The organism is Rhodoferax sp. RT4P68 (assembly GCF_056521305.1).
Window position 1 is genome coordinate 1 of the sequence record NZ_JBWMBB010000003.1, and the last position, 56,887, is coordinate 56,887.

Below are 56,887 nucleotides of genomic sequence, written 5' to 3' on the forward strand. Positions count from 1 at the left end.
AGGACAGTGAAACGCCTCCGCGCCGATGATAGTGCGGGTTCCCGTGTGAAAGTAGGTCATCGTCAGGCTCCTACAGCCAAAAACGCCCAGTCGAAAGATTGGGCGTTTTTATTTGGGCGACGCTTTTCACGTTTTGTTAGTGGCTGGCGTGAGTACGAGTTCAAGTAGCATCGCGGCTACCAACGTTCGTTACTGACGCCCGTAAGTCGTTGCGCTATATCGCGTCGGCCTTTCGGCTGTCACTACAACAGGCTTGTTTGGACGTGTGCGAACCCTTGTTGATTCAGTCCGTCGGTACGGTTTGGCGAGGGTGGAGACGCCCCGAATGGGGCGGCATTGTTGGTGGTTATCCTGTGGCGCTGGACGCACCGGAAGCCGTCCAATGCGGATTCAGGCGACGGATCGTTGCGGTAGGGCGCAGCCGCTAGCGCATTTCGCGGTACAGGATCAGTGCTAGGAAGCGGAGGCTCACGTCTGCTTTGGTGTACCTGGGTAGACAGTGGACCACAGGCGTGATCTCGATCTCGTACTTGAGCAGCCGGAACCCGCGCTTGGTCGATGTGATGGGTTGTCATGGTCCAATTTCTATGGACACCTCGATTGGGACTTTTCCCAAACGAGAGCGAAACAAGCATGACAGTCAAGAGAACACGACGAGCATTCGATGCCGACTTCAAACTGCAAGTGGTGATCATGATCCGCGACCAGGGGTGCAGCGTTGGCCACCCGAGTTCGACACTTCCCAGCCGTTTTCCGGGCCGACCTCTAATTCTGACAACGACTTAGCCGCAATGCGGCCAGTGTGTCGGCCTGTTCGGTGTGGATGTGAAGATCAAGAAACCCGCGCTCCACGCTCAGCTGCCCCTCCTGTAGTGGCGCGTTTTGAACGCGGCCTATACAGATCAAGGACTTAGCGGGGTTGGTGTCGAACTCGGGAGCCAGGCGCTCAAAGCCCGGGATCTGCCGATCGGACGCCACTGGGCACGCACGCTGATGCGCATCAACGGCTGCGCCCGCAGTGGAAGCGCAAGTTCGTGCACACCACGGACGGCCGCGACGGCCTGCCCGTTGCGGCCAACGTGCTTGATCGCAAGTTCCGGCCCGCAGCGCCGGACCAGGCGTGGGTGAGCGACATCACGTACATCTGCTGGGACAACGCCGTGATGGAGCGGTTCTTTCTGAACCTAAAGATGGAACGCATCTGGCAGCGCGACTATGCCAATCACGAGGAAGCCAAAGCCGACATCGCTGACTACATCGTCGGCTTGTACAACCCCGTCAGGCTGCATACGACGCGGGGCTACCGGTCACCGATTGACCATGAGCGGTGCCACATAGCGGAACGCGCTGCCTGACATTCCAACCTATCGGCGTGTCCGAAATTGCTTGACCACGACACAGTAGGCCGGTGCGTTTGCTGACGAAAAACTTTCACGTCGGCGAAGTATGACCGGCCACTGGATGAAGGCCAGGTCACTCTCGCGGTACTGCGCGACACCTTCCGCGCACCAAAAGGCCACCTTCCCCAAAAGCGAATGGATCTTTGCGTCACCGGCGCTCAAGCTCAGGCCCAGGTTTTTTTCCCGGCCCGTGCATGGACTACCTGCGTGATTGGATGGGGCGCGTCGAGACGCGTAGTGACGACGTGACGGCAGCACCCTTGGCCGGCTTGCATGCGGTGCTGGACCACACCGATGCGCTGCCAGTGCCCGGCTCCGACCTGCCGGCACTGGCGCACTGGTTGTACTTCGCGCCGTTGGTGGCTCAGCGCCGCGTTGGCCCCGACGGTTTGGCGCCGCCCGGCGACTTCCTGCCGCCGGTGCCGCTGCCGCGCCGCCTGTGGGCCGGCACCCGTCTGCAGTTCGCGCACCCGCTGCGCATCGGCGACGAGATGCTGCGCAGCTCCTGCCTCACCGATGTGCGTACGCGGCAGGGCCGCACCGGTGCGCTGGTGTTCGTGACGGTGCGCCACGAGATTCGCAACGCCCTGGGTTTGGCGCTGACCGAGACGAACGATGTCGTGTACCGCGATGCGCCGCTGGCCACCGTGCCAAGGTCGGCCTCCACACAGGCGCCCAACGGCGAGGCGTTTTCGCGGAGGGTCATGCCCGACCCGGTGCTGCTCTTCCGCTTCGCCGGGCTGACCGGCGACAGCCACCGTATTCACTACGACCGCACGTACGCCACCCAGGTCGAGGGCTATCCGGGCTTGGTCGTGCAAGGCCAGCTGGTGGCACTGCTACTGCTGCGCATGCTGCGCGAGGAGCGCCCCGGTGTGCAACTGGCCCGCTTCGACGTGCGTGCCTGCGGCCCGCTGTTCGACTTGCACGCCTTCACGCTGTGCGGCCGCGTGGAGCCGGCCGCGGGCGCGCACGGCGGCTACGCGCGGCTGTGGGTGCGCGACCATGCCGGCCGGTTGGCGTTGCAGGCGCGCGCCGACTTTGTGTGAGGTGATGCGCCAGGCGCTTGGCGCCAAGAGCCAGAAGGCAGAAGGCAGAAGCCAGAAGCCAGAAGCCAGAAGCCAGAAGCCAGAAGGCAGGAGGCAGGAGGCAGGAGGCAGGAACCAAGGGCTTGGAGCTTGGAGTTTGGGGCGTGGGGCGTGGGGCACGCGACGCGACGTGACGTGACGTGACGTGGCATGACGCGACGTGACGCCCGCGCCACACCGCGCCACACCGCACCGCGCCACGCCACGCCCGCGCCGCTCACTACACGCGGGCAGCGACGGCCTTGTTGCCCGCCGCGAGCGCCAGTTCCCGGTCCTGCACCAGCAGGTCCACCAGATCCCGCGCAAAGCCGGGCAGCGCGGCCAGGCTGCGTACGCAGATCAGTTGGGCGCGCACAGCCCATGGGTCCAGCAGCGGTACCAGCGTGATCTGCATGGTCTGCGCATGCCGCCGCGCGGCGGAACGCGGCACGATGCCCACGCCCACCCCGGCCTCGATCATGCGGCATCCGGTCTCGAAGCTGCCCACCTGAATGCGGATCTGCATGCGCCGGTGTTGCTGGTCGCATTCCTGCCGCAAGAAACTCTGAATTGCGCTGGTCTCGCCCAGGCACACGTGGTCGTAGTCCAGCGACTGCGCGAACGCCACGGGCGCGCCCGTGTCCAGCTTGTGACCGTGCGGCAGCACCAGCACCAGGTGATCCTCACGGTAGGGCATGACCTCCAGGTTCTCGGTGCGCACCGACCCGGCGACGATGCCGATGTCGGTCTTGCCCTCGGATACCGCGCGCACCGTGTCCACGCTCAGCCGCTCGTGCAGGTCGATGTTCACATCGCGGTGCGTCAGCAGGTAGGTCTTGAGCACCGGCGGCAGGAACTCGCCCAGCGCCGTGGTGTTGGCGAAGACGCGCAGGTGGCCCTTGATGCCCTGGGCGTACTGCTGCAGGTCGCCGCGCAGGTTCTCGATCTGGCCCAGCACCAGGCGCGCATGCTGCACCAGCGCCTGACCGGGTGGCGTCAGCGTTACGCCGTGGCTGGTGCGGTAGAGCAGCTTGGCGCCGATGCTGTCTTCCAGGTTGCGGATGCGCGTGCTGGCGGCCGGCAGCGAGATATGCGAGGCCTCGGCGCCGCGTGTCAGGCTGTTGGCCTCGGCCACGCGCACCATCAGGCGCAGGTCGATCAGGTCGAAATGCATGGTGCGGGCCTTCCCATGTGGCGTGGCCGGGTGGGGTCCGCTGTGGGCGGCGGCGGCCACCCCCAGCGCGTTCAAGCGGTCAGAGTCGGGCGCCCACCTTCGCGGCAGCGGCCTCGATCTCGGCCCAGGTCTGGTCGTCCACCTCGATGCCGTTGGCGCGTCGCGCTGCGCGGTAGGCCCGCTCGGGCTCGCCTGCGATGCGCACGGCTTCGAAGCCCTCGCCTGCCGGCCCGGCGCGCAACCAGTCGACGAAGGCTAGCGCTTCCTGCTCGAACGTGGCCTGCGTGCCCAGCTTGGCCGGGTCGATCAAGACCGTCAGCATGCCGTTCAGCACCGTGCGCGCCTGGTCGGCCGGGCGGTGCCAGGTGCCGCCACCGCTCAGCGCGCCGCCCAGCAGCTCGCAGGCGACCGCCATGCCGTAGCCCTTGTGCTCGCCAAAGGTCATCAAGGCGCCGAACAGACCATTGCTCTGCGGCACCACGACCACACCGGGGTCGGTGGTGGGGCGGCCGTGCTCGTCGATCAAGGTGCCCTCGGGCACGCGCTGGCCCTTGTTGTGGGCGACGCGCATCTTGCCCTGCGCTTGCCGGCTGGTCGCGAAGTCGAGGATGAAGGGCGGCTGCCCCTTCAGCGGCACGCCGATGCAGCAGGGGTTGGTGCCGAAGCGCCCGTCGCCACCGCCGAAGGGCGCGACAACGGGCCGCGACAGCACGTTGACGAAATGCAGCGCCACCAGGCCGGCCTCGACCGCCATCTCCGCAAAGTGCCCGATGCGGCCCAGGTGGTGGCTGTTGCCCACGGTCATGATGCAGCTGCCGTGCTTCTGGGCGCGCGCGATGCCCATCTGCATCGCCTGCTCGCCGACGATCTGGCCGTAGCCGCGCTGGCCATCCAGCGCCAGCATGGTGCCGATGTCCAGCGTCGTCCGCGCACCGGTGTTGGGCTTGAGGCCGCCCTCCAGCACCGCGTCCACATAGCGCGGCACCATGCCTACGCCATGCGAGTCGTGCCCGCTGAGGTTGGCCAGCACCAGGTTGGCCGCCACCTTGTGCGCCTCGGCCGGCGCGCTGCCGGCGGCCGAGATGACGTTGACCACCAGGCCGGTCAATTCGTCAGGGGAAATGGTCTTGCTCATGCTGTGTTCCTCACATCACCGCGCCGACTTGCCACGGCACAAACTCACTCTGGCCGTAGCCATGTTGTTCGCTCTTGCTCTGCTGCCCCGACGCCGTCGCCAGCACCAATTCGAAGATGCGCTGGCCCATCTCCTGGATGCTGGCCTTCCCGTCCACGATCTCGCCGCAGTTGATGTCCATGTCTTCCTCCTGGCGTTGCCACAGCACGGTGTTGGTCGCCAGCTTCAGCGAAGGCGAGGGCGCGCAGCCATAGGCCGAGCCGCGGCCGGTGGTGAAGCAGATCATGTTGGCGCCGCCGGCCACCTGGCCCGTCGCGCTGACGGGGTCGTAGCCGGGAGTGTCCATGTAGACGAAGCCGTGCGCTGTCACCGGTTCGGCGTATTCATAGACCGCCTCCAGGTTGCTGGTGCCGCCCTTGGCCACCGCGCCGAGCGACTTCTCCAGAATCGTGGTCAGCCCCCCGGCCTTGTTGCCGGGCGAGGGGTTGTTGTTCATCTCGCCTTCGTTGATGGCGGTGTAGCGCTCCCACCAGTGGATGCGCTCGACGAGCTTTTCGCCGACCTCGCGGCGCACGGCGCGGCGCGTGAGCAAATGCTCGGCGCCATAGACCTCGGGTGTCTCGGAGAGGATCGCGGTGCCGCCGTGCGCGACCAGGATGTCCACCGCCGCGCCCAGCGCCGGGTTGGCGCTGATGCCCGAGTACCCGTCCGACCCACCGCACTGCAGCCCGATGGTGATGTGCGCCGCGCTGCAGGGCTCGCGTGTCGCGGCGTTGGCGCGCGGCAGCATGTCATTGACCAGCGCGATGCCCTTCTCCACCGTCTTGCGCGTGCCGCCTGTGTCCTGGATGTTGAAGGTGCGAAAGTTCTCGCCCTCGGCCAGATGGCCAGTCGCCAGCCAGGCATTGATCTGGTTGGCCTCGCAGCCCAGGCCCACCACCAGCACACCGGCGAAGTTGGGGTGCGTGGCGTAGCCCGTCAGCGTGCGTTCCAAAATCTGCATGCCCATGCCCTGCGTGTCCATGCCGCAGCCGGTGCCGTGCGTGAGCGCGACCACGCCATCGACATTGGGGAAGGCAGCCAGGGCCTGCGGATTCGTCTGGCGCGAGAAGTGGTCGGCAATCGCACGCGCGGCCGTGGCCGAGCAGTTCACGCTGGTCAGCACGCCGATGTAGTTGCGCGTGGCCACCCGGCCGTCGGCACGCTTGATGCCCATGAAGGTGGCCTCGCGTTTGGCGGGTGCGGGCTTCACATCGGCGCCATACGCGTAGTCGCGCTCGAAGTCACCTTTGTCAGGCCCCATGTCCAGATTCTGCGTGTGCACGTGCTCGCCCTGGGCGATGGGCCGGCTTGCGAAGCCGATGATCTGGTTGTAGCGCCGCACCGGCGCGCCTTGGGCGATGGCATGCGCAGCAACCTTATGGCCGGCGGGGATCAGCCCGCGCACGGTGAAGTCTTCGACCGTGGCGCCGCCCACCAGTTGGCTGCGGGCGATCACAACGTCGTCGGCCGGGTGCAGGCGAATGAAGGGGGTCATCGTAGGGGCCTTCTTTTATCTGTGAAAGGTTAGAAGAACATTCTGGGGAGCCAGAGAACGAGCTGCGGCACGTAGGTGATGATCGCCAGACTCAGCAACAGGGGCACCAGCCAGGGCAGGATGGCCATGGTCGTGCGCTCGAAGCTGAGGCCCGCCACGCGCGCCAGCACGAACAGCACCAGTCCCATGGGCGGGTGCAGCAGGCCGATCATCAAATTGAGCACCATCACCAGGCCGAAGTGCACCGGGTCCACACCCAGTTGCAGCGCGATGGGCAGCAGGATGGGCACGAGGATGGTGATGGCGGCTGTCGGCTCCAGGAAGCAGCCCACGAACAGCATCAACAGGTTGGCCAGCAGCAGGAAGACCCAGGCCTCCTTGGTGAAGCCCAGCACCCAACTGGCGATGTCGGTGGTGACACCGGTGGCCGTCAGCATCCAGCCGAAGATCGAAGCGGCGGCCACGATGAACAGCACCGTCGAGGTGGTCTCGATGGTGTCCAGGCAGACCTTGACGAACATCTTCCACTTGAGCGTGCGATACCAGGCAAAGCCCAGGATCATCGCCCACAGGCAGGCCGCGATGGCGCCTTCGGTGGGCGTGAACAGGCCGGTGCTCATGCCACCAATCAGCAGCACCGGCGTCATGATGGGCAGCAGCGCCTCGAAGTTGAAGAGCTTGTCCAGCACGAACAGCAAGGCCAGCGCGCCAAACACCGTAGGCTGCGCCGGCATGTCGAACTTGGCGACGACCAGCCACACCAGCATCGGCCAGCCGATGACCACCGCCAGTTCCGCCAGCGCCTTGAACAGCCGCGGCGCGCTGAACTTCATGTCGCGCCCCCAGCCGTTCTTGTGCGCGTAGTAGGTCACCGTCAGCATCATCAGCAAGGTCATCATCAGGCCAGGCAGCAGGCCCGCCAGGAACAGCGCGCCGATGGAGACGTTGCCCATCATCCCGTAGATCACGAACGGCAGGCTGGGTGGAATGATGGGCCCCAGCGTGGCCGATGCCGCCGTCACGCCAACAGCGAACTCGGTGCTGTAGCCATGCTCTTTCATGGCCTTGATCTCGATGGTGCCCAGGCCCGCCGCGTCGGCAATCGCCGTGCCGCTCATGCCGGCGAACACCACCGAGCCGACGATGTTCACGTGGCCCAGCCCGCCCTTCAACCAGCCCACGAGCGACAGCGCGAAGTTGTAGATGCGCGTGGTGATGCCGGCGTTGTTCATCAGATTGCCGGCCAGGATGAAGAAGGGCACGGCCAGCAGCGGAAAGCTGTCGATGCCGCTGACCATGCGGTGCACGACGACGAAGGGCGGCAGGTCGCCCGAGATCAGGATGTAGACCAGCGAGGCGCCGGCCATGGCGATGGCCACGGGGATGCCGCCGGCCATGAAGAACAGGAACAGGATCTTGAGCATGGGAGGTGGGTTCTCAGCTTCTCAACGTTCGGCCATGGTGGATTCGGGGCGCTCCAGCACGCTGTAGCCGCGAGACCAATGTGTGCGTGCAACCTGCAGCGAGCGCCAGGCCATGGCGATGAAGCCGATGAGGCACACGCCATAGACGATGTTCATCGGCGCGTCGACCACCGTCATGCGCGTGTTGCCGCCGATCTTCAGCATCATCTGCACCGTCATGACGGCAGCGGCGATGAAGAAGGCGATGCGCAGCACGTCCATCAGGCGCGACAGCCAGCGGCCCACGGCGGCCGGCATGTGGCGGTAGAAGAAATCCACCTGGATGTGGTTGTTCTTGTGCACGCCGATGGCCGCGCCGATGAATACCACGCCGATCAGCATGTAGCGCGCGACCTCTTCCGTCCAGGCGGCGGAATCGTTCATCACATAGCGTGTGATGAACTGGTAGAGCACGGTTGCGCCCAGCAGCCAGAAGATGGCCAGCGCGGCCCAGGCCTCAAGGATGGTGTCGGACAGGTCGATGACTTCTTCCGGCGCGTGGAAGTGGCCTTCGTCGTCGATGATTTTTTGCTCGGACATATGTTCTCCAGAGTGCCGCAGATTGAGCCCGCTGCGCAGCCAAGCCCGTTCCAGGGCACCCGCCGGACTGGCTCTGCCAGGCCGCTGGGTGCGCCCCTTGAGGGGGATGGGCCGGCCCCACGCGGTGAGCCGGCCAATCGGGAAGAGCCCTACTTGATCGCGATGATCTTGTCGTAGTCCGCCTGGCGGTAGCCGTGGTCCGTCGGCTTGGTGGCCTTCAGCACTGCTTCGCGGAACGCGGCCTTGTCCACCGTGATCACGTTGTTGCCCTTCTTCTTGAACTCATCGACCAGCCGTGTTTCAGAGGCGATGATTTCGCGGCCGGTCTTGTCGGCGGCCTCCATCATCACGTCGCCGAAGATCTTCTTCTCTTCGGCGCTGAGCTTGGCCCAGGTGCTGCCCGAGACCACCGTCAGCAGCGAATCGATGATGTGGCCGGTCAGCGAAATGTTCTTCTGCACCTCGTAGAACTTCTTGGCCTCGATGGTGGGCAGCGGGTTCTCCTGCGCGTCCACGGTGTTGTTCTGCAGCGCCAGGTAGACCTCGGCAAACGCGATCGGTGTGGCGTTGGCGCCCAGCGCTTTCGGGAAGGCCATGTAGGCCGGCGCATCGGGCACGCGGATCTTCAGGCCCTTCATGTCCTCGGGCTTGCTGACGGGCTTGGCCGCACTGCTGGTCACATGGCGCGCGCCGTAGTAGTTCAACGCGGTGATGTGGTTGCCGGTCTTGTCGTCATAGCCCTTGGCGAGTTCCTTGAACACGTCGCTCTTGGCGTAGGACAGCTGGTGCTCGGCGTCGCGGAAGATGAACGGGAAGTAGGTGATGGCCAGCGGCGGGTAGCTGCGGCCGGCAAAGCTGGCACCGGTGAGGATGATGTCCACGGTGCCCAGCGTCAGGCCCTGGTTGATGTCGGACTCCTTGCCCAACGTGGAGGCCGGGAACACGGTGATCTCAAACTTGCCGTTGGTGCGCTTCTTGATCTCTTCGCCCGCCCACACCGAGTATTTGTGAAAGGGCTCGGAGGTCTCGTAGACGTGGGCCCATTTGAGCTTGGTCTGGGCCTGGGCCAGGCCGCCGGCGGCAAGAAGGGCCACGGCGAACGAGCAGGCCGCCAGGGTGTGCAGGGTGAGTCGCTTGGGTTGGTGCATGGCGTTGTCTCCGTTGGGGGTCAGGGTGGGAAAAGTCGAACGAGTGAATGCGGCTCAGGCCGCCTTGGATGCGCGCCGCCAACTGGCGGAAAAGCGCTGGTGCGATTTGTCCATGTGCGTGTGCATGGCGTGGCGTGCGGCCTCGGCATCGCGCGCGGCGATGGCATCGCGAATGGCCTCGTGCTCGGCGATCGCCATGCGCCACGCGGGCACGGTCTCGAAGTAGCCGCCCAGCCGCGTGAAGATGGGGCCGCGGCGCGAATCCCAGAAGCTCTGCACGGTCTCGGCCAGCACGGCGTTTCCGCAGGCCTCGACGATGGCCAGGTGGAACGCGCGGTCGCCCTCCAGCGGCATGACCTTGCGTGCGGCGGTGTCGCGCATGTCGGCGATGGCCTGCTCCATGGCCTGCAGGTGCGGGCGCTTGCGCTGGCGCGCCGCGATGGCGGCGGTCTCGCCCTCGACCACGCGACGCGCGCGGATCAGCTCCAGCGGGCCCCATTCGCTCTCGGCGCTGGCCGGCACTGGTGCGGCGGCGCGGCGATCGCGCTCCAGCACGTAGACGCCCGAGCCGGTGCGCACCTCGACCCATCCTTCCACCTCCAGCGCGATCAGTGCCTCACGCACCGAAGGGCGGCTCACGCCCAGCTGTTGGGCCAGATCACGCTCGGCCGGCAGGCGCGCGCCCACGGCAAATTCGCCCTGAGCGATGAGGGCGCGCAGCTGTTCCGCGATCTGGCGGTACAGCCGTTGCGGAGCGATGGAATGCAGGGGCATGCGGGCAGGGTGGTGTGTCTAGGGTTGTCCTGGATTGGCCAAGTGGTCAGACCAATTGATACTCCCACACCTTCCCAGGCCGACCCATCCGGCGAAACCCTCAAACAAGGACGAGTGATGCAACTGCAAGGACGACTACAAGGCAAGCGCGTGCTGGTGACAGCCGCTGGCCAGGGCATCGGGCGAGCTGCCGTTGAGGCGATGGCGCGCGAGGGTGCCGAGGTCTGGGCGACCGACGTGAACGCGGACCTGCTGTCCAGTGCCTACGCCGGCCAGAGCGGCGTGCACACGCAGCGGCTGGACGTGCTGGACAAGGCCGCCATCGGCGCCATGGTGGCGGGCATGCCGGGTATCGACGTGCTGTTCAACTGCGCCGGTGTGGTGCACAACGGCAGCATCCTGGAGGCGAGCGACGACGACCTGGACTTCGCGTTGAACCTGAACCTGCGCGCGCAGTTCTGGGCCATCCAGGCGGCGCTGCCGCGCATGCTGGCCAATGCCAACGGGCAGGGCGCCGGCACCATCATCAACATGGCCAGCGTCTGCAGCAGCCTGAAGGGCCTGCCCAACCGCTGCGTCTACGGTGCCAGCAAGGCGGCCGTGATCGGCCTGACCAAGAGCGTTGCGGCCGACTACGTAGCCAAGGGGATTCGCTGCAATGCGATCGCCCCCGGCACCGTGGACACGCCTTCGCTGGGCGAGCGCATCAACTCCTACGCCGACCCGGCCGAGGCGCGCAAGGCCTTCGTCGCACGCCAGCCGATGGGGCGGCTGGCGCAGGCGGCCGAGATCGTGCCCATCGTGGTGTATCTCGCAAGCGATGAATCGGTCTTCGCCACCGGCCAGGTCTTCTCGGTCGATGGCGGCATGACCATATGAGGGCTCCCCTCGTTTCTTGCTCAATTCGTGTAGCCGAATCCTCCCCCAGGGGAGCAACACCAGCGGCCCGGCAAAGCCGGCTCCGTGGTGTTCCCCGAATGGACATCGCCGCGCGTTGCGACGGTGCGCGTGCAGCGGCATCAGGAGATCGGGCATGAATGCACTGGATTTGAAGGGGCGCCACGCCGTCATCACCGGCGGCGCCGTGGGCCTGGGCTTCGGCATCGCGCAGCGCATGTTGGACTCGGGCGCCAGCGTGACGCTGTGGGACCAGAACGCCGACGCGTTGGCCAAGGCGCAGGTCGCGTTGGGCGCCGGCGTGGACACGGTCCAGGTCGACGTCGCCGTGCACGCCAGCGTCGTCGAGGCCGCGCGCCAGACCGCCGCGGCGCATCCCGCCGTCGACATCCTGGTCAACAGCGCCGGCATCACCGGCCCCAACGTCAAGCTGTGGGACTACCCACCCGACGAATGGGCTCAGGTGCAGCAGGTCAACCTGAATGGCCTGTTCCACTGCTGCCGCGAGATCGTGCCGCTGATGCGCGCGAAGAACTACGGCCGCATCGTCAACATCGCTTCCGTCGCCGGCAAGGACGGCAACCCCAACGCCAGCGCCTACAGCGCCAGCAAGGCTGCCGTGATCGGCCTGACCAAGTCGCTGGGCAAGGAGCTGGCCGACACCGGCATCCGCGTCAACTGCATCACACCAGCGGCCGTGAAGACGCCGATCTTCGACCAGATGACGCCCGAGCACATCGCCTTCATGCTGTCCAAGATCCCCATGGCGCGCTTCGGTACAGTCGCCGAGGTCGCGGCCATGGTCAGCTGGCTGTGCACGGAGGATTGCTCCTTCACCACCGGCGCGGTGTTCGACCTGTCGGGCGGCCGTTCCACTTACTGACTCCCCGAGTCCACTTCAGAAGGAAAAAGAAACCATGAAACTTGTCCGCTACGGCAACCCTGGCAAAGAGAAGCCAGGTCTCGTCGATGACAACGGCCAACTGCGTGATCTGTCCGCAGTGGTGCCCGACATCGGCGGCGCCCAGCTGTCCGATGCAGCGCTTGCCAAGATCGCCAAGATCAAGACCGACAAGTTGCCCCTGGTGCGCGGCAAGCCGCGTTACGGCTGCCCGGTGGCCAGCGTCGGCAAGTTCATCGCCATCGGCCTGAACTATGCGGACCACGCAGCCGAGTCAAACATGCCGATCCCGGCCGAGCCCGTGGTGTTCACCAAGGCCAACAGCTGCATCCAGGGCCCGAACGATCCTGTGATGCTGCCCAAGAACTCGGTCAAGAGCGACTGGGAAGTGGAACTCGGCATCGTCATCGGCACGCGCGCACGCTGCGTCTCGCAGAAGGACGCGCTGAACTACGTGGCCGGCTACGTCGTCATCAACGATGTGAGCGAACGCGCCTGGCAGCTGGAGCACGGCCTGACCTGGGACAAGGGCAAGGGCTTCGACACCTTCGGCCCCATCGGCCCCTGGCTGGTGACGCGCGACGAAGTGCCCAACGTGCAAAAGCTCGGCATGTGGCTGGATGTGAATGGCGAACGCATGCAAACCGGCAACACCAAGACCATGATCTTCGGCGTGGCCAAGCTGGTCGCTTACGTGAGCCAGCTCAACACGCTGATGCCCGGCGACATCATCACCACCGGCACGCCGCCCGGGGTTGGCATGGGCAAGAAGCCCAACGCCATCTTCCTGAAGAAGGGCGACGTGATGACGCTGGGCATCGATGGCCTGGGCGAGCAGCGCCAGGAAGTCGTGCCGTTCAAGCTCTAAGCAGCGGCCTGGGCCTCAACGGCCCAGGCGGTAGGGCTCCTCGAAATCGAGGAAGTTTTTTTCCGCCAGCGCCCCGTCGATCCACCGCGCAACCCCTGGCAGCGCGCGCACACGGTCGACGTAGGCCGCAATGCCGGCCGGCACAGGCAGCGCATAGGTGGCCAGCCGCATGCAGACCGGCGCGTAGTACGCGTCGGCAATGCTGAACGCGCCGAACAGCATCGGCCCGCCGTGCGCGGCCAGCAGCTCCTCCCACATCGCCACCAGGCGCGCCACATCGGCACGCACGGCGGGCTTGTCGCGCCAGATCAGTTGGCCAGTCTCGGGCAAGCTGGCCTCGATGTTCATGGGGCAGTTCGAACGCAGCGGGACGAAGCCTGCGTGCAGCTCGGCGCAGATGCTGCGGGCGCGCGCGCGGGCTTGTCGGTCCGACGGCCACAGCTGCTTGTCGGGAAAAACCTCCGCCAGGTACTCGGCGATCGCCAGTGTGTCCCACACGGCCAGGTCGCCATCGACCAGCACCGGGACTTTGCCCACGGGCGTCACGGCCTGCACAGCCGTCTTGAACTGCGAGCCCGCATCGAACGAGTCGAAGCCCACCATGACCTCCTGGAAGTCGATGCCAGCCTGTGCCATCAATACCCAGGGCCGCATGGACCAGGACGAGTAATTCTTGTTGCCGATGTAGAGCTTGAGCATGCCGGGCCGCCTGTGAACTTGGAGGCCGTGATGCTAGCGCGGTGCGGCTGCGCCTTTGATGCTGAAATCAAGGGCGATTGATGCGCGCTGGTCCCAGGTGCGGGGGGCCGGCGCAAGGTCATCCCCGGGCGGTTAGAGTCAGGCTCGCTTCGCTTTTGCCTTCCCCTTCATGAAACCACCCGCCAGACTGCAAACACTTATCGACGAGGGTTTGATCGACACCGTGGTGCGCCAGCTCATGAGTGGCAAGGAGGCTATGGTGTACGTGGTGCGCTGTGGTGAGGACACGCGCTGTGCCAAGGTCTACAAGGAGGCCACGCAGCGCAGCTTTCGCCAGGCCGTGGACTACACCGAGAACCGCAAGGTGAAGAACTCGCGCCAGGCCCGGGCCATGGCCAAGGGCACCAAGTTCGGCCGTCAGGCGCAAGAGGCCGCCTGGCAGAGCGCCGAGGTCGATGCGCTGTACCGCCTGGCCGATGCCGGCGTGCGCGTGCCCAAGCCCTACAACTTCTTCGAAGGCGTGCTGCTGATGGAGCTGGTCACGGACGCAGCCGGCGACGCGGCGCCGCGCCTGAACGACGTGGCTTTCACGCCGGACGAGGCGCGCCGCCACCACGCCACGCTCTTGACCGAGGTGGTGCGCATGCTGTGCGCGGGCGTCGTGCACGGCGACCTGTCCGAGTTCAACATCCTGCTGGCGGCGGACGGCCCCGTGATCATTGACCTGCCACAGGCCGTGGATGCGGCCGGCAACAACCATGCCCAACGCATGCTGCTGCGCGACGTCGGCAACCTGGCTGACTTCTTTGGCCAGTTCGCGCCGGAGTTGCGCGCAACGGCCTACGGGCCGGAAATCTGGGGCCTCTACCAGGCCGGCTTGCTGCAGTTGGACAGCCCGTTGTCAGGCCGGTTCGAACGGGCTGCCGGTGCGATCGACATGGGCGGTGTGCTGCGCGAGATCGATGCTGCGCGCGACGATGAAGCCGCGCGACAGCTGCGCATGGGCCAACGGGCCTAGGTGCCCTGGCCGGATTCAGTATTTGTCGGGCACGTACATTTCTTGTGGCACCGGGTTGCGCGTGTATTCCGGGTTGCGCGCGCGCGCTGGCAAAACGATGGCGGCGTGCTCGACCTCTTGGTAGGGCAGCTGCGTCAACAAGTGGCTGATGCAGTTCAGCCGCGCCTTCTTCTTGTCCACGGCTTGCACCAGCCACCAGGGAGCCTCGGGGATGTGGGTGCGCTCCAGCATGATTTCCTTGGCCTTGGTGTAGGCCTCCCAGCGGCGGCGGCTCTCGAAGTCCATGGGGCTCAACTTCCACTGCTTCAGCGGATCGTGGATGCGGCCCAGAAAGCGCACGTGCTGCTCTTCGTCGGTGATGGAGAACCAGTACTTGACCAGCGTGATGCCCGAGCGGATCAGCATCTTCTCGAACTCCGGCACCGAGCGGAAGAACTCTTCGTACTGCGTGTCGTCGCAAAAGCCCATCACGCGCTCGACACCGGCGCGGTTGTACCAGCTGCGGTCGAACAGCACGATCTCGCCGGCCGCCGGCAGATGCGACACATAGCGCTGGAAGTACCACTGCGTGCGCTCGCGGTCGTTGGGCGCGGGCAGCGCAGCCACGCGGCACACACGCGGGTTCAGGCGCTGCGTGATGCGCTTGATCACGCCGCCCTTGCCGGCCGCGTCCCGCCCTTCGAACAGCACCACCACCTTCTGCCCCGTGCTTTGCACCCAGTCCTGCAGCTTGACCAGCTCGCCCTGCAGTCGCAGCAGCTCGCGAAAATAGGTCTGGCGGGCCAGCTGGCCTTCGGCTGAGTTGTCTTCTTCCAGGCCACCTTCGATGCGGCGGTCGTCGATCTCCATCTCCAGCTCTTCGTCGTAGCTGTCGATCAGGTCGCGTTCGATACGCTGCATGGTCTCCTGGTGGCTCTGGGACAAGTTGTCGTTCACGGCGGTTTCCTTTGCGGATTCGGGAGGCTACGGCGAGCCGGTGCCCGCGCAGCGTAGGACGATCGCGTGACAGTCATGTGTCAAAAAGCTGTCACGCGAGCGCCACGCAGGCGGCCGACAGTCCCCAATTTTCAGGGAGCGCCGCGGTCTTGATCAACTGCGCCGTTGACGAAGGCGGCGCCAAGCTGGCCGACATTGCCGCGGCCTAGATCAATGAACTTGGAGCACAGGCCCGAGCTGAAATGGCGTTGGGCCTGGCCCGACGCGTGGGGGTTGACCGCAGAGTCGCGTGGGTTGTTGTACTGGCGTTTTCGGCGCGCGGGGTGGGTGTAAGGCTGCGTACAACCGTTCATGACTTGACACGTCACCGACATGTGACGCGCCTAGTCTCGACCGGCAAGGCCCTGCATTGTGTGCGGCCATTTCGACCCACCAACACCCCGAAACCTCGTATGCAAGTCGATATCTTCAGAGAGATCCTCGTGCCCGTCCTTGGCGGGCTCGGCATCTTCATGCTCGGCCTTGAGTTCATGTCCGACGGCATCCACAACCTGGCCGTCAACAAGATGCGCGCGCTGCTCGGCAAGATCGCCGGCACACCCGTCAAGGGCCTGCTGGCCGGCACGCTGATCACCGGCGTGCTGCAGTCCAGCACGGCGATGACCGTGATGGTCGTGGGCCTGGTCAACGCCGGGGTGGTGGGCCTGCGCCCGGCCATCAGCGTGATCATGGGGGCCAACATCGGCACCACGCTGGGCAATGGGCTGATCGCACTGCCGCTGGGGCCGCTGGGCCTCATCAGCGCCGGCATCTTCGGCCTGGTCTACGTCTTCTCCAAGAGCCAGAAGACGACCAATATCGCGCTGGCCATCGTCGGCTTCTCGCTGATCTTCTACGGCCTGAACCTGCTGACCGGTGGCCTGAAGCCGCTGCGCAACATGCCCGAGGTCATGAGCGTGATCTCCAGCCTGAAGGCCGACAGCTACACCGGCCTGGCGATCTGCGTGCTGACGGCCGCAGGCATCACCGCGATGATCCACTCGTCCTCGGCCACCATCGGCATCGTCATGGGCCTGGGCGCCGCCGGCATCCTGGATTGGCAGACGGCAGTCGCCTTCTCGCTGGGCGCCGACCTGGGCACGACGGTCACCTCGTGGATGGCCTCGCTGAACCTGACCAAGAACGCCAAGCGCGCTGCGTATGCCCACATCGCCTTCAACTTCCTCGGCGTGGCGTTCATGTTCCCGCTGTTCTTCCTGTCGATGGACATCCTGCAGTGGGGCATGGGCCTGTTCGGCATGAACCCCGGCCAGTCGGTGACCGAAAGCGGCAAGGAGGTCTTCCCGCTCGTGCCGGTGGCGGTGGGCATCTACTCGATCGGTTTCAACATCTTCAACACCGTGCTGATGTTCCCGTTCATCGGCGTGTTCGAGAAGGTGCTTTCGCGCATCGGCCTGGAGAAGGCCGACGGGCTGGAGGACTACTCCGTGCCGCGCCACCTGGACCGCGACGCTGCGGGCAACTTCAGCACCGGCGTGAGTGCCGTGCAGAACGAGCTGGGCCGCTACGTGCAGGGTGCCGGCCTGCTGATGGCCGCCTCGCGCGGCGACGACGCGGCGCCTGAGGACATCGAGGCCCACTACAAGCAGCTCGATGCGCTGAACCGCGAGATCCGCAGCTACACGGCCTCGATGCTGACGCCTGACCTGCCAGCGGCCAAGGCCGACTTGCTGGCCAGCCTGATCGAGGAAGAAGACTTCAGCGCCGCGCTGGGCGAATCGCTCTACCAGATCAGCCGTCGCGTCGAGCGCCAGATCTTCTCGCCGCATGGCAAGGGCATCGTGGCCGATCTGCTGGGCATGGTGGACGAGGCCATCGCCCGCCGCGTGCACAACGTTGGCGCGCAGTCCGGCAACCTGGTCGAAGACAACGCCGACATGCTGGTGGCGCTGCGTGCGCGCAGCCTGGAACAGGGCCAGCCACTGTCCTGGGACGAGCGTGGCGCCCTGCTGGCCCTGCTGGGCAGCGCCGAGCGGGCGTTCTTCCTGATCGAGCGCATCCAGAGCGAGCGCCAGTCGGTGTCGCGCGACCTGGCCCGCTTCGAAGATAAAGCCGTGCACACCGGCCTGCGGGTGCAGAGCGTTCCGGCAGCGGGGTGAAGCTCATGGACGACACACGCAAGCTGCCGCGCCGCACGCTGCTGGCCAGCCTGCTGGGCGCGGGCGCCGGCCTGCTGCTGCCAGCGGCAGCCCAGGCGCAGGCGGCCGACGAGTTCGGCCGTGCCGGGTTGAAGGGCGCCGGCTCGACCTTTGTCTACCCGCTGGCCGCGCGCTGGGTGCAGGAATACCGCCACCACCTGGCCGGCGGCATCCGCCACGCCGCGCCGAACACGGGTCTGGACGACGACATGAACGGCGTGGCGCTGGACTACGAGCCGGTCGGCTCGCTGGCCGGCATCCAGCGCCTGCGGGCCGGCGCGGTGGACTTCGCGCTCAGCGAGATGCCGCTGAGTTCGGCCGAGCTGCGGCGCTACCAGTTGCTGCAGTTCCCCATCGTGCTGGGCAGCATCGCCATGGTCGCCAACCTGCCCGGCGTGGCGCCGGGTGCGCTGCGGTTGACCGGCCCCCTCATCGCCGACATCTACCTGGGCAAGATCCGCCGCTGGTCAGACCCGGCGATCCGCGCGTTGAACCCACAGCTGACCCTGCCCGAGGCCGACATCCAGACCGTGCACCGCAGCGACGGATCGGGCACCACGTTCACGCTCACGCGCTACCTGGCCGGCCAGAGCGACGAGTGGAAGCGCCGTGTGGGCGCAGACGCCGTCGTCAAATGGCCGCAGGGCAAGGGGGCGCGCGGCAGCGCTGGCGTGCTGCGCACGATCCGCGAGACGCCGAACGCGCTGGGCTATCTGGACGAAGTGCAGGCGCGCCAGGCGAAGCTGACCATGGCCTCGCTGCAGAACGCGGCCGGGCGCTTTGTGGCACCGGGCGCGGTGGCCGCAGCGGCGGCGGCGCAGTCGGCGGTGTGGAATGCGGCGGCCGATTTCGACGAGGTGCTGGTCGACGCCAAGGGCGAGGCCGCCTACCCCATCGTGGCCTCGGTCTTCGGCCTGCTGCGCGACCGGTTGCAGGAAGGCCGGCACCTGCGCACGATGGCGTTCTTCGACTGGTCGCTGGTCGAGGGGCGCAGCGCGGCCGAGCAGCTGGGTTATGTGCCGCTGCCGGTGGCTGTGATCGGCACCGTGCGCGACGCGCTGCACGCCAAGGCCGGCGGCGCCCGGTAGCGGGCAGGCGCCACTCGGGGCTTGCCGGCGCACCTGCCGCGCGCCAGTCTTGACGTTGCAGAGGCAAGCGATTGCTTCTCCAGCACTGTCCGCCCACAAGGAGTACCGATGAAACTGCCCCGCCTGAGCATCGCGACCTTCAACCTCTTCAACCTGAACGAGCCCGGTCTGCCGATCTACACCAACACCGCCGGCTGGAGCCAGGCGGCCTACGAGCTGAAGATCGAGTGGACGGCACGCCAACTGCGCGGGCTGCCGTCCGACGTGTTCGGCCTGCAGGAGCTGTGGCATGCGGATTCGCTGACCCGCGCGCTCGATCGGTCTGGCCTGGCCGACCAATACGACATGCTGGTGCCGGGCGCGGCAGACGGTACCCGCATCGTCTGCGCGGCGCTGGTGCGCAAGGGCCTGCTGCGCGGCGAGCCGCAGTGGATCAGCGACTTTCCCGAAGCGTTCGTGCTGCGTTCACAGGGCGACGACCCGCAGACGCCGCAGATCGAGGTGAACATCCGCGGCTTCTCGCGGCCGGTGCTGTACTTCCGGATCAAGCCGCGTTCGGACCGGCCGGACGTGCACGTCTACGTGTGCCATTTCAAGTCCAAGGCGCCGACCAAGGTCTTCAACGAAAGCTGGTATCGCAAGGCCCGCAGCACCTACAGCGCGCACGGCAAGGGCCTGGGCTCGGCGTTGTCCACCATCCGCCGCACGGCCGAGGCGGCGGCCCTGCGCTTTGTGCTGACCAACGTGATGAAAGGCACCGACGAACCGGTGATCGTCCTGGGCGACATCAACGACGGCCAGCACAGCAACACGGCCAACATCCTCACCGACCAGCCGCGCTATCTGGTCGGCGATTCGGAGGGCGGCGGCGACACGGCGTTCTACACGGGGCAGACGCTGCAGGAATACCGCGACACGCGCGATGTGTACTACACGCACATCCACCAGGACATCCGCGAATCGCTGGACCACATCCTCGTGAGCCAGGAGTTCTACGACAACAGCCGCAAGCGCATCTGGATGTTCGACGGCATGGTCGTCAACAACGACCACCTGAACTTCGACGACCACAAGGGCCTGGGCACCAACGACCATGGCATCGTGCGCGCCACGTTCAGGTACCGGCCGGCGCCTGCGGCGCCAGTATGAGCGCAGTCGCCTGCCGTCATCAAATTGTCATGTTGTCTGGCGTGCCAGCGTGTCCAATCGTGTGCAGTGCAACATCTCAGGAACCTCCCATGAACGCATTCAAAGAGGCCAAGCGGTTGATCGCGACCGACCCTTTTTCGGAGACCGCCAAGACGCTCACCGACCTGGTGATCGCGCTGGAATCGGCGCAGCCCTACCAGCTGGAGCGCCTGTACGCACTGGACATGCGCACCTTCCAGTTGGCCGTGGAGATCATCAGCGAGTGGCGCCTGGACCGCTACTACGTGCGCAAGGGCAAGCTGCTGGACTTGTCTGTCGAGGTCAGGTCGATGGGCAAGGCCGGCGACCCAGGCCCGGCTGCCACATAGCGGGCGCTTCGCGCTGCCACAGGTCAGGGGCCGCTACCGCCCGCGTGAAAGAGGACCCGGATGACGCTCCGGGCGGGCGGAGGATGCCTGCTCCTCTGCAGCCCACACGGCCTGGTGGGAAGGGGGCAGAGCCCGACATGGATTGTGCTCCTGTCCCGTGAACCAGCCATGACATCGTGCAACCGCACCGCATGCGCCGCGGCCGGCCAGCACAGGGGCCGCGCCAAAGCGGCGTGTCGTCTTCAGGGCGAACGATGCGGCGTGTGCTTGCCGCGCCGTCCTTGCGCTCGATCCAGCGCTGTGATCAGCGGCGGCGAGGCCATGATGGCCAGCGTCGGCGGTGGCCAGCCCGGCGCTGCGCTCAGGGAAGCTCTTTGCTGGCGTCCGGCGCGCCAGCAGCCAGCGGGCCGACGGTGCCCAGCCGGGCCTTCAGCGACTGCGGCTGGCCGCTCAGGATGGCGGCGTAGTTGGTGGCGTTGGATAGCACCTTCTTCACGTAGTCGCGTGTCTCGGTGAAGGGAATGTTCTCGGCCCAAATGGCCGCTTCCAGCGTGGGCGCGCCGGCCTGGCCGCGCCAGGCGCGCGGGCGGCCCGGGCCGGCGTTGTAGGCGGCGGCGGCCAGCGGCATGGAGCCGGCGAAATCGTCCAACACGAGCTTCAGGTAGGCGGTGCCAATGGCGATGTTGGTGTCGCGGTCGTTGATCTGCCCGGCGGTAAATCCGGTCATGCCGATCTTGCGTGCCGTCCAGCGTGCCGTGGCCGGCATCACCTGCATCAGACCCGAGGCGCCGACGCCGGAACGCGCGTCCATGATGAAGCGCGATTCCTGGCGGATCAGGCCATAGACGTAGGACGGGTCCAGCTCGATGGCGCGGGTGCGCTGCACCACGGCGTCGCGGTGCGGCATCGGGAAGCGCTGCGCGTGGTCGAAGGCGTTGCGCGTGCGCTCGCTGGTGTTGATGCAGCGGTCCCACACCGCACGTTCGCAGGCCAGCTCGGCGGCGGCCAGCAGCTCGCGCTCGCCCATGCCGCCACGCTCGTGCAGGTTGGTGGCGTAGTTCCACTCGCGGATGCCCTCGCTGCGCAGGCCGATGGCGATGGCGGCCAGGCCGCGCTGCAGGCCGGGGTTGGCGCGCGCTGCGGCCTGCTCGTCCGGTGTGGGGGCGGGCGGGCGCGGCGGCATGGTGATCTTGCGGCCCAACTCTTCCAGTGCCAGCTGCTCGTAGAAGCCGCGCACGCCGGCGATGCTCTCGAACAGTTGCGTGGCCTCGGCGCGGTCGGCCTCGCGGCCGATCTGCAGCAGTGCGCGGGCCCGCCAGTAGACCCAGGCCGGGTCATTGCGCAGCTCCTCGCCCATGGCCTGGATGGTGGTGCCCACCTCTTTCCAGCGGCCGGTGCGCAGCGCGGTGCGGGCCTTCCAGACCAGTAACTCGTCGTGCAGGTCGGTGTCGCGGTCGATCTTGGCGAAATAGCCCCAGGTGGCGGGCGAGAGCTTCAGGGCGGCCTGCCGTCCGATCACGCCCCAGATCCAGTTGCGCTCGTCGGCGGTCAGCTGCGTGGCCCATTTGGTGTCCAGCGCGTTGGCGGCCTGCTCGTGATCTGTGGTCGCCATCTTGACCAGGGCCAGCGTGACCAGCTCGCGCCGCAGCTTGGACGGTGCGATCGCGCGGGCGGCGAGGTAGCGCACCGGGCTGTCGAGCAACTGGCCGACCTGGTCGAGCTCGTCCGGCGCGACCAGCTCCACCGCGTTGCGCGCAGCGCGCGGACGGTTGGCCTCGATCGACAGCCGGGCCTTGCGCCAGGCATCGGAGGCGGGCAGCCGGCGCGCCGCGATCAGGCTGCCGGCGGCCTGCGTGCAGCCGTCGTCGGCATCGCGCTGCCCCATCCAGTTGCGCCGCACCTCGTCGACCACGGCGCTGGGCGCCGGTGGCTGGCCCGGCTGCAGCTGCTCGATCAAGATCGCATAGCAGCGCACCTCGCGGTCGTCCTGCATACGGTAGCGCGGGTGCTCGCTGGCGAAGGTGGCCCAGTCGCGGCGCAGGCCCAGCGCCAGCAGCCAATCGTTGCGCAGGCGGTCCTCCTGGTAGCTGCCGGGGTAGCGTGCGCTGAAGGCTTCCATGTCGGCGGCCGTCAACTCCTCCAACCGCAGGCGGGCGTCCCAGTAGGCGGCCCAAGGTTCCAGCACGTGGCCGCGCGCCTGCGGCAACAGGGCCGCCACACGCACGCGGTCGCCGCGTCGGAAGGCCTGCTGCATCTCGGTGATGACGGCGTCGGCGCGGGGGTCGGAGCGCGCTTCGACCCGGGTGTCGGCGCGCTCCTGGGCCGGCGCGCCGAGGGGGTGCAGGGCGCCGAGCGCCAGCGTGATCGATGTCAGAATGGCCCGTACTTGCATGGGGAAGGATTATGGATAAATCGACCGAGGACAAAGTGCTCGCCAGGAAGGCCCTGCGCGCCACCTTGCTCGAGGCCCGCTTGAACATGCCCGACCGGCTGGAGAGGGCCGACCTGCTGCAGCGCGTGATGCGCATCTGGCTGGTCGGCCGGCCCGACACCGTCATCGGTGCCTATTGGCCCATCAAGGGCGAGTTCGATCCCCTGCCAGCCTTGCACCGCTGGAAGGAAGACGGCGAGCTGCAGGGCGGCCAGCAGCGCCTGCGCATCGGCCTGCCGGTCGTCGACAAGGTGCACAAGACGCTGACCTTCCACGTCTGGTACCCGGGCTGCCCGATGCAGGAAGACGCCTTCGGCATCCCCAAGCCCAAGGACACCGAGATCGTGGTGCCCACCCTGCTGTTCGTGCCTTGCGTGGGCTATGCGCCCGGCGGCTACCGGCTGGGCTATGGCGGCGGCTTTTACGACCGCACGCTGGCCACATTGGAGCCGCGGCCGATGACGGTGGGCCTGGGCTTCAGTCAGGGCTTTCTGGACGACTTCGAGCCCGGGCCGTATGACATTCCGCTGGACGCCATCCTGAACGACAACGGCGTCGTCTGGCCCATCAAGTAGCTGCTACCAACGCGAGGGCAGCCGCGTCAGGATCGTGATGCGGCGGTCCTGCATCTCGATGTAGCCGTTGCTCTGCAGATCTTTGAGGATGCGCGTCAGCATGTCGCGCGTGCAGCCCACGCGGGCGGCGATCTCCTGCAGGCTCAGCGCATCGGGCAGGAGCGCGCTGCCATCGGGCTGCGGCAGCGCCTCGGCGGCAAACAGCTGGGCCAGGCGGCCGTAGACGTCGATGAACGCCAGATTGCGTGCGCTGTTGGTGGCCATGCGCGCGCGGCGCGTCACCTTGCCCAGCAGCTCCAGTGCGAACTCGGGGTGGCGCGCGATGTAGGCCAACAGCGATTCGCGCGACACCAGCGCGCAGACGGTGGGCTCCAGCGTCACCACGCTGGCCGAGCGCGGCCCGCCGTCCAGCGCCATCTCGCCGAAATAGTCGCCCGGCCCGACGAGGCCGAAGGTGATCTCGCGCTCTTGTGGGTCGGTGCCGTAGGCGCGCACCAGGCCCTCCATCACCACGAACAGCGTGTCGCCACGGTCGGCCTCGTACAGCAGTTGCGCACCGGTGCGGTAGCGCCGCGGCGTGCCCAGCGCGGCGAGTTCGCGCACGGATGGGGGGTGGGCCGGGTCGCGGCAGAAGGCAAGGGTCAGGGCGTCCAGTTGAGCGGTCATGGGCTCCATCTCCGGTTGGGGGTCAATCGATGTCGTCGACAGTGTCGGGATCGGGTACGTCGCCTACGGCCTGGCGCGTCAATGCAGATTGGGCCATCAGCCAGTCGCAGAAAGCCTTGATCTCCGGCCGGCCCTCACTGCGCTGCGCGGTGATGAGCCAGTAGGCCATGGGTGAATCGATCCGGCGCTCGGGCAGCACCTCGACCAGGTCGCCATTGGCCAGGCTCTCGGCCACCAGCGGCAGCCGGGCCAGCACCAGGCCCTGGCCGGTCAGCGCGGCCTGCACCATCTGGTAGGCGTAGTTGAACGTCAGCCAGCGCTGCGGCTGGAACGTGCGGGCCACGGCGGGCGGCATCTGCAGCTCGAACCAGCGTCGCCAGGTCAGCCATTCCAGATGCGAGTGGTGGGCGTCGCCGGCTTCGATCAGCGCGAACTGGGCCAGGTCCTGTGGCGCCTTGAGCCGCGCGCCGCTTTTGAGCAGCCAGGGGCTGCCCACGGGGGTCAGCTGTTCGCCGAACATGCGCCGCGCGCGCACCGGCATGGTGGCGGCCGGGCCATAGCGCAGGGCCAGGTCGACGTCGGAGACGTCCAGGTCGACCGCCACGTCCGACGCGTCGATGCGGATGTCGATGTCCGGATGCGCGCGCTGGAACGCCTCCAGCCGGGGGATCAGCCACATCGAGGCGAACGAGGCGAAGGTGGTGATCGAGACGGCCTGACGGCCGGCGCTCTGGCGGATCTGGCGCACGGCGCCGTCCAGCCGCTCCAGCGCGGGCGACACGGCGGCGAGCAGCTGCACGCCAGCGCCCGTCAATTCCACAGCCCGCGTGTGGCGCAGGAACAGCGAGACGCCAACCTCTTCTTCCAGGTGCTGGATCTGGCGGCTGACGGCTGACTGCGTCAGCGACAGCTGGTCGGCCGCGACCCGGAAGTTCAGGTGGGCGGCTACGGCCATGAAGGCGCGCAGGTGCCCAGCGGCCACGGGCCGGGTGCGCAGATGGGTTTGTGAATGTTGCATGGAGGCCGCCTTGCGCTGCGTTGGTATTGATGCGCGCCGCGAATCAATAGCCTAGCGGTATTTCATTGGACCGCCAAGCGGACGTTCGCGATCATTGCCATCCGAAACGCGAATCTTTGAGGAGTCCGCCATGCACACGCCCACCACGCTAGACACGCATCAATCCCTGAGCAGCGCCACGCTGCCGGGCAGCTGGAAGCTCGACGCCGGCCGGGCGCTGACGTTGCGCCCGGTGTGCAGCGGCGTGCTGCGCATCACGCAAGGGCGCGTGTGGCTGACCTTGGACAGTGCGCAAGAGAACGCACAGGCGGCCGGCGACCTGTTTCTGGTGCCCGGCCGGGCATTGGCGGTGCAGGCCGGCCAACGCCTGGTGCTGGAATCTTCGGGCGCCGAACGCGACGCTTCGGCCTACTTCAGCTGGGACCCGCTGCCGCAGGCGCAGGCCCGGGCCTTGCAGGCGGCGTTGGGCGCAGGCGGACGCTGGCAGCAGGCGGTGGCGCAACCGGTGCGTGATTTGGGCCTGGCGCTTGGGCAGGCCGGCTCGGCGCTGGGGCGCTTGGTGCGAGGCGTGGCGGGGTTGGCAACCGGGCCCGTGGCGGCCCGGCTGCACGCGCAGCGCAGTTGATGCGCGGCATGCTGACGCCGCTGACGCCGCTGACGCCGCAGACGTCGCTGACGCCGGGCGCGCACAAGGGCTGACGCTGCTTACCCCGGCGCCTGCTGCAGCTGCCGCGCCAGGGCCTGCAGTTGCCCGAACGCCAGAAAGCGCGCCTGGTGCACGCTGGCCAGTGCGCCGGTCTGGGCGTGGAAGGTCTGCCCCAGCCGCGACATGCCGGCCATCGCCGCGCCCACGTCGACAAACGCACCTGCCGCCACGCTGCCCAGCATGGCCGCGCCCAGCAGCACCGGCTCGTCGGCCTGCGTCGCCAGCACCGGCTTGCCGCTGGCGTCGGCCAGCAGCTGGCGCACCAGGTCGAGGCGCCCGGCGCCGCCGCTGATCATGATGCGTTCGACCGGCGCGCCCGCGGCGGCCTGGGCCTCGATGATCTGGCGCAGTCCGTAGGCGATGCCGCAGACCCCCGCGATGTACAGGGCGACCAGGCTGTCCATGTCCTGCTCCATGCCCAAGCCGGCGATGACCGCGCGGGCAAGCGGGTCGGCCAGCGGTGCGCGGTTGCCCAGAAACTCCGGCACTACGTGCAGGCCCTGCGCCAGCCTCACCGCGTCCGACAGGTTGCCGGCCTTCTGCGCGGCCAGCGTCGCCAGCATGACCGGCAAGGACTGGCCCGCCGCCTGTGCCTGCTGGCGCGCCTCGGGCGCCAGTGGGTGCATGGCCAGCAGGTGATCGATCGCGGCGCCGGCCACGGACTGTCCTCCCTCGTTCAGCCAGGTGCCTGGCACTATGGCCGAGTAGTAAGGCCCCCACACGCCCGGCACGAAGACCGGCTCGCGGGTGCTGGTCATCGTGCACGACGAGGTGCCGAAGACGTAAGCCAGCGCCGAGAACGGATCGCCCTGGACCCCCACCGTGCCGATGCCGCCGGCATGTGCGTCGATGACGCCGGTGGCCACAGCCGTGCCGGCATGCAGGCCCAGCTCGGCTGCCGCCTGCGGCGTCAGCCCGCTGCCCAGCGCGGTGCCGGGCGCCACGACGCGCTGGCCGATGCGCTCGAAGGCTTCATCGGCCAGCACGCCCAGGCCGATGGCGTGGAAGTAGCCCCCGTCCCAGCGTTGCTCGTGGGCCAAGTAGGTCCATTTGCAGGTCACCGTGCAGGTGGAGCGGGCCAGGTCGCCGCTGGCGCGCCAGGTGAGAAAGTCCGTCAGGTCCATGAACTGCCAGGCCTGGGCGAACACGGCGGGCCGGTGTTCCAGCAGCCAGAGCAGCTTGGGCGTCTCCATCTCGGGCGAGATGCGGCCGCCGACATAGTTCAGCACCGCGTGGCCGGTGGCGTTGATGCGGTCGGCCTGGGCCACAGCGCGGTGGTCCATCCAGACGATGATGTTGCGCGCGGGGTCTTCGCTGGGGCCGACGGGCAGCGGCCGGCCACCCGGCCCCAGCACCACCAGCGAACAGGTCGCGTCGAAGCCGATACCGGCCACTTGGTCGGCCGAAACCCCGGCCGCGGCCAGCGCCTGGCGAACGGATGCGCACGCGGCCGTCCAGATCTCGTCGCTCGACTGCTCGACCATGGCGCCGGGCGCGTGGAACAGCGTGATGTCGTGCTTGGCCGTGGCCAGCATCTGCCCGGCCAGATCGAACACGCCGGCCCGGGCGCTGCCGGTGCCGACATCCACACCGACCACGCAGCGCGGCGGCGCGGGCACAGCGGCAGGTACGCGCTCGGCTTCGGTTTGCATCCGCATTCCTCCATGGGCGCAATGGCGCCAGTGACTCGAAAAGGTGCCATTGCAACCCAGCCTTGCGTTCCATGCCAGCGGCAGTGCCCGCAGTGGCCGCAGTGGCTGGAACGAAACACTTCCTCCATCGTCTTGGGGAAGAGGCGTCGCGCGGCTCTTTTCCCCCAGAATGAGCGCGTCGGAACCGTGAGGCGGGTTCGTTGCGCTGGCTGGCGCCTCAGGCGGTTGTCGACTCCCACCCGCGATCCGTCGCTCATGTGTTGGTCATCTGAATGTCGAGATCGGAGCCGTCATGCATACCTCCTGGAACCGCCGCGCTGCGCGGGCTGTCGCGCTGCAACTGTCCTTGTGCGGCTTGGCCCTGTTGGCCACTGCCACCCACGCCCAAACCCTGCGCTGGGCCTCTCAGGGCGACCTGCAGACGCTGGACCCGTATTCCCAGAACGAGCTGCTGACCAACGCCATCAACGGCCAGGTCTACGAAACCCTGGTGATTCGCGACCGGCAGCTCAATGTGGTGCCGGGCCTGGCCACCGCCTGGCAGCAGCTCTCGCCGACCGTCTGGCGCATGACGCTGCGCAGCGGCGTGCGCTTTCACGACGGCAGCCCGCTGACGCCGGAGGACGTGATCTTCTCCGTGCAGCGTGCCAAGGACCCGGCCTCGGGCATCCGGCCCTATGCCAACGGCATGGGGGAGCCGCGCAAGATCGACGAGACCACGGTGGAGTTCACGCTGCCCCAGGTCAACCCCATCTTTCTGCAGCACGCCACGCTGGTGCAGATCATGAACAAGGCCTGGTGCGAGAAGCACAACGCCACCAAGCCGCAGGACTTCAAGAATCGTGAAGAGAAGTTCACCGCGCTGAACGCCAACGGCACCGGCCCATACATCCTCGTCTCGCGCCAGCCCGACGTGCGCACCGTGTTCAAACGCAACCCGAACTGGTGGGGCACCTTCGACGGCAATGTGCAAGACGTGGTCTACACCCCGATCAAGAGCGATGCCACACGCACCGCGGCCCTGGTCTCGGGCGAGGTCGATCTGGTGCTCGACCCAGTGCCGCAGGACCTGGCCCGGCTGCGCACCACGGCCGGCCTGAAGGTGCTCGACGGTGCCGAGAACCGCGCCGTGTTCATCGGCATGGACCAGGCGCGCGACGAACTGCTCTACAGCAGCGTCAAGGGCAAGAACCCGTTCAAGGATGTGCGCGTGCGCCGTGCGCTCTACCACGCGGTGGACATCGTGGCCATGCGCGAGCGGCTGATGCGCGGCCAGGCCGTCGTCACCGGCTCTGTGTTGCCTTCACCGCTGGGCCACTACAACGACCCGTCGTTCGAGCGCCGCCTGCCGTTCGACCTGGCGCGCGCCCGGGCCCTGATGGCCGAGGCCGGCTACGCGGACGGCTTCGAGGTCACGCTGGACTGCCCGAACAACCGCTACGTCAACGACGAGGAGATCTGCATTGCGCTGTCGGCCATGTGGTCGCAGATCGGCGTGAAGGTGCGCGTCAACGCCATGCCGCGTGCGCTCTACTTCCCCAAGGCCGAAAAGCTCGACGTCTCCATGTACATGCTGGGCTGGGGCGGCGCCATCACCGACGCCGAGACCACGCTCACACCGGTGCTGCGCTCACGCGGCGAGGGCGGCGTGGGGTACTTCAACTGGGGCAACGTGAAGAACCCCAAGTTCGACGAACTGGCCGCCGCCTCCAGCCGCGAGGCCGACCCGGCCAAGCGCGAGCAGCTGGTCAAGGCGGCGCTGCGCGAGTACGACGAGCAAACGCACCTGATCCCGCTGCACCGCCAGGTGATCCCCTGGGCCATGCGCGCCAACGTAAGCGCCGTGCACCGAGCAGACAACTGGCTGGAGTGGCGCTGGGTACAGATTGCGCCGAACTGAGCTACCAGCGCGCCGGCAGCTTGGCCCGCAGCAGGATGCGCCGGTCGCGCATCTCCAGGTGGCCGCCGCCTTCCAGGTCCTTCAGGATGCGGCTGACCATCTCGCGGCTGCAGCCCACGCGGCTGGCCAGGTCCTGGTGCGTCAGGCGCTCGGCGACCTTGAACGAGCCGTCGGCCTGAGGCTCGGCCAGTTCCTGCAGCAGCATGGTCAGGCGGCCGTAAACATCGGTGAACGCCAGGTTGCGCACGCTGTTGGTGGCCGAGCGCGCGCGCCGGATCACCTTGCCCAGCAGGTCCAGCGCAAAGGCGGGTTCCTGCGCGATGTGGTCGAGCAGCGTGGCGCGGGTGATCACCGAGCAGACCACCGCTTCCAGCGTCATCACGCTGGCCGAGCGCACGCCGCCATCCAGCGCCATCTCGCCGAAATAGTCGCCCGCGCCGATCACGCCCAGCGTGAACTCGCGGTCGTTGGCGTCGGTGCTGAAGACCTTGACGCGGCCTTCCATGACGATGAACAAGGTGTCACCGTGGTCGGCCTCGTGGATCAGGATGGTGCCTTTGCGATAGCGCCGCACGTCGCCACGGGCGGCCAGACTGCGCAATGGAGCCGCGTGCGCAGGGTCATTGCAGAAGGCGTGCGTCATCACACTCAACTCGGAACTCATGGCTTGGCGAGCCGCTCGGGCGCGGCGCAGGTGGCGTTTACACACCAGTCTAAGCCATGGACACGCACGCATTCTCATTCGGCTGTTTTCCGCGCCAATGACGCCGTCTGGAGACGTCGAGCGCCGCGTCCAGCCGTCAGTTCAGGTGGCGGGCCATCGGTGGCAGCAGAGAGACGGTCTGCAGCAGTTCGCGGATCGAGCTGCTGCGCGTCTTCTGGCGAATGCTCAGCAGCTGGCTGCGGATGGTGGAGACCTGCACGCCGTGCTGGTCGGCCACTTCGTGCGGGCGCAGGCCGTCGCTGACGGCGGCCAGCACGGTGCTCTCGGCCGCCGTGAGATCACAGGCACGCGCGTATAGCGCCAATGCCGAGGGGTCGCACAGGCGGCGCTTGGCGAAGATCAGCAGGGCCTCGCCGTCGTCCGCCGGGCCGGCCAGCGGCACCACGGCCACGGTGGTGCGGTTGCTGCCGGTGCCCAGGTTCAACAGGTCACGCACGCCGGTGCGGGCCATCGTCATGCTGTGTTCGAATGCGCGCTCGTCCGCTGCCTGCGCCGCCTGCACGCTGCCGCCCACCAGGCTCAGGCCGCTGCGCGTGCGGCCCTCGCCGCTCATCGACATGAGCGCCGGCGTGTTGGCCAGGCGCAGCCGATGGGTGTCGATGTCGATCAGCGCCAGGCCGTAGTCGACGTGTTCGATCACGCAGCGCAGCAGCACCATGGCGCTCTCTGGGTCTGGCGCGCGGACGGTGGCTTCGGCCGCAGCGACCATGGAATTCCAGCCGTCAGTGGTGCGGATGGGTTGCAGGGTGTTCAACATGGGTCTTCCTCCTTCCCCGCTCGGTGCTGACTGAGGCCGGTTGCGAAGCAAATGCCGGTAGGGATCTGTGCGAGGTGTGAAGCAAGTGTAGAAATCAAGCAAATTTTTGCCAGTAAGCCTCACACACCGCTTTTGTGACGTATGCACACAAATCAAAACAAATTAAAGCTCACCCAATGCGCAGATCGGCACTTTGTCGCTAGCGCGGGCGAACGCTCCCCCGTCCGGGGCCGGCCTACACTTTCGGGGTGAACAAGCCCGTGGATCCCCTCAGCAGCCCGCTTTCCGAGCCGCCGTCCCGCTGCGCGCAGTGCCGTTTGCGCCAGACTGGGCGCTTCTCGCCAGTGGGGGCGGAAGAGCTGCGATGCATCCAGGCCCTGCGTGCCGATGTCCGTCGGTTCCAGCCTGGCAAGACCATCGTTCGGGAGCGGAGCCGGGTTCAGCGCATGTACACGCTGTACGCGGGCTGGGCGTTTCGCTACAAAACCCTGTCCGATGGGCGCCGGCAGATCCTGAACTTCCTGCTGCCCGGTGATTTGTTCGGTCTGCAGCAACAGTTTGCCGAAGGGGCCACTTACGGCGTCGAGGCCATGACAGAGTGCGCAACCTGCGTGTTCCCGGCCGAAGGCTTGTGGGATGTCTACCGCAGCCACCCCAGCCTGGGCTACGACGTGACGTGGCTGTGCGCACGCGACGAGCAGCTGCTCGATGAAAACCTGTTGACCACCGGGCGGCGCACCGCACTGGAGCGGGTGGCCGTGCTGCTGATCCACCTTTTCAAGCGCGCGCAGCGTGTCGGCCTGGTCGCCCCGGACAACAGCTTCGAATTCCCTCTGACCCAGCAGCACGTGGCAGACGCGCTGGGTCTGTCGCTGGTGCACACCAACCGCACGCTGCGCAAGCTGCAGCTGCTCGGCCTGCATGCGCTGGCGGACGGCCGCATGCACCTGAACAACGGCAAGGCCCTGCAGCAATTGGCTGATTACGTGGACCACCCGCTGCGCCCCGTGCCACTGTTATGAATGCCGGGGCAGTAGGAAACAGCCGACGTTCGTAGCAATCTCCGGACGACGGCGGCTTGATGGAGGCGCGTCTAAGCTGACTTGCGCTGCAGGAGCCGAGTGTGTAACGTCTACGCCCCCGCGTCTTGCGACCCCGCCCCAAGGAATCGCCGCCATGCATTTCACCCACCCCAACACGGGACCCGGCCTGCAACAGCGCGCGGAATACGCTGAGAACCGCCAACAGCAGCAGGACAACGGCACGCACGAGTTTCAGCCGCAGCGCCAGCATGGCGACCGCAGCGCCGACGATTCCCAGCATTCCCTGGAGGCTTACCTGCTGCGTGCACGCCTGCGGGGCGACATGCCAGTGCCGCCGGTGCCGGGCCAAAGCCGCGTGCGGCCTGAATTGCGGCTGGCCAAGTCGTCCGGCCCATCGCGCTAGGGCCACGGGCGCCTGGCGCCAGACTGCTTCTAGCGCTGAGCCGCGAGCGCCTTCACGTCACGTTCGTAAGACTTCAGCCGGTCGAGCGCCTTGTCGCGCTGTGCTGGCGTGGTCGAGTTGTGCGCCAGCGCAAAGCCCGCGCAACCTTCGTCGATCTGCCGTTGTGCGTACGTGCGGTAGGCAGCCGTTGGCGAGAGGCGGTAGCGCTCCAGCAGGCCGCGCACGGCGCGCGCCGCCTGTTCTTCAGTTGCATCGCCGCCAGCCAGGCTGCGTAGGGTGGCGAGCGTGTCCTGCTGGCGCCGCAGACGCTCGGTCTGCAGCGTGCGCGGGTCGTAGCTGGACGCATCCACCTGCTGGCGCACCACGGCACGCTGAGAGGAATCCAGCCGGCCGTACACCGTCTCGATGCGGTCCAGCGCCTTGTCGTAACGCTTCTGCCGCACCTTGTCTGCGCTGGCGTCTACCCACTCCTTGCGGAACTCGGCGTTGCGGTCTTCGTATTTGGCTTGCAGGTGTATCAGGTTGGCCGGCGTGAGGCTGGTCACCAGTGCCACAGCGCCGGGTTCGGCCTGCATGGCGATGTCGTCGAGCTGGCGCCTGGCGTCCTCCACGATCTCGCACACCTGGGCTGCCGTCACCTGCGGCTGCACCACCAATGTTTGCGCCCGCTGCAGCAGCCGGGCGTAGCCGGGCAGCTGTTGGCCGCGGTGCCATTCCTGCAACGCGCCAAGGTCATCGCGCAGCCGCGCGGACTGGGCGTCGTTGAGATCGAAATACCCGTCCAGCCACCAATGGCTGACCGTGGGCGCGGTGTTGTAGCCCAGCTTGATGGCGGTGCATCCTTGTAACAAGGCCGCCGCCAGCGCCAGCACGATAATCCGGCCGACCCAATTTCGGTAAAACAAGAGGACTTTCATGGCATCCATCGATGTGGTGATCATGGCCGCGGGCAAAGGCACGCGGATGAAGAGCAGCATTCCCAAAGTGTTGCACCGCCTGGCCGGTCGGCCCCTGCTCGGCCATGTGGTCGACACGGCCGCGCGGCTGTCGCCACGCCGCATCGTCGTCATCACCGGCCATGGGGCCGAGACAGTCGAGAGTTTCCTGCAAGCCGACAGTTCCGCAAGGTCGGTGGCGTCGCTGCAATGCGTCAGACAACAGCCCCAGCTGGGCACTGGGCACGCCGTCCAGCAGGCCGCGCCGCACCTGCCCGAAGACGGCACGACGTTGATCCTGAACGGCGACGTGCCGCTGATCGAGGCCGACACGCTGCAGCACCTGTTGGCCGACTGCGCCGGCACGCGCGTGGCGCTGCTCACGGTGGACATGCCCGACCCCACAGGCTATGGCCGCATCGTGCGCGAGCACGAAGCTGTGCAACGCATCGTCGAGCACAAAGATGCCACACCCGAGCAGCGCGCCATCTGCGAGATCTACACCGGCGTCATGGCCGTGCCCAGCGCGCGGCTCAAGCACTGGCTGTCGCGCCTGAAGAACGACAACAGCCAGGGCGAGTACTACCTGACCGACATCGTGCAGATGGCCGTGGCCGACGGCGCCAGCGTGGTCGCCACCAAGACCGCCGACAAGGTGCAGGTGGATGGCGTCAACAGCCCCGTGCAGTTGGCCGAGCTCGAGCGCGCCTGGCAGCAACGCAACGCCCACCGCCTGCTGGAGCAGGGCGTGCGCCTGGCCGACCCGGCCCGCCTCGATGTGCGCGGCGCGCTGCAATGCGCGGCCGATGTGGAGATCGACGTCAATTGCGTGTTCGAAGGCCAGGTCACGCTGGGCGAGGGCGTGCGCATCGGTGCGAACTGCGTGATCGCCAACGCCCACATCGCGGCCGGCGCCGTGGTCCACCCGTTCTGCCACATCGAGGGCGGCAAGGGCGAGGCCGAGCACGTGCAGGTGGGTGCAGGCGCGCTGGTCGGCCCGTTCGCCCGGCTGCGGCCCGGCGCGCGGCTGGGCGACGAGGTGCACATCGGCAACTTCGTCGAGGTCAAGAACAGCACCCTGGCCAAGGGCGCCAAGGCCAACCACCTTGCGTATCTGGGCGACGCTACGGTGGGTGAGCGCGTCAACTACGGCGCCGGCAGCATCACCGCCAACTACGACGGCGCCAACAAGCACAAGACCGTGATCGAGGCCGATGTGCATGTGGGCAGCAACTGCGTGCTGGTGGCACCCGTCACCATCGGCGCTGGCGGCACCGTGGGGGGCGGCTCCACCATCACCAAGAGCACCGCGCCCGGCGCGCTCAGCGTGGCGCGCGGGCGCCAGGCCAGCATCGCCGACTGGAAGCGGCCGGCCAAGAAGGCGAAGTGAGCGTGGGCGCGCCCCCGCCGCCCGCCGGCACCGACGAGCTGGCGGCACTGCGCACACGCCTGGCCGCATGCGAAGCCGAGCTGGCCGTCGCGCGGCAGGACGCCGAAGGTTTCGTGCGCATGGTCTCGCACGACCTGCGCGCGCCGCTGCGCCATGTGCTGGCGTACAGCGGCTTGGTGCGTGAGATGCTGGCCGGCGGTGAGGACACAGCTCCTGCCCTGGGCACGCTCGAGCGCTCGTCGCGCCAGCTGGGCGACATGCTCGATGCGGTGGTGGAACTGGCCCAGCTGGCGCAGTCGCCGCTGCAGCCGGTCATCACGCCAGGCGCCATGCTGATCGGCGAAGCGCGCCGTGCGACCGAGGCGGCGTTGTCGGCTGCCGACCTCGCGCGCACCATTGCCTGGCAGGTCGCGCCCGACCTGCCGAGCGTGCCGGGCGATGCGGCCCAGTTGCGCCAGGCACTGGCCGCACTGATGGGCAATGCCGTCAAGTTCACACGGCCGGCGGCGGCGGCGCGTATCGAGGTCGGAGCCGAAGCCACCGAGGGCGGTGGCGTGCAGCTCTACGTGCGCGACAACGGTGTGGGGTTCGACACGGCGCAGGCGGCCCGTTTGTTCCAGCCGTTCGCGCGGCTGCACGGCGCCCGCTTTGAAGGCCTGGGTACCGGGCTGGCGCTGGCGCAGCAGGTCGCCCGGCGCCACGGCGGCAGCGTGCGCGCCGAGGCGGTCGCGGGGCAGGGGTGCACGGTGTGGATGGTGCTGCCTGCGGCTGGTGGGGCAGCTTGAACCGGGCCCCTGACTTCAGTCCAGCGTCGCGCCCGTCAGCTTGACCAGGCCCTTCAAACAGCCGCTCGGCCGCCTTGGCCAGCGATCCGCTGTCGACCAGAGCGCAGAAGTAGCGCAACTGGCGCAGGTTCATGAGACTTCCGTCAACGGCAGCAGCGTCTGGAACTTGGCCCGCTTCACGCTGAAGAACGCCTTCACGTTGCGCACATTGGCATCGCTGGTGAACAGGCGCTCGGCCAGCGCCAGGTAGCCCGGCATGTCGCGCGCATGCACGATCAGGCAGAAGTCAGGCCCGGGCGACACGCGGTAGCACTGCTGCACGGCATCGTCATCCACCACGCGCGCCTCGAACGCGGCCAGCTGCTCGGCGTCCTGCCGGTCCAGCGTGATCTCGACCAGCGCCGTCAGCCCGTGGCCGATCAGCGGGGCCAGCTTGTCAGCCGAGAGGATGGCCACCTGCCGCTCGACCAGGCCCGCATCCAGCAGCCGCTTGACGCGGCGCAGGCACGTGGGCGGCGACACGTGCACCGCTTCTGCCAGCGCCAGGTTGCTTTGCGCAGCGTCGCGCTGCAACGCATCCAACAGCCGCAGATCGATGGCGTCTAGTTCCAATGATTCCATCTTTCAATAGTATTTGGAATATAAAACCACGTCGATCTTGCGGTGAAATTTTGTTCTGTCGAATGTGAAATATTGACCAAAAATGTTTCCAGCACTCGCCTACGATCGCGCCCACTCGTTCAGACGGAGATCTTTATGTGCGGCATTGTTGGTGCAGTTTCGAAGCGGAACATCGTTCCCATCCTGGTCCAGGGCCTGCAGCGGCTGGAATACCGCGGCTATGACAGCTGTGGCGTGGCGATCCATGCCGGCAGCCTGGGTGCCTCGCCCGGCGCCGCCTTGCAGCGCGCGCGCAGCACGGCCCGCGTGGCCGAGCTGGTGGCCCAGGTGGCGCACGACAAGATTGCCGGCGGCACCGGCATCGCGCATACGCGCTGGGCCACGCACGGCGCGCCCGCCGTGCACAACGCGCACCCGCACTTCAGCCACGGCACCGGCGCGGACGCGGGTGAGCGCCCGGGCCGCATCGCGCTGGTGCACAACGGCATCATCGAAAACCACGACGAACTGCGCGCCGCATTGCGGGCCAAGGGCTACGTTTTCACCAGCCAGACCGACACCGAGGTCATCGCCCACCTGGTCGACAGCCTGTATGACGGTGACCTGTTCGAGGCCGTCAAGGCCGCCATCCCGCAGCTGCATGGCGCCTATGCGATCGCCGTGTTCAGCAAGGACGAGCCACACCGCGTGGTGGGTGCACGCGCCGGCTCGCCGCTGATCCTGGGCGTGGGCAAGGACGGGGGCGAGCACTTCCTCGCCAGCGACGCCATGGCCCTGGCCGGCGTGACCGACCAGATCGTCTACCTGGCCGAGGGCGACGTGGTCGACCTGCAACTGGGCAAGTACTGGATCGTCGACAAGGCGCACAAGGCCGTGACGCGGCCCGTGAAGACCGTGCACGCCCACAGCGGCGCCGCCGAGCTGGGCCCGTACCGCCACTACATGCAGAAGGAGATCTTCGAGCAGCCGCGCGCGATCGCGGACACCCTGGAAGGCTTGGCCGGCATCGTGCCCGAGCTGTTCGACGGCCAGCCGGACGAGCAGGGCCGCAGTGCCAGCGCGGCGCGCGTGTTCAAGGACATCGACCGCGTGCTGATCCTGGCCTGCGGCACCAGCTACTACAGCGGCTGCACCGCCAAGTACTGGCTGGAAGGCATCGCCAAGATCCCGACGCAGGTGGAGATCGCCAGCGAATACCGCTACCGCGATTCCGTGCCCGACCCGCGCACGCTGGTCGTCACCATCAGCCAGAGCGGCGAAACCGCCGACACGCTGGCCGCGCTGCGCCACGCGCAAAGCCTGGGCATGGAGCACACGCTGACCGTCTGCAACGTGGCCACCAGCGCCATGGTGCGCGAATGCAAGCTGGCCTACATCACGCGCGCTGGGGTAGAGATCGGCGTGGCCTCGACCAAGGCGTTCACCACGCAGCTGGCCGGCCTGTTCCTGCTGACGCTGGCGCTGGCCCAGGCCAACGGCCGGTTGACCGATGCCGAGGAAGCACGCCACCTGAAGGCCATGCGCCACCTGCCCGTGGCGCTGCAGGCGGTGCTGGCGCTGGAGCCGCAGATCATCAACTGGGCCGAAGACTTCGCGAAGATGGAGAACGCGCTGTTCCTGGGCCGGGGCCTGCACTTCCCGGTGGCGCTGGAGGGCGCGCTCAAGCTGAAAGAGATCACCTACATCCACGCCGAGGCGTATGCCGCCGGTGAACTCAAGCACGGCCCGCTGGCCCTGGTGACCAGCGCCATGCCGGTGGTGACCGTGGCGCCGAACGACGCGCTGCTGGAAAAGCTCAAGAGCAACATGCAGGAAGTGCGCGCACGCGGGGGCGTCTTGTATGTGCTGGCCGATGGCGATTCACGCATCGAGAGTGCAGAAGGCATCCACGTGATTCGCATGCCCGAGCACTATGGCGAGCTGTCGCCGCTGCTGCATGTGGTGCCGCTGCAGTTGCTGGCGTATCACACGGCGTGTGCGCGCGGGACGGATGTGGACAAGCCCAGAAACCTCGCCAAGAGCGTGACGGTGGAGTGACGGGCAGTTTCCAGCAAAGCACGTCCTGCGGTAGATTTCCGGCCACCCCATGGGCTGGAGATCACCATGACCACCATCACTTCACGCATGGCCGCGCTGGCACTTGCCGGCGTCGCCATGTTGACCACGGCGCCCGCGCACGCGGGCGTCTACGCGTTCAGCTGGGGCTTTCGGTGGGCCTCCGGCCAGATCCAGCATGAAGCGGGCGTGGCGGACTCCGACCCATCAGCCAACCGGGAGGTGTACGCCGACAGCATCCTCGCGTATGACCTGATCGGCCTGCGCGAGGTGGATTTCAGCTTCCCCACGTTGCGCGGCTCGGGGGGCACGATCGTCATCGACCGCGCGGCCGACGGCAGTGGCGCCCTGAACACCATCACGTTCCTGTTCGGCGCCGCTGTGCCCGGCAGCAGCGACGTGTACCGGCTGGTGGCGGCGTTGAATCCCGAGTTCAATCTCGGGCCCTATCCCATCGACCAGCCGTGGTCAGCAGCCGATCTGGGCGGCAACGTCTTTCGTGGCGATGCGCATTACTTCATCGCGATGACGCCCGGCTACGCGACTCGCCATGAAGCCGTCGCGGCTGCGGTGCCCGAGCCGGCGAGCTGGGCGCTGTTCGGCCTGGGCCTGGTCGGCGTCGCGCTCTGGCGTCGCCGCGCGCAGGGCTGACACACGCTGCGCGGCGCGCCCCGCATCCCGCATCGATGTCTTCGCTCCGGGCTCGCCATCCGCGCTGCAAAGCGCTCCAATAGCGTCTCCAAACAAAGAGGAGACTTCATGCAGTTCTACCTGAACGGCTACAGCCCCGGCGACCCCGACATCCTCGCCGCCGCGCCCGGTGCGGCCGAGCCCGCCACCCCCATGCCTGACACCGTCGACGTGCTCATCGTCGGCAGCGGCCCTGCCGGCACTGTGCTGGCGGCGCAGCTTTCGACCTTCCCCGGCATCCGCACGCGTCTGGTCGAGCGGCGCGACGGCCCACTGCTGCTCGGCCAGGCCGATGGCGTGGCCTGCCGCACGGTGGAGATGTTCGAGGCCTTCGGCATGAGCGCGCGGCTCACGCGCGAAGCGTATTGGGTCAACGAGACCGCGTTCTGGCGGCCCTCGCCCGACGACCGCTCGCGCATCGTGCGCACCGGGCGCGTGCAGGACACGGAGGATGGGCTGTCCGAGTTCCCGCACGTCATCGTCAACCAGGCGCGCATGCAGCAATACCTGCTGGACTACATGCTCCGCGCGCCCACGCGGCTGGTGCCCGACTACGGCGTGGAATTCGTGGACGCGCAGGTCGATGCCGAGGGCGAGCACCCGGTCCTGGTCACGCTGCGCCACGTCGCCACTGGCGCCACCAGCACCGTGCGCGCCAAGTACGTCGTCGGCTGCGACGGCGCCCGCAGCAACGTGCGCCAGGCCATCGGTGCCGAGCTGCGCGGCGACTTCGCCAACCACGCCTGGGGCGTGGTCGACATGCTGGCCGTCACCGATTTCCCGGACATTCGGCTCAAGGCGGCGATCCAGTCGGCCGACAAGGGCAACATCCTCTTGATCCCGCGCGAGGGCGGCTACCTGGTGCGCCTGTATGTCGACCTGGGCGAGGTCGACCCGCACAACCGCGCCGCCGTGCGCGCGCACACCGCCGAGCAGATCATCGCCATCGCGCAGCGCGTGCTGCACCCCTACACGCTGGAGGTGCGCGACGTGGCCTGGTCCTCGGTCTACGAGGTGGGCCAGCGCGTGACCGACCGCTTCGACGACGTGCGGCCCGAGCACGCCGCAACGCGGCTGCCGCGCGTGTTCATCGCCGGCGACGCCTGCCACACGCACAGCGCCAAGGCCGGGCAGGGCATGAACGTGTCGATGCAGGACGCCTTCAACCTCGGCTGGAAGCTGGTGGCCGTGCTCGAAGGCCGCGCCGGCCCGGAGCTGCTGCGCACCTACAGCAAAGAGCGCCACACGATCGCGCAGGGCCTGATCGACTTCGACAAGCAGTGGTCCAAGATCATGGCCTCGCCACCCAAGGACCCGGACCGCCCCGAACTAGGCGGCGTCGACCCGGCCGAGCTGCAGGCCTACTTCGTCAAGTCCGGTCGTTACACGGCAGGCGTCGCCACGCGCTATCCGAGCGAGACGGTGCTGACGGCTGCGCCCACGCACCAGCACCTGGCGCGCGGCTTCACGATCGGCATGCGCTTTCATTCCGCGCCGGTCGTCTGCCTCGCCGATGCCAAGCCGATGCACCTGGGCCACGTCGCCCGGGCCGACGCCGCGTGGCGCCTCTACGCGTTTGCGGATGCGGGGGCCGAGCGGCTGCGGGCGCTGGCGGAGTTTCTGTCCACGTCGCCGGCATCACCCATTCGCCGCTTCACGCCTCAGGATGGCGAGATCGATTCCGTGATCGACGTGCGCGCCGTGTTCCAGCAGCACCACCGTGATCTTGACGTCGGCCAGCTGCCCGCGCTGCTGCTGCCGCGCAAGGGCCGCTTCGGGTTGATCGACTACCAGAAGGTGTTCTGCCCCGACCTGAAGAACGGGCCGGACATCTTCGTGCTGCGCGGCATTGACCGGGCACTCGGGGCGATGGTGATCGTGCGGCCGGACCAGTACGTGGCGCATGTGCTGCCGCTCGACGCGCACGAGGAGTTGGCGGCCTTCTTTGCCGGGTTCTTGCGGGACCGCGCTGGATGAAGAAGAAACTTCCGGCCAAGGCCGCAGTGGTGGCCGGTGGCAGATTCAGGATGGCCCCGGCCGACGACGGGACCGTGCCCGCCAAGGCGCAGGCACGGCGCACCGGCGCCTACCACGCGGCCGAGTCGGTGCACCGTGAACTGCAGACCCGGCTGGATGCGCGGCGCAAGCAGGTGCTGGGGTGAGGCACAAGCCGGCATGCAGGGTCCGGTACATCGGCAGACCCGCACACCCGTCTCAATACAACCGTATCGCCATGTCGAAGTGCCAGGTGCGCCGGATCTCGATGACATCGAATTCGCGGGCCAGGGCAGGCGAGAACGCCGGGTAGTTGGCCTGGCCCTGCACCACGCGCCGCACCGCGTCGTCGACGGCGGGGACCCCGCTGGAGCGCACGAAGCTGATCGACTCCACCGAGCCGTCGCTGCGTACGGCCACGGTCACGACCGGCGCGGTGTGGCGCTGCTTGACCACTTCGCTGACGGCGCTGAAGGTCATGTTGAGCTCGATCTTGCGGCTCCAGGCCTGGGCGTAGAAGGCGAGTTCCGCATTGGCGTCGCTGCGGCCGTAAATGCGACCGCGGCGGGTGCTGCTCCATGAGGAGGGGCGGTCGTCGGGGGCTGCGCGTGCGGCGGCCTCGGCGGCGGCGCGCCGGTCGGCTTCCTCGTTCAACTGGCGGCCGATGGCGCGCAGGCGCTCTTCGCGTGCTTGCTCGTAGGCGAGCGCGGCTTCGCGCTTGGCGGCGGCTGCGCGGTCGGCTTCGTCACGCGCAGCGTCGGCGGGGGCTGTGGCCTGCTGCGCGGCGGCTTGCCGGGTGGCGTCGGTGCCGGCCGCCTGCTGGCGGCCCGCCTCGGCCTGGACCGCTGCCCGGCGGGCGGCTTCCTGGCGGCTTGCCTCGGCCTGAGCGGCGGCTTGCTGCCGGGCGGCCTGTTGTGCGGCAGCCTGGCGTTCAGCGTCCTGGCGGGCCGCCTCGGCTTGTGCGGCCTGTGCGGCCTGTGCGGCCTGCGCGGTTTGCGCGGCTTCCAGGCGGACAGCCTCGGCCTGTGTGGCGCGCTCTGTCTCCTGTCGGGTGGTTTCACGTTGCGCCGCAGCTTGCCGTTCGACCTCCTGGCGCTCGGCCTCGCGCCGGGCGGCGTCGACTTGTGCGGCTTCGTTGCGAGCGGCTTCCAACCGGGCTGCATCTTGCAGCGCAGTCTCTTGCTTCGCGGTCTGTCGCTTCGCGATTTCTTCGCGCTCGGCTTGCAGTCGAGCCTGCTCGGCGCGTTCCGCTTCGCGGCGTGCTGCGTCTTGCCGTGCGGCCGCTTGACGGGCAGCCTCCAGCCGTTCGACCTCCAGGCGTTCAGCCTCCAGGCGTTCAGCCTCCAGGCGCGCGGCGTCGGCGCGCGCAGCCTCCTGGCGCTCTGCGTGTTGGCGTGCGGCCACTTGCCGCCCCGCTTCCTCGCGCTCTGCCTGCAGGCGGGCGGTTTCGGCCCGGTCCGCTTCCAGGCGCGCGGCATCGACGGCTTGTCGTGCAGCTTCCTGTTGAGCTTGAGCTTGAGCTTGAGCTTGAGCCTGAGCCTGAGCCTGAGCCTGAGCCTGAGCCTGAGCCTGAGCCTGAGCCTGAGCCTGAGCCTGAGCACGTTGCGCGATCGCCTCGCGGTCGGCTTCGCGTGCGGCAGCCTCTGCGCGTTGCGTGGCCTGGCGGGCCGACGCCTCGCGCTGTGCGATGGACTGGCGCAGCACAGCCTGCTGCTCTGCCTCCTGCTCCGTCGCCAGGATGCGCGCGGCCGCTTCGCGTGCTGCGTCCTGGCGCGCAGCTTCTTGTTTCGCCGCTTGCTGCAAGCTTTGCTGGTGTTCGGCTTCGATCCGCGCGAGCTCGATGCGTGCCGCGTCCGCCGCTGCCTGCCGGGCGGCCTCTTGCCGTTGGGCCTCCTCGCGTGCTGCGGCTTGTTGGGCCGCCTCCAGGCGCTCGGATGCCTGGCGCTGCCCAGCCATCCGCTCGGCTTGCGCGTTGTCGGCCGCCTCCCGTGCGGCTTGCAGGCGGGCTACCTCCTCACGAGCTGCTTCCAGGCGCGCGGCAGCCAGCCGCGCGGCCTGCGCGCGCTCAGTCTGGCGCTGCGCTGCCTCTTGCTGTCGTGCTTCCAACTTGCGCTGGTGCTCCGCGCGCTGGGCCTCGCGGCGTTCAGCGCGCTGGCGCGCGGCTTCTTTGGACAGGGGCGCCACTGTCGGTCTGGTGGGCTCGGTCGGTTTGGTCGGATTGGTCGGATTGGCAGGCTCGCTGCGCTCCGGTGCGGCGAAGGGCTGCACCACCATCACGCCCGGCTCGGTCTGCTCTGGCGACGCGGGTGCTTTGGATGCTTCCGTGATGGGCCTGCGCTTCGGGTCGGCCGGGGCAGGCGCGGCGATGCCTGCCTCCGGTTGCGGCGCCGGCCTGCCCGCTGCTGGCTGGGCGGTCCCTGGCTGCGGCATCGGCTGAGCGGCCGTGGGCGGTGCCGATGTCGGTGCGAGCACCACACGGATCGCAGGCGCTTCGGCCCGGCGCTGCTGCCACGCAAATCCCAGCCACGGCAGCCCGTCCGGCTGCCCGCCGAAGGTCACACCGAGCAGCAGCGCATGGGCCAGCAGCGAGAGCAGCAGCCCACGCGCCAGCCCTTCGCGCTCGGGGCGCTTGGGTGGGAGCGGCCAGGGGCCATCGGTAGAAGGTAGATGCGCTGGGGTCGACACGTGCTGCAGGCCTGCCGCCGCGCGAAGACCGCCGGGCATGTGGGCAGCGGCGACTGTAGTCGCTGACGGCTGCCCGCGATGCCGGACAGCGCGCCAGTCATCTGGCGGAGCCGGGCGCGCAGCAACGCGCTCAGACGCTCACACCACCGACGCGCCCGCCGCGTCGTTCGGCACGTGCGCATACCGGTCGTCCGGCGCCGCCGTCACGATCGAATCGAGCGCCGGCACGGCCGGCCGCAGCTTGGAGACATCCGGCCGCGGTCGCCGCAGCGCGGGTTGGCGTTCGAATGCTTCCTCCATCGCCTGCGCGGCCGACAGCAGCTGCAGATCACCGCGGAACGGCCCCACCACCTGCAGCCCGAACGGCATGCCGCGCGCGTCGGTGCCGCAGGGCAGGCTGATGGAGGGGTGCGTCGTCAGCGTGGTCACGTAGGTCAGCGCCAGCCAGCGGTAGTAGTTCTCTTGCGCGCGCCCATCGATCTCGGCCGCGTAGGGCTGCGTCCAGGGGAAGGGCGACAGCGGCGTGGTGGGCGACAGCACCAGGTCGTAGCCCTCGAACACTTTCTGGAAGCGCTGCACGATGCGCGTCTGCTCGGTCTGCGCCCAGGCGGCGTCCAGCAGGCTCATGCGCACGCCCATCTCGTAATTGGCGCGCGGGTTGGTGCCCAGGCTGCCGGGGTCGCGCTCATAGGTCGCGCGCATGCCGGCGACGAAGGCCTCGGCGCGCAGCACGTCGAAGCAGCGGTGCACTTCGCCGAGGTCGAAAGTCATCTCGTCGCAGGCCGCGAACAGCGGGGCGATGGCGGCGATGCGCTCGCGCATGGCGCTGCGCACCAGGGGATCGACATCGCACTGGCCGTAGTCCTCGGTCCAGGCCACGCGCAGGCGCGACAGGTCCAGCGGCGCTGGGCGCAAAAAGGCCGTCGCGTCCAGCGGATAGCTGAGCGGGTCGCCAGCGTGCGGCCCCGCGGACGCGGCCAGCTGCAGGCAGGCATCGGCCACGCTGCGACCCATCGGGCCGACGACAGAGATCGGCGAGAAGCCCATCGGCTTGCGCACGCTGGGCACCACGCCGGGCGAAGGGCGCATGCCCACCACGCCGCACAGCGCGGCCGGGATGCGCAGCGAGCCGCCGGTGTCCGAGCCGGTGCACAGCGGCAGCATGTCCAACGCCAGTGCGGCGGCCGATCCGCCGGACGAGCCGCCCGCGTTCAGGTTCGGGTCGAACGGGTTGCCCGTGGCGCCCCACACCGGGTTGCGGCTGTTGGCGCCAGCGCCCATCTCGGGCACGTTGGTCTTGCCAACGACGATGGCGCCTGCTGCGCGCAGCCGGCGCACGAGCTCGATGTCGGCCGAGGGCACGTGGTTACGCAGGCTGGGCGTGCCCAGGGTCGTGAGCAAGCCGGCGGTCGGCTCCAGGTCCTTCACGCCCAGCGGCAGGCCGTGCAGCAGGCCCAGCGGCTCGCCACGCATCACGGCCTGCTCGGCCGCGCGGGCCTCGGCACGGGCGCGCTCGTAGCAGGTGGCGGTGACGGCGTTGACGAAGCGGTTGGTCTGCGCGATGCGCGCGATGCACGCCTCCAGCAGTTCGACCGGCGAGATGTCGCGCGTGCCGATCAGGCGGCGCAGCTCGACGGCGGAGGTCTCGACCAGGGCGAGGGCGGATGGTGGGGGCATGTCGTTGTCCTGACTTGTGGATGTTGCTCCCTCTGCCGCAGGTGGCGAGGGGCTCGAGGCTTTAGCTCAATCCGCCTGGATGTTGGCCCGCTGTGCCACCGCGCGCATCAATGGCAGCTCACGCTCGATCTGCGCCACAGACGCCGCGCCGTTTGCAAACGCCGGCTCTGCGCCCTGCGCCTGCAAGGCGACTTTGGCATCGGGTGTCGCCACGATCTTGGCCAGCGCTTGCTCCAGCTGCTGCCGCACGGCGGGCGGCGTGCCCTTGGGCGCGACCAGCATCAGCCAGGTGTCGGCATTCACTTCCGGGTAGCCGGCTTCGGCGAAGGTCGGCACGTTCGGCAGCTGCGACGAACGCTTGGTGGTCGTCACGCCGATGGCCTTGACCTTGCCGGCCTTCAGTTGCGGGATGGCCGCCGTCACCGTGTCGACCGAGAACGGCACCTGCCCGCCGATCAGGTCCGTCATGGCCGGGCCACTGCCCTTGTACGGCACGTGCAGCAGCCGCGCGCCGACCGCGCCCAGCACGATCTCGGCGGTGAAATGCGACGTGGTGCCGCTGCCGAACGATGCGTACGAATACTTGTCGGGCGAGGCCTTGATGGCGGCCACGAACTCCTTCACGTTGTGGACCGGCACATCCTTGTTGGCCAGCACGATCAGCGGGATGCGCGCCACGATGGCGACCGGGTCGAAGCTTTTCAAAGGGTCGTAAGGCAGGTTGCTGCGGATCGCCGGGTTGGCCGTGAAGGTCGAACCCGAGCTGATCAGCAGCGTGTAGCCATCGGCCGGCGCCTTGGCCACGTAGCCGGCAGCGATGGCCGTGCCCGCGCCGGGCCGGTTGTCGATGACCACCGCCTGGCCCAGCTCGTCCGCCAGGCGTTTGGCCATCAGGCGGCCGATGGTGTCGGCGCTTCCACCGGGCGGGAACGGCACCACCAGCGTCAGCGGCTTGGCGGGCCAGGCGGCTTGGGCATGTGCCGATGGTGCAGCCGCAATCGACATCGCCAGGGCGGCCAGGGCCAGCGTTGCAGGGACCAGGCCGGCCAGGTGGCGGGGCAGGCGGCTAACGTCGAACAGCGGGCGCGATGCGGTCATGGTGCGGGGTCTTTCGAGTGCGGATGTGTGCATGGTAGAAATGCGCCATGCATGCAGCAAGATCAATGTTCATAAAGCTTCGTTGCCATAAACGCAACGCGCGCCGGTGGTGAAAGCCAGCCGCGCCATCCCCAGAGCGGCCGTGCCGCGCGCAGCATCGGCCACCGGCGCGCGCCGCCCCATCAACCAGCGCGTGCTGCAGGAGCTCGCGCTGCGCTACTTCATGGAGGTGGCGCACGCCGGCTCCATCACCGAGGCGGCGGCGCGGCTTGAGGTGGCGCCCTCGGCCGTCAGCCGGCAGATCGGGCGGCTCGAACGCGAGCTGGACACGCTGCTGTTCGAACGCCGCGCACGCGGCATGGCGCTGAACTCGGCCGGCGAGGTGCTGGTGGCACATGCGCGGCGCGCGTGGCTGGACATCGAGCGCGTCAGCGACGAGATCCTCGCGCTGCGCGGCCTGCGCCAGGGCGAGGTGCGGCTGGCCGCCACCGAGGGCTTCGCCTACGACTTCCTGCCCGCGCTGGTGGCTGAGTTCCAGGCCCGCAGCCCGGGCATTCGCTTCTCGATCGACATGTGCGTGCAGGGCGAGGTGGCGCGCCGCGTGCGCGAGGGCGTGGTCGACATCGGCGTGACGGTCAGCCTGGCCTCCGAGGCGGGGCTGAACGTCGAAATTCGCCACCCCTCGCCGATCCTCGCCGTGGTGGCGCCGGGCCACCCGCTGGCGGCCAAGCGGCATGTGTCGCTGCCGCAGGTCGTGGCGCACCCGCTGGCGTTGCCGGCGCGCGCGTCCACGCTGCGCCAGCTGCTGGACATCAGCTGCAGCCGCCAGGGCCTGGCGCTGAACGCGGTGCTCACCAGCGACCATCTGTACCCGCTGATCCAGTACGTCTCGCGCACGCAGGCTGTCACGTTCTGTGGCGAGATCGCGCTGCGCCAGCACTTGCGCAGCGGCGCGGTCGTGGCCATCGCGCTGCGCGACCGCGAGATGAACGAGCGCCATTTCGAAGTGCAGACCATGGCGGGTCGTCACCTGCCCGATGCGGCGCGCGCCTTCATCGCGCATCTGCGGGAGACCTTGCTGCGTGATTTCTGAATCTCCTGCGCGCGTTGCGCCGCTCGCAACGCAGCTTTCATCCCGGTGCATTGGTCGCCGACGGGCCGGCCGGAATAATCGCCACATGCCCACACCACCTGATCGTCTGCCCAAGGTATTCACATGACACGCACCACCCTGGTCCTGGGCGCCGGCATGGTCGGCACCTGCACGGCCTTGCACCTGGCCCTGCGGGGCCATGCCGTGGTGCTGGTCGACCGGCGCGGCCCCGGCGAGGAAACTTCTTACGGCAACGCCGGCATCATCCAACGCGAGGCGGTCGAGCCTTACCCGTTCCCACGCGATCTGGACACGTTGTGGCGCGTGGCCTTGAAGACGCGGCCGCACGTCAACTACCACCTGCTGGCCATGCCCCGCCTTGCGGGCGCACTGGCGCGCTACTGGCGCATGTCCGGCCCGGCGCACTACCCGGCCGTGGCCCGGGCCTACGCGCAGTTGATCGAACACGCCACCTCCGAGCATGGGCATCTTGTCGACGCGGCCGGCGCGCACGACCTGGTGCGCCGCGAGGGCTACCGCTGGATCTTTCGCGACCCGGCCAGCCTGGAGACGGCGCTGGCCAATGCCGAGCGCCTCTCGCAGACCTACGGCTTGCGCCATGCCCCACTCACCGCGCAGGCACTGGCCGAGGCTGAGCCTGCGCTGCGCCTGCGCCTGGCCGGCGGCATCGACTGGCTGGACCCGTGGAGCGTCAGCGACCCGGGCGAACTCGTCGCCCGCTACGCCGCGCATGTGGTGCGACTGGGCGGGCGACTGGTGCGCGGCGACGCGACCACGCTGCGTCCCGTGGGTGCCGGTTGGTCGGTGCAGACAGACGAGGGCGCGCTGGACGCCGAGCACGCCGTGGTCGCCCTCGGCCCCTGGGCCGACACCGTGCTGCGCCCGCTGGGCTACGCGCTGCCGCTGTTCGTCAAACGCGGCTACCACCGCCACTACACCGGTGGCGCCGGGCCGCGCCTGTCGCTGCTGGATGCCGACCGAGGCCTGGTCATCGCGCCGATGCAGCGCGGCGTGCGTGTCACCTCTGGCGCCGAATTCGCGCACCGCGACGCGCCGGCCACGCCCTGGCAGCTGGACCGCGCCGAGGCCGCTGCGCGCGAACTGTTCGATCTGCCCACCCCGGTCGAGGCCACGCCTTGGCGGGGCGCGCGGCCGTGCACGCCCGACATGCTGCCCGTCATCGGCCCGGCGCCGCGCCACCGCGGCCTGTGGTTCAACTTCGGCCATGCGCACCAGGGCTTCACGCTCGGCCCGGTCAGCGGCCGGCTGGTGGCCGAGATGGTGGAGGGCAGCACGCCGGTGGTCGATCCGCTGCCCTACGCGCCGCAGCGCTTCCTCGCGTAGCGGTGGGCCTTGCGCCCGCGCCTGATGGCGCAGCGCCTGGCCCGCGCCCGTCTGTGCCGCATCCTGAAACAGGATGTTAAAAACCTAGGGATTCCACGGGGCGGGCCGCGCATATGTCTGTGCGATTGTTGGGACGCGGGCAGATGATTCGCTCATTTGTCGTACTACTGGCCGGGTAACTCACCCGGCCTTGCATTTGGGCGCCGGCTTTCGCACCGCCGGCGATGGATCGCAAGACGACAAGAGGAAACAACACCATGAGACACACCACATTTCGCGCCCTGTGCACCACCGTGCTGCTGGCCAGCGCTGGCGGCCTGGCACTGGCGCAGCAGACACCCGCGGAAGAGCCGGGCTGGGCCAAAGGCCGGCCCAAGACCGACACCGCCATGCGCATGGCGCCGGTGCCGGCCTTCCCCATCCCCACGGCGGCCGACCAGCTGCCGACCAAGAAATTCAAGCTGCCGCCCGGCTTCAAGGTGGAGACCTGGGCCTCCGGCCTGCTCGATGCGCGCGGCCTGCGCCAGAGCGATAAGGGCACGGTGTTCGTCAGCACGCTGTTCGTGGGCAACAAGATCTACGCTCTGCCGGCCGACGGCAAGGGTCAGGCCAAGACCGTCATCGACAAGCTGCCGATGGCCGCAGGCATCGCCTATCACAAGGGTGCGCTGTATGTGGCTACGCCCACGCACATCTACCGCTACGACAACATCGACGACAAACTGGACAACCCCGGCACGCCCACGACGCTGTATGACAAGCTGCCCGGCGGCAACGACCACAGCTGGAAGTACCTGCGCATCCGCGATGAGAAGCTGTACTTCGCCATCGGCGCGCCGTGCAACATCTGCGATCCAGGTGAGTACGCCAAGATCTACCGCATGAACCTGGACGGCACCGGCATGGAGACGGTTGCCGCCGGCGTGCGCAACACCGTCGGCTTCGACTTCAACCCGAAGAACGGCCAGCTCTGGTTCACCGACAACGGGCGCGACTGGCTGAGTGAAGACTTTCCCAACGACGAGCTGAACGTGGTCACGGGGCCGGGCAAGCACTTCGGCTACCCGTTCTGCCACCAGGGCAACATGGCCGACCCCGAGTTCGGCTGGGGCAAGGACTGCGCGGGCAGCGACTACGCAAAGCCTGCCGCGTTGCTCGGCCCGCACGCAGGTGCCTTGGGCATGACGTTCTACACCGGCAAGTCGTTCCCGGCCAAGTACCAGGGCGCCATGTTCATCGCCCGCCACGGCCCCTGGAACCGCACCAAGAAGTACGCCGACGTGGCCGTGGCCTGGCCCGATGGCAAGGGCGGCGCCAGGGTTGAGCCCTTCATGACCGGCTTCGTCGAGAACAACGGCTACATCGGCCGCCCGGCCGATTTCCTGGTCTTGAAGGACGGCTCGCTGCTGGTCAGCGACGACCACGCCGGTGCGATCTACCGCATCAGCTACGGCGGCAAATGAGGGTTTGGCCAGCACTGAAGGCTCTTTGCGCCGCGCTGGCACTGGCCGGCGCCGCGCTACCCGCGACGGTGCTGGCGCAGCAGCCGGCGGCCGGCAGCGCCGCCTATGCGCAGCGCTTCGCCGCCCTGTGCGCCACCTGCCACGGCGCCAATGGCCGCAGCGAGTTGCCACAGACGCCTGCGCTCGCGGGCCAGCACTCGTTTTATGTGATCACGCAGCTGTTCCTGTTCCGTGAGGGGCGACGCAGCAACGAGGCCATGAGCGCCGTTGCCAAGACGCTGACGGATGCCGATTTGCGCGGCTTCTCCGAGTACATCGGCACGCTGCCGCACGTGCCAGCGCCGCCGCCGGCCACGCCGAACGACGCAGCCCGTATGGCGCGCGGCCAGGCCTTGGCGAACGAGCACAAATGTTTGGCGTGCCACGGCGCTGATCTTTCGGGCGGGCAGCAGGTGCCGCGGATTGGGCAGCAGCGTGAGGACTATCTGCAGATGGTGTTGCACGAGTACAAGTCGGGCAAGCGGCCTGGCTACACGATGGCGATGGGCGAGGCGCTGAGCCGCGTGGCGCCGGAGGATCTGGATACGCTGGCGTACTTTGCGGCGCGGCTGGCGCCGGCTGCTGTCGGGGTGGGGGCTGCGCCCCGCAAGTAAATCGAGTGGCCTGGGTGGTACCTGGCGCCCGGCGGCGAATGTCCGCGCTGGCGAGTCGGGTAGGGCTATTTGGCCGTTTTCAATGGCCGACCGGTCGTGGGGTCCAGCCCTTTGGCGCGTGCCATTTCCACGATGCGCTGCTCGGAGGGCAGTGGCGGCGGAACGTTGGCTTCGTGCTCTTCGAGCCACATGAACTTGCCGTTCCACGGCGGGAGTTTGGCGGGGGGCAGGGGCACGATGTCGTTGATTTCGGGGATGCGGGCGTTGAGGTAGTCGTAGCGGCCCAGGAACTCTTCCATTGACCTGTAGCGCCCTTGGCGTTCGAGGTCCGCCGCTTGACTGAGGCCCCAGACCGGATCGGCATGGTCCTTGACACTGAACGCGCCAGCCAAGCTTGAAGCGGCGACGGACAGTCCTTCCATCGCTGCGATCTGGAAATACTTCATTCCTTCAGTGGGTTGGTCTGTGCTTTTCAGGCGAATGCCCAACTTGTTTGCAGCGTTAGCGTGATGCTGGTCAGCCGCGCAACGCCATAGGGCCAAACCAATAAGGTTTATCTCGTCCCCGTGCTTTGATGGATTCGCGAGCAGATCTCCGACCAAGTACTGGCCCTGCGGGTTGCCAAGATCCGCCGACCTGCGGTAGTACTTGAACGCAAGCTCCTGGTCTGCCCGCACGCCATAGCCGTGCGCGAGGTACCAGCCCATGTCGTAGTAGCCTGCCGGAATTCCTCGCTTGATCAGGTCTTGCACAAGGTCGACTACCTCGTTGACCGGATCAGGGCTGATAGCCTGACTCTTCTCCAGCATGTTCCGCAATTCGATGTTGGCTTTGTCGTGGCCGTGCGCTGTGGCAATGCGCACCAGTCGCTCGATAGCCGGATGGACCGCTGGGTCCTGCTTCAGGATGTTGCCCTTGACCAGCCAGCGCGCGTGCTTGTAGAGCTGATCGGCCTCGGGATCGCGCGGCGGAATGCGGTCTTTCTCATGCGCGCAGGTGAAAGCCAGCTGCTTCTTGATGTCTGAGGAGATGTCAGGGAGTTTGTCCATGCCTGTGCCTTTGTCTCCGCAGCCTGTCGCCAGCGCCAGCACCACCAGGCTGGCCGTCAGGGCGCCGACGCGGAAGTTCTTCATATTCAATCGAGGTTGCTGATCTTGTCGCTAGTGCGCAGGAACTCGGCAAGTTGGGCGATGGGGCGGCGCCTCAAGCTCTTGGCATTGGCGTTCTCGTTCATGATCCTCTGCCACTCGTTGTATGTCTGGAGCAAAGCCATCCCCGCCGCAACCCGTCCCCCCGTATACCTCGCCCACTGCTCCTCCCTCAACGGCCTCGTAATCTCCGGCCGGTGATGCGCGATGTTCAATTCGCTGTCCGTCTGCATGCTGCGCGTGTTGATGTTGGCGCTGCCCAGTGTCATGAAGGTGTCGTCGATGAGCATCAGCTTGGCGTGGATGTAGACATCCTGCCATTCTTGCCCGGCCTGCGTGTCCGGAGCCATCAGTGTGGCCACGTGCACCTTGAGGCCGGGGACGTTGGCCGCCTTGATCGCTTCGGGCGTGCGGTCACCGGTCAGGCGTTCCCTGATCGACTTCGGCTCCAGCCGTGCCCTGGCCTCGTCCAGTTCCCGCTGGCGGGCCCGCAGCCGGCTCGCTTGTTCCTCCAGCGCCGCATACTGCCCCGCCCTGGCCGTGGCACCCGGTCCGCCCTGCAGTGCCGGCCCCTGGCTGTCCAAGGCCAGACGCCTACCGCGCAACTGCTCCATCTGCGCCTCGTTGGCCGTGCGCTGCGCATCCACGTCAGCCAGACGCTGATCGCGCGCCACCTCCGGAATGCGATCGGCTCGGCCCAAACTGTTGAGCATGCGGTAAGTGTTGACGCTGCCCACGCCCATGCCGGCGTCTGTCGAGTTGGTGATGACGAACAAGTAGAGCGAGCCGTTCTTCTCGGGCCTGCGGCCCCACTGCGCCATCTTGGCCGCACTCTCCTTGATCCTCTCGGCCAGTGGCGGCCAGCGGAAGTACTGGTTCTCGATGTGGATGTACTGCGTGGCGTTGGCGCAGGCCTGCAGGTAGCAAGTCTGGATGTCCGTGCGGCCATGCTGCGGCTGGGTGCGCAGGATCTGGCAGACGGCCCTCGGGTCATGCGCCGTGATGGGGTGCGTCTGAAAGGGTGGGATCGCCAGCGCTTCGCCAGTTTCCAGTTTCCAGGCATGGGCGAAGTTGCGAAACACGTCGCCCACCAAGGGGCCGCAAACACGGCTTGAGTAGTCGTGCAACGGTCTGCCCACATTGCGGCCGGCGTTGGGCGCCGCTGTCTTGGCACTGTGCTCGGATGTGTCCCAGTAGCCGTCGAGCATGTTGTGCCCCATCACGAAGCCGATGGCACTCTGGGGTAGTTCGTGGTCGACGATGACGGTCTTCTGGTGATGGCTGGGATAGCTCTTGAGCGTCGATGCCGTCTGGTGCGTGAGCCCCCCATCCAGAAAGTCCATGCGCTCGATGCGCGCCTTGTCTGCAGCGGTGTACGTGCGGCTGGTGAACAACAGCTTGTCTTTGGGGTAGTCGTCGCGGATGACGTACTTGCGGCCTAGCTCGCCTACCAGCGACTGTTTGCGGTCGTAGACGTTGTACCAGCGCTCATCGAAGGCGTGCTGTGCGTTGCTGCTGGAGCCGGGTCTGTCGTAGAAGCCGACCCAGCGCCCCGGCGTGTTGGACTCGTTCAAACCCAGCGGAATCCCCGTCACGTTGACGCGGTCGGCCGAGGAGAACTGAAACGCCCAGCACAACACCCGCACCATCACGCCCTCGCGGGCCTTCTTCTCCAGCAGCTCGCCGATCATCAGGTGCTGGCCATCGCGGATGAAGTACATGCTCGGCTGAAAGCCCCAGCAAATGATGCACACGCTTTTCTTGGCCGCCTCGATGGCGCGATAGACCTCGCGGAAGGCTTCCTCGCCGTTGACCAAGGGCTTGAACGAAGCCATTTTGGGCGAGTACTCGCTGCAGTCCACGAACCATGGCGGTGTGACCGTGGCGCTGAACTTGCCTTGCAGGATGGGTACGACGTGCTTGGTGGGCGTGCAGGTTGCGGAGTCAGCCATGGTCGGTGTGGGTTAGGTCGTATGGGGATCGGTCGGTCAGGCTTAAGCCTTGAACGCCTTGCTGTAGGCCTCGCGGATCGTCTGGGCGACGAAGGTGTTGCCGGTGTCCGCAGCCGGTGGACCGGGCTGGTGCTTCAGGAATCCCTCGTTCGCTGGCTCGCCTTGCACGGGGTTTTGATAGCCCGGTGCGATGGGCATGTCGTACTGCACGCCATTGGCCATTTCCAGCTTGTACTTCTTGACCAATGGCGAGTGCATCACCAACACTGAGCCGCTGTCATCGAGCACATCCTCCTTGATCAACGCACCGTCGGCGTACAGCTTGTAGGGCATGCCGGCCCAGGCGCTGCCCATGCCGGCGGGGGCGTGATCGAACTTGAGCGTCATGGGAATCACCAGCGTGCCCGTGGGGAACGAGGGCATGTCCTGCGTGATGCGCTCCGGGCCCTCGAACCGCTTCGCCGAAGCCCTCACCGTGATCGTCCCCGGGCAGGCGAACGTGATGTTCCCACCCTCGATCACGATGCTGGCCCCGCCCTGCGTGGCCACGGTGATCTTCTTGGCCGCCGCCCAGTCGATGTGTGCGTTCTGGCTCTGGATCGTGACCTGTTCCTTGGCCGCGATCTGCAGCGTGCCGGCCTGCGCCTGCAGCTCGGTGTTGCCGGCGCCGGCGATCAGCGTGAGGCCGGTGCCCGCCGCGTTGCTGCCCGGCCCGATGGCCCCGCCCAGCACGCCGATGGACTGGCCCGTGTGCAGCCGGTAGGCGCCGCCCGCGCTCCAGTGGCTGTCCTGCCCGCTGCCCAGCGTGATCTCGTCGGCGGCGTTCAGGTGCAGGTCGGCACCCGCAACGTTGGCCCAGCCGGCTCTTCCATGGAGCGCGATGATGGGGTCGGTGCTGGCGGGCACTTTGTCCTGGTCGGTGGCGTTGCTCTTGGCGCTGGCGTCTTCGCTGGCCTTGCCGAAGTCCAGCCCATCGGCCATGCCGCGCAGCGTGGTCGTCCAGGCGGTCATCGGGGCTTCGGGCTTGCGTGTTCCGGCCAGCATGCTCTGGTGGGCCCCCAGCGTGCCCTCGTGCGCAGCCAGTGGCGTGCTCTCGTGCGTGCGGGCGGCGTTGCCCAGGCCCTGCGCCAGGTTCTTGAACTGGGTCAGCAGCGCGGCGCCGGGAATGTGTTCGAAGGCGGGGAGTGCCGTGCCCTGGCCGGCGTTGGTTCCTCCCGTCCCTGTCGGCCCATGGGTCGTGATCAACACCCCATGTCCACCCCGGATCGCCCCATACGCATCGCTGCGCAGCTCGAAGCCCACGCCACGCAGGCTGCCCCGGTGGTTGTCGGCCTGGTGGATCAGGTGCCCCAGGTTCAGCTGGGTGCTGTACTGCGTGGTGGCCATCTGCACGCGCAGCTGGCCCGGGCTGTCGTCGAACACCATCTGGTTGTATCCACTGCCGCCGCACTCCTGGGTCTTGATGCCGTTCAGCGCGCCGGCGGCGCTGGCCTGCCCGCCGGCTGCCAAGCTGGCGCTGCCTGCACCGTGCCACGCCGGGCTGTGGCCGGCACCGATGCGGTTGCCCTGGCCGCCGGGGCGGTGGTCGGCGCTGTGGGCCAGGCTGGCCCGGTCGTCGTTGGCGGCCGGTGGGGCACCACCGGGCGTGGGCACGATCCCCGCCTCGCCCTGTCCGTTGTACAGCGCGGCGATCACGACCGGGCGGTCGATGCGCGCGTCCATGAAGTCCACCAGCACCTCTTGGCCCAGGCGGGGAATGAAGTGCCAGCCCATGCCCGGGCCGGCCTGGCGCTGCAGCACGCGCACCCAGGTGCTGGCCAGGCTGGTCTCGGGGGTGTCGGCCCCTGCTTCGGCGCGCTGGAAGTCAAAGCGGATGCGGATGCGGCCCAGGCGGTCGGTGTGGATCTCCTGGGCGCCGTGGCCACTGGTGGCGCCGTCCGGGCCGACCACGGTGGCGGTGAGGGGGCCACCGGGGTACGGGGCCGGGTGCAGGGGCCGGCCATCGTCGCCGTGCAGCGGGGTCTTCCAGGGCAGTTCGGCGGCCACCGCCTCGAAGGCATTGGCGTAGCCGCTGGCCTGGGCCTGGGCGGCCACGGCGCGCGGGATCCACGCGGGCAGGGTCACCTGCAACTGGCGCTCACCGGCGGGCAGCTGGTTGATGCCAGCGTGCAGGACCTGGGTCAGCGTGAAGCGGGGGGTGCTGGATCCGGTACCGCCACCTTCGCCGCGCTGGGCCAGCAGCGTGGCCAGTTCGTCCAGCGGGCTGCCCAGCAGATCGAACTGGCGCCCGGCATCGAAGGTGCGCACGGTGGAGCGGCCTTTCCACATCAGCTGGCGCGCCTCCTGCGCCTGCTGGGCCACCAGCAGGCCGCGCTGGGCATCGGCATCGTCGGCCCACAGGTAGTCGGTCTCCGAGTCGAACTGCACCAGATGCGGGGCGTTGCGGCCGAACACGCTGGTGCCGGGCACATGGGCGCGGGCAACACCTTTGCTCTTGTAGTCCCAGGACAGGGTGGCCGAGGCAGCCGCCTGCAGGCTGCGCGTCTGGCCCAGGGCCTGGATGGCGTCCTGCTCTTCCTGCGAGGAGGCGCGGTGGAAGCGGATGCCGCCCGATTGCACGCTGGTGGCGTCTTCGGGGCAGCTGTCGGCCTGCGTCGTATCGGCCAGGATGACGAGGGTATGGCCGCTGGGGGCATCCTCAGCCCGCTCGAAGCGGAACACCAGGCCCTCCTTGGCCAGCAGTCGGCGGATGAACGCCAGGTCGCTCTCGCGGTACTGCACGGTGTAGCTGCGCAGGCCGCCCTGGTGGCTGGCTGCCAGATGCGCCAGCGCGCAGGGGCTCCAGCGCCAGGCGGCATGCTGGGCGTAGCGGGCGAACACGCTGGCCACGATCTGCTCGACGCTGCGCTCTTGCCACACGGCGCTGCGGCCGGTACCGCGGCCCAGCAGGGACAGCCAGGAGTAAATGTCCAGCACGTAGCGGCACAGCCCACCGTCACTGCCCTCGGCCCTGGCATCCAGCACGATCCCCGCACGCACATGCTCGC

General features: G+C 67.8%; 48 protein-coding genes and 1 pseudogene (1 of these 49 cut by a window edge). 26 read left to right on the forward strand and 23 right to left on the reverse strand.

Annotated elements, in window-relative coordinates:
* Positions 1-936: 936 nt before the first annotated feature.
* Together AC099J_RS06545 and AC099J_RS06550 are read left to right on the forward strand one after the other, a co-directional pair.
* A pseudogene (locus tag AC099J_RS06545) lies at positions 937-1,355 on the forward strand (IS3 family transposase); the annotation flags it as partial.
* A 239-nt stretch (positions 1,356-1,594) separates the two neighbouring features.
* Complete coding sequence (locus tag AC099J_RS06550) at positions 1,595-2,449, forward strand: HTD2 family dehydratase (RefSeq protein WP_479614426.1); 855 nt, start codon at positions 1,595-1,597, stop codon at positions 2,447-2,449.
* Between the two features lie 259 nt (positions 2,450-2,708).
* On the opposite strand, the gene AC099J_RS06555 is transcribed toward AC099J_RS06550, so the two are convergent.
* From AC099J_RS06555 to AC099J_RS06585, 7 genes are all read right to left on the reverse strand, one after another.
* Entirely contained in the window at positions 2,709-3,641 is a 933-nt protein-coding gene (locus AC099J_RS06555) for a LysR family transcriptional regulator (RefSeq protein WP_479614427.1), read from the reverse strand.
* A 79-nt stretch (positions 3,642-3,720) separates the two neighbouring features.
* Entirely contained in the window at positions 3,721-4,776 is a 1,056-nt protein-coding gene (locus AC099J_RS06560; RefSeq protein ID WP_479614428.1) for a malate/lactate/ureidoglycolate dehydrogenase, read from the reverse strand.
* 10 nt (positions 4,777-4,786) lie between these two features.
* A complete protein-coding gene (locus AC099J_RS06565; RefSeq protein WP_479614429.1) occupies positions 4,787-6,313 on the reverse strand; it encodes a UxaA family hydrolase in 1,527 nt (508 codons plus the stop codon).
* A 29-nt stretch (positions 6,314-6,342) separates the two neighbouring features.
* Positions 6,343-7,737, reverse strand: a complete 1,395-nt coding sequence (locus AC099J_RS06570) for a TRAP transporter large permease (protein WP_479614430.1) — start codon at positions 7,735-7,737, stop codon at positions 6,343-6,345.
* 21 nt (positions 7,738-7,758) lie between these two features.
* Positions 7,759-8,316 (reverse strand): TRAP transporter small permease, encoded by a 558-nt coding sequence (locus AC099J_RS06575; RefSeq protein ID WP_479614431.1) that lies wholly within the window; start codon positions 8,314-8,316, stop codon positions 7,759-7,761.
* Positions 8,317-8,465: 149 nt separating this feature from the next.
* Positions 8,466-9,464: a sialic acid TRAP transporter substrate-binding protein SiaP gene (locus AC099J_RS06580; protein ID WP_479614432.1), complete on the reverse strand. Its 999-nt coding sequence runs from the start codon at positions 9,462-9,464 to the stop codon at positions 8,466-8,468.
* 54 nt (positions 9,465-9,518) lie between these two features.
* A complete protein-coding gene (locus tag AC099J_RS06585) occupies positions 9,519-10,238 on the reverse strand; it encodes a FadR/GntR family transcriptional regulator (protein ID WP_479614433.1) in 720 nt (239 codons plus the stop codon).
* 117 nt (positions 10,239-10,355) lie between these two features.
* Between AC099J_RS06585 and AC099J_RS06590 the strand changes: the two genes are divergently transcribed.
* From AC099J_RS06590 to AC099J_RS06600, 3 genes are all read left to right on the forward strand, one after another.
* Positions 10,356-11,117: an SDR family oxidoreductase gene (locus tag AC099J_RS06590; protein ID WP_479614434.1), complete on the forward strand. Its 762-nt coding sequence runs from the start codon at positions 10,356-10,358 to the stop codon at positions 11,115-11,117.
* 154 nt (positions 11,118-11,271) lie between these two features.
* Positions 11,272-12,018 (forward strand): SDR family NAD(P)-dependent oxidoreductase, encoded by a 747-nt coding sequence (locus AC099J_RS06595; protein WP_479614435.1) that lies wholly within the window; start codon positions 11,272-11,274, stop codon positions 12,016-12,018.
* Positions 12,019-12,052: 34 nt separating this feature from the next.
* Entirely contained in the window at positions 12,053-12,904 is an 852-nt protein-coding gene (locus tag AC099J_RS06600; RefSeq protein ID WP_479614436.1) for a fumarylacetoacetate hydrolase family protein, read from the forward strand.
* A 15-nt stretch (positions 12,905-12,919) separates the two neighbouring features.
* Here the strand turns inward: AC099J_RS06600 and AC099J_RS06605 are convergent, their stop codons facing one another.
* On the reverse strand, positions 12,920-13,603 hold the full coding sequence (locus AC099J_RS06605) for a glutathione S-transferase family protein (protein ID WP_479614437.1): 684 nt from the start codon (positions 13,601-13,603) through the stop codon (positions 12,920-12,922).
* Between the two features lie 169 nt (positions 13,604-13,772).
* Between AC099J_RS06605 and AC099J_RS06610 the strand changes: the two genes are divergently transcribed.
* Positions 13,773-14,621, forward strand: a complete 849-nt coding sequence (locus AC099J_RS06610; RefSeq protein WP_479614438.1) for a PA4780 family RIO1-like protein kinase — start codon at positions 13,773-13,775, stop codon at positions 14,619-14,621.
* A 15-nt stretch (positions 14,622-14,636) separates the two neighbouring features.
* Here AC099J_RS06610 and ppk2 read toward each other — a convergent pair whose 3' ends face one another.
* A complete protein-coding gene (gene ppk2 / locus AC099J_RS06615) occupies positions 14,637-15,521 on the reverse strand; it encodes a polyphosphate kinase 2 (RefSeq protein ID WP_479614975.1) in 885 nt (294 codons plus the stop codon).
* Positions 15,522-16,009: 488 nt separating this feature from the next.
* Between ppk2 and AC099J_RS06620 the strand changes: the two genes are divergently transcribed.
* The 4 genes from AC099J_RS06620 (at position 16,010) to AC099J_RS06635 (ending at position 20,360) form a co-directional block, all read left to right on the forward strand.
* Complete coding sequence (locus AC099J_RS06620; RefSeq protein ID WP_479614439.1) at positions 16,010-17,716, forward strand: Na/Pi cotransporter family protein; 1,707 nt, start codon at positions 16,010-16,012, stop codon at positions 17,714-17,716.
* A gap of 5 nt (positions 17,717-17,721) precedes the next feature.
* Complete coding sequence (gene pstS, locus AC099J_RS06625; protein WP_479614440.1) at positions 17,722-18,843, forward strand: phosphate ABC transporter substrate-binding protein PstS; 1,122 nt, start codon at positions 17,722-17,724, stop codon at positions 18,841-18,843.
* Positions 18,844-18,951: 108 nt separating this feature from the next.
* Entirely contained in the window at positions 18,952-19,992 is a 1,041-nt protein-coding gene (locus AC099J_RS06630; RefSeq protein ID WP_479614441.1) for an endonuclease/exonuclease/phosphatase family protein, read from the forward strand.
* Between the two features lie 89 nt (positions 19,993-20,081).
* Positions 20,082-20,360, forward strand: coding sequence for a hypothetical protein (locus AC099J_RS06635; protein ID WP_479614442.1), 279 nt, complete (start codon positions 20,082-20,084; stop codon positions 20,358-20,360).
* Positions 20,361-20,721: 361 nt separating this feature from the next.
* Here AC099J_RS06635 and AC099J_RS06640 read toward each other — a convergent pair whose 3' ends face one another.
* A complete protein-coding gene (locus AC099J_RS06640; RefSeq protein ID WP_479614443.1) occupies positions 20,722-22,752 on the reverse strand; it encodes a lytic transglycosylase domain-containing protein in 2,031 nt (676 codons plus the stop codon).
* 11 nt (positions 22,753-22,763) lie between these two features.
* On the opposite strand from AC099J_RS06640, the gene AC099J_RS06645 reads away from it, so the two are divergent.
* Positions 22,764-23,366 carry a 5-formyltetrahydrofolate cyclo-ligase gene (locus AC099J_RS06645; protein ID WP_479614444.1) on the forward strand — a complete coding sequence of 201 codons (603 nt, stop codon included), beginning with the start codon at positions 22,764-22,766 and terminating at the stop codon, positions 23,364-23,366.
* Between the two features lie 3 nt (positions 23,367-23,369).
* On the opposite strand, the gene AC099J_RS06650 is transcribed toward AC099J_RS06645, so the two are convergent.
* Both AC099J_RS06650 and AC099J_RS06655 read right to left on the reverse strand, forming a co-directional pair.
* On the reverse strand, positions 23,370-24,032 hold the full coding sequence (locus tag AC099J_RS06650; protein ID WP_479614445.1) for a Crp/Fnr family transcriptional regulator: 663 nt from the start codon (positions 24,030-24,032) through the stop codon (positions 23,370-23,372).
* Between the two features lie 22 nt (positions 24,033-24,054).
* Complete coding sequence (locus AC099J_RS06655) at positions 24,055-25,050, reverse strand: LysR substrate-binding domain-containing protein (RefSeq protein WP_479614446.1); 996 nt, start codon at positions 25,048-25,050, stop codon at positions 24,055-24,057.
* A 130-nt stretch (positions 25,051-25,180) separates the two neighbouring features.
* Between AC099J_RS06655 and AC099J_RS06660 the strand changes: the two genes are divergently transcribed.
* Positions 25,181-25,675 carry a DUF2917 domain-containing protein gene (locus tag AC099J_RS06660; protein WP_479614447.1) on the forward strand — a complete coding sequence of 165 codons (495 nt, stop codon included), beginning with the start codon at positions 25,181-25,183 and terminating at the stop codon, positions 25,673-25,675.
* Between the two features lie 80 nt (positions 25,676-25,755).
* Here the strand turns inward: AC099J_RS06660 and AC099J_RS06665 are convergent, their stop codons facing one another.
* Complete coding sequence (locus AC099J_RS06665; protein ID WP_479614448.1) at positions 25,756-27,408, reverse strand: FGGY-family carbohydrate kinase; 1,653 nt, start codon at positions 27,406-27,408, stop codon at positions 25,756-25,758.
* A 292-nt stretch (positions 27,409-27,700) separates the two neighbouring features.
* On the opposite strand from AC099J_RS06665, the gene AC099J_RS06670 reads away from it, so the two are divergent.
* Positions 27,701-29,308, forward strand: a complete 1,608-nt coding sequence (locus AC099J_RS06670; RefSeq protein ID WP_479614449.1) for an ABC transporter substrate-binding protein — start codon at positions 27,701-27,703, stop codon at positions 29,306-29,308.
* A gap of 1 nt (position 29,309) precedes the next feature.
* On the opposite strand, the gene AC099J_RS06675 is transcribed toward AC099J_RS06670, so the two are convergent.
* Both AC099J_RS06675 and AC099J_RS06680 read right to left on the reverse strand, forming a co-directional pair.
* A complete protein-coding gene (locus tag AC099J_RS06675; protein WP_479614450.1) occupies positions 29,310-29,951 on the reverse strand; it encodes a Crp/Fnr family transcriptional regulator in 642 nt (213 codons plus the stop codon).
* Positions 29,952-30,108: 157 nt separating this feature from the next.
* Positions 30,109-30,789, reverse strand: coding sequence for a helix-turn-helix transcriptional regulator (locus tag AC099J_RS06680; protein WP_479614451.1), 681 nt, complete (start codon positions 30,787-30,789; stop codon positions 30,109-30,111).
* 260 nt (positions 30,790-31,049) lie between these two features.
* On the opposite strand from AC099J_RS06680, the gene AC099J_RS06685 reads away from it, so the two are divergent.
* Entirely contained in the window at positions 31,050-31,811 is a 762-nt protein-coding gene (locus AC099J_RS06685; protein WP_479614452.1) for a Crp/Fnr family transcriptional regulator, read from the forward strand.
* A 154-nt stretch (positions 31,812-31,965) separates the two neighbouring features.
* Positions 31,966-32,235, forward strand: coding sequence for a hypothetical protein (locus AC099J_RS06690; protein WP_479614453.1), 270 nt, complete (start codon positions 31,966-31,968; stop codon positions 32,233-32,235).
* A 29-nt stretch (positions 32,236-32,264) separates the two neighbouring features.
* On the opposite strand, the gene AC099J_RS06695 is transcribed toward AC099J_RS06690, so the two are convergent.
* The gene (locus AC099J_RS06695; RefSeq protein ID WP_479614454.1) at positions 32,265-33,152 is read right to left on the reverse strand and encodes a DUF6279 family lipoprotein; all 888 of its coding nucleotides are present in this window, start codon (positions 33,150-33,152) and stop codon (positions 32,265-32,267) included.
* Between AC099J_RS06695 and glmU the strand changes: the two genes are divergently transcribed.
* Both glmU and AC099J_RS06705 read left to right on the forward strand, forming a co-directional pair.
* On the forward strand, positions 33,151-34,560 hold the full coding sequence (gene glmU, locus AC099J_RS06700) for a bifunctional UDP-N-acetylglucosamine diphosphorylase/glucosamine-1-phosphate N-acetyltransferase GlmU (RefSeq protein ID WP_479614455.1): 1,410 nt from the start codon (positions 33,151-33,153) through the stop codon (positions 34,558-34,560). The two genes, AC099J_RS06695 and glmU, sit on opposite strands and share 2 nt — an antisense overlap.
* Before the next feature lie 2 nt (positions 34,561-34,562).
* Complete coding sequence (locus AC099J_RS06705; protein WP_479614456.1) at positions 34,563-35,345, forward strand: sensor histidine kinase; 783 nt, start codon at positions 34,563-34,565, stop codon at positions 35,343-35,345.
* A gap of 129 nt (positions 35,346-35,474) precedes the next feature.
* Here AC099J_RS06705 and AC099J_RS06710 read toward each other — a convergent pair whose 3' ends face one another.
* Positions 35,475-35,966: an Lrp/AsnC family transcriptional regulator gene (locus AC099J_RS06710; protein WP_479614457.1), complete on the reverse strand. Its 492-nt coding sequence runs from the start codon at positions 35,964-35,966 to the stop codon at positions 35,475-35,477.
* Positions 35,967-36,101: 135 nt separating this feature from the next.
* Here AC099J_RS06710 and glmS point away from each other — a divergent pair, with 135 nt between their 5' ends.
* The 4 genes from glmS (at position 36,102) to AC099J_RS06730 (ending at position 40,873) form a co-directional block, all read left to right on the forward strand.
* Positions 36,102-38,003 carry a glutamine--fructose-6-phosphate transaminase (isomerizing) gene (gene glmS / locus AC099J_RS06715; RefSeq protein WP_479614458.1) on the forward strand — a complete coding sequence of 634 codons (1,902 nt, stop codon included), beginning with the start codon at positions 36,102-36,104 and terminating at the stop codon, positions 38,001-38,003.
* 66 nt (positions 38,004-38,069) lie between these two features.
* A complete protein-coding gene (locus tag AC099J_RS06720) occupies positions 38,070-38,672 on the forward strand; it encodes a PEP-CTERM sorting domain-containing protein (protein WP_479614459.1) in 603 nt (200 codons plus the stop codon).
* Between the two features lie 108 nt (positions 38,673-38,780).
* Positions 38,781-40,688, forward strand: coding sequence for an FAD-binding monooxygenase (locus AC099J_RS06725; RefSeq protein WP_479614460.1), 1,908 nt, complete (start codon positions 38,781-38,783; stop codon positions 40,686-40,688).
* The gene (locus AC099J_RS06730; protein ID WP_479614461.1) at positions 40,685-40,873 is read left to right on the forward strand and encodes a hypothetical protein; all 189 of its coding nucleotides are present in this window, start codon (positions 40,685-40,687) and stop codon (positions 40,871-40,873) included. Before AC099J_RS06725 ends, AC099J_RS06730 begins: the two co-directional genes overlap by 4 nt.
* A 52-nt stretch (positions 40,874-40,925) precedes the next feature.
* Here the strand turns inward: AC099J_RS06730 and AC099J_RS06735 are convergent, their stop codons facing one another.
* Positions 40,926-41,858, reverse strand: a complete 933-nt coding sequence (locus AC099J_RS06735) for a TonB family protein (RefSeq protein WP_479614462.1) — start codon at positions 41,856-41,858, stop codon at positions 40,926-40,928.
* Between AC099J_RS06735 and AC099J_RS06740 the strand changes: the two genes are divergently transcribed.
* Positions 41,781-43,373: a hypothetical protein gene (locus tag AC099J_RS06740; RefSeq protein ID WP_479614463.1), complete on the forward strand. Its 1,593-nt coding sequence runs from the start codon at positions 41,781-41,783 to the stop codon at positions 43,371-43,373. The two genes, AC099J_RS06735 and AC099J_RS06740, sit on opposite strands and share 78 nt — an antisense overlap.
* A gap of 156 nt (positions 43,374-43,529) precedes the next feature.
* Here the strand turns inward: AC099J_RS06740 and AC099J_RS06745 are convergent, their stop codons facing one another.
* Together AC099J_RS06745 and AC099J_RS06750 are read right to left on the reverse strand one after the other, a co-directional pair.
* Entirely contained in the window at positions 43,530-45,068 is a 1,539-nt protein-coding gene (locus AC099J_RS06745) for an amidase (RefSeq protein ID WP_479614464.1), read from the reverse strand.
* A gap of 66 nt (positions 45,069-45,134) precedes the next feature.
* Positions 45,135-46,166, reverse strand: coding sequence for a Bug family tripartite tricarboxylate transporter substrate binding protein (locus AC099J_RS06750; protein ID WP_479614465.1), 1,032 nt, complete (start codon positions 46,164-46,166; stop codon positions 45,135-45,137).
* 181 nt (positions 46,167-46,347) lie between these two features.
* Here AC099J_RS06750 and AC099J_RS06755 point away from each other — a divergent pair, with 181 nt between their 5' ends.
* The 4 genes from AC099J_RS06755 (at position 46,348) to AC099J_RS06770 (ending at position 50,740) form a co-directional block, all read left to right on the forward strand.
* Complete coding sequence (locus AC099J_RS06755) at positions 46,348-47,259, forward strand: LysR family transcriptional regulator (protein ID WP_479614976.1); 912 nt, start codon at positions 46,348-46,350, stop codon at positions 47,257-47,259.
* A gap of 123 nt (positions 47,260-47,382) precedes the next feature.
* On the forward strand, positions 47,383-48,624 hold the full coding sequence (locus AC099J_RS06760; RefSeq protein ID WP_479614466.1) for an NAD(P)/FAD-dependent oxidoreductase: 1,242 nt from the start codon (positions 47,383-47,385) through the stop codon (positions 48,622-48,624).
* A gap of 257 nt (positions 48,625-48,881) precedes the next feature.
* On the forward strand, positions 48,882-50,087 hold the full coding sequence (locus AC099J_RS06765; protein WP_479614467.1) for a PQQ-dependent sugar dehydrogenase: 1,206 nt from the start codon (positions 48,882-48,884) through the stop codon (positions 50,085-50,087).
* Complete coding sequence (locus tag AC099J_RS06770; protein ID WP_479614468.1) at positions 50,084-50,740, forward strand: c-type cytochrome; 657 nt, start codon at positions 50,084-50,086, stop codon at positions 50,738-50,740. The genes AC099J_RS06765 and AC099J_RS06770 overlap by 4 nt, the downstream gene beginning before the upstream one ends.
* Before the next feature lie 65 nt (positions 50,741-50,805).
* Here AC099J_RS06770 and AC099J_RS06775 read toward each other — a convergent pair whose 3' ends face one another.
* The 3 genes in view from AC099J_RS06775 to AC099J_RS06785 are tightly spaced (at most 42 nt apart) and all read right to left on the reverse strand, a layout consistent with a single transcriptional unit that may run on beyond the window.
* Complete coding sequence (locus tag AC099J_RS06775) at positions 50,806-51,873, reverse strand: SEL1-like repeat protein (RefSeq protein WP_479614469.1); 1,068 nt, start codon at positions 51,871-51,873, stop codon at positions 50,806-50,808.
* 2 nt (positions 51,874-51,875) lie between these two features.
* On the reverse strand, positions 51,876-53,840 hold the full coding sequence (locus tag AC099J_RS06780) for a phospholipase D-like domain-containing protein (protein ID WP_479614470.1): 1,965 nt from the start codon (positions 53,838-53,840) through the stop codon (positions 51,876-51,878).
* Positions 53,841-53,882: 42 nt separating this feature from the next.
* Positions 53,883-56,887, reverse strand: partial view of a type VI secretion system Vgr family protein gene (locus AC099J_RS06785; RefSeq protein ID WP_479614471.1) — the 3' portion only. 241 nt of this gene lie beyond the right edge of the window; only the last 3,005 of its 3,246 coding nucleotides appear in the window; its start codon lies off the right edge, out of view — the gene reads right to left on this strand; its stop codon occupies positions 53,883-53,885.

Bases quoted from the DNA above. Each gene is read 5' to 3' on its own strand.
- AC099J_RS06690 (WP_479614453.1), top strand. From the start codon at position 31,966: ATGCATTTCACCCACCCCAACACGGGACCCGGCCTGCAACAGCGCGCG.
- AC099J_RS06660 (WP_479614447.1), top strand. From the start codon at position 25,181: ATGCACACGCCCACCACGCTAGACACGCATCAATCCCTGAGCAGCGCC.
- AC099J_RS06655 (WP_479614446.1), bottom strand. From the start codon at position 25,050: ATGCAACATTCACAAACCCATCTGCGCACCCGGCCCGTGGCCGCTGGG.
- glmS (WP_479614458.1), top strand. From the start codon at position 36,102: ATGTGCGGCATTGTTGGTGCAGTTTCGAAGCGGAACATCGTTCCCATC.
- AC099J_RS06640 (WP_479614443.1), bottom strand. From the start codon at position 22,752: ATGCAAGTACGGGCCATTCTGACATCGATCACGCTGGCGCTCGGCGCC.
- AC099J_RS06695 (WP_479614454.1), bottom strand. From the start codon at position 33,152: ATGAAAGTCCTCTTGTTTTACCGAAATTGGGTCGGCCGGATTATCGTG.
- AC099J_RS06680 (WP_479614451.1), bottom strand. From the start codon at position 30,789: ATGTTGAACACCCTGCAACCCATCCGCACCACTGACGGCTGGAATTCC.
- AC099J_RS06765 (WP_479614467.1), top strand. From the start codon at position 48,882: ATGAGACACACCACATTTCGCGCCCTGTGCACCACCGTGCTGCTGGCC.
- ppk2 (WP_479614975.1), bottom strand. From the start codon at position 15,521: ATGCAGCGTATCGAACGCGACCTGATCGACAGCTACGACGAAGAGCTG.
- AC099J_RS06605 (WP_479614437.1), bottom strand. From the start codon at position 13,603: ATGCTCAAGCTCTACATCGGCAACAAGAATTACTCGTCCTGGTCCATG.
- AC099J_RS06775 (WP_479614469.1), bottom strand. From the start codon at position 51,873: ATGAAGAACTTCCGCGTCGGCGCCCTGACGGCCAGCCTGGTGGTGCTG.
- AC099J_RS06560 (WP_479614428.1), bottom strand. From the start codon at position 4,776: ATGAGCAAGACCATTTCCCCTGACGAATTGACCGGCCTGGTGGTCAAC.
- AC099J_RS06610 (WP_479614438.1), top strand. From the start codon at position 13,773: ATGAAACCACCCGCCAGACTGCAAACACTTATCGACGAGGGTTTGATC.
- AC099J_RS06675 (WP_479614450.1), bottom strand. From the start codon at position 29,951: ATGACGCACGCCTTCTGCAATGACCCTGCGCACGCGGCTCCATTGCGC.
- pstS (WP_479614440.1), top strand. From the start codon at position 17,722: ATGGACGACACACGCAAGCTGCCGCGCCGCACGCTGCTGGCCAGCCTG.
- AC099J_RS06550 (WP_479614426.1), top strand. From the start codon at position 1,595: ATGGACTACCTGCGTGATTGGATGGGGCGCGTCGAGACGCGTAGTGAC.
- glmU (WP_479614455.1), top strand. From the start codon at position 33,151: ATGGCATCCATCGATGTGGTGATCATGGCCGCGGGCAAAGGCACGCGG.
- AC099J_RS06665 (WP_479614448.1), bottom strand. From the start codon at position 27,408: ATGCAAACCGAAGCCGAGCGCGTACCTGCCGCTGTGCCCGCGCCGCCG.
- AC099J_RS06710 (WP_479614457.1), bottom strand. From the start codon at position 35,966: ATGGAATCATTGGAACTAGACGCCATCGATCTGCGGCTGTTGGATGCG.
- AC099J_RS06650 (WP_479614445.1), bottom strand. From the start codon at position 24,032: ATGACCGCTCAACTGGACGCCCTGACCCTTGCCTTCTGCCGCGACCCG.
- AC099J_RS06750 (WP_479614465.1), bottom strand. From the start codon at position 46,166: ATGACCGCATCGCGCCCGCTGTTCGACGTTAGCCGCCTGCCCCGCCAC.
- AC099J_RS06780 (WP_479614470.1), bottom strand. From the start codon at position 53,840: ATGGCTGACTCCGCAACCTGCACGCCCACCAAGCACGTCGTACCCATC.
- AC099J_RS06760 (WP_479614466.1), top strand. From the start codon at position 47,383: ATGACACGCACCACCCTGGTCCTGGGCGCCGGCATGGTCGGCACCTGC.
- AC099J_RS06580 (WP_479614432.1), bottom strand. From the start codon at position 9,464: ATGCACCAACCCAAGCGACTCACCCTGCACACCCTGGCGGCCTGCTCG.
- AC099J_RS06730 (WP_479614461.1), top strand. From the start codon at position 40,685: ATGAAGAAGAAACTTCCGGCCAAGGCCGCAGTGGTGGCCGGTGGCAGA.
- AC099J_RS06630 (WP_479614441.1), top strand. From the start codon at position 18,952: ATGAAACTGCCCCGCCTGAGCATCGCGACCTTCAACCTCTTCAACCTG.
- AC099J_RS06645 (WP_479614444.1), top strand. From the start codon at position 22,764: ATGGATAAATCGACCGAGGACAAAGTGCTCGCCAGGAAGGCCCTGCGC.
- AC099J_RS06585 (WP_479614433.1), bottom strand. From the start codon at position 10,238: ATGCCCCTGCATTCCATCGCTCCGCAACGGCTGTACCGCCAGATCGCG.
- AC099J_RS06725 (WP_479614460.1), top strand. From the start codon at position 38,781: ATGCAGTTCTACCTGAACGGCTACAGCCCCGGCGACCCCGACATCCTC.
- AC099J_RS06600 (WP_479614436.1), top strand. From the start codon at position 12,053: ATGAAACTTGTCCGCTACGGCAACCCTGGCAAAGAGAAGCCAGGTCTC.
- AC099J_RS06670 (WP_479614449.1), top strand. From the start codon at position 27,701: ATGCATACCTCCTGGAACCGCCGCGCTGCGCGGGCTGTCGCGCTGCAA.
- AC099J_RS06595 (WP_479614435.1), top strand. From the start codon at position 11,272: ATGAATGCACTGGATTTGAAGGGGCGCCACGCCGTCATCACCGGCGGC.
- AC099J_RS06720 (WP_479614459.1), top strand. From the start codon at position 38,070: ATGACCACCATCACTTCACGCATGGCCGCGCTGGCACTTGCCGGCGTC.
- AC099J_RS06745 (WP_479614464.1), bottom strand. From the start codon at position 45,068: ATGCCCCCACCATCCGCCCTCGCCCTGGTCGAGACCTCCGCCGTCGAG.
- AC099J_RS06770 (WP_479614468.1), top strand. From the start codon at position 50,084: ATGAGGGTTTGGCCAGCACTGAAGGCTCTTTGCGCCGCGCTGGCACTG.
- AC099J_RS06565 (WP_479614429.1), bottom strand. From the start codon at position 6,313: ATGACCCCCTTCATTCGCCTGCACCCGGCCGACGACGTTGTGATCGCC.
- AC099J_RS06575 (WP_479614431.1), bottom strand. From the start codon at position 8,316: ATGTCCGAGCAAAAAATCATCGACGACGAAGGCCACTTCCACGCGCCG.
- AC099J_RS06570 (WP_479614430.1), bottom strand. From the start codon at position 7,737: ATGCTCAAGATCCTGTTCCTGTTCTTCATGGCCGGCGGCATCCCCGTG.
- AC099J_RS06635 (WP_479614442.1), top strand. From the start codon at position 20,082: ATGAACGCATTCAAAGAGGCCAAGCGGTTGATCGCGACCGACCCTTTT.
- AC099J_RS06620 (WP_479614439.1), top strand. From the start codon at position 16,010: ATGCAAGTCGATATCTTCAGAGAGATCCTCGTGCCCGTCCTTGGCGGG.
- AC099J_RS06555 (WP_479614427.1), bottom strand. From the start codon at position 3,641: ATGCATTTCGACCTGATCGACCTGCGCCTGATGGTGCGCGTGGCCGAG.
- AC099J_RS06590 (WP_479614434.1), top strand. From the start codon at position 10,356: ATGCAACTGCAAGGACGACTACAAGGCAAGCGCGTGCTGGTGACAGCC.